Below are 57,671 nucleotides of genomic sequence, written 5' to 3' on the forward strand. Positions count from 1 at the left end.
ACAAACGTGACGACCTGTTCGTCTTGCATCAGCAGAACCGTCATTGATTCTCCGACAGGATAAATTGTGGCCTCGCCCTGCAGATCACCTGTGGCAAGATAGCCTTTGTCCGAACCGTCCGACCGCTTTACAGTAACGTTGCTGCCATCGACATCCGACACACATTCAACTGTAAAATCATCTTGTTGTAAAACGTTCTTAGCCAAAACCGGGGTGGCCGCCGTCGTTGCAACAGCCAGCACGAAGAGGTATTTTTTTACCATTTTGAGTTCCAAGGTTGGGAGTTTTCTGTTCGCTGGGTCCGGCGAAATGGGCAATCATTCCGCCCGAACCTGGCGAGCAGGTGCCTGCCATTTGCGCCAGGAATGAGGCATATGTTTGAACTTTAAATGTCGCTCGAAAAATGGGATGGCCTCTGGCGTTCTGAAGGGGAAACTTCGAGAATTCAGGTCATATATGCGGTTTGGCGGGATCAATCTTGGCGCTGACCTTGACAATCAGTGTCTCTGAATGAAACCTCTTAAGGGTTGGGAGACACTGGAAAATTCAAATGGTTAGACCTGTTGCAGGACGGGCCGATTTTCAGTATCGGCACGCTTCCCTGAGCAGAGAAACCCATTTGGTTCCAACTGCCAGAAAAAAATTGGGAGTTAACACATGAAAAACAGTAGCAAACTGAGCCTTGGCGCGTTTGTGACGGCTGCCATGATGGCGCCTGCCGCATATGCCGAAGAATTCATCACCATCGGCACCGGTGGCGTGACCGGCGTGTACTATCCGACAGGGGGCGCGATCTGCCGTCTGGTGAACAAAGGCCGTAAAGAACATGGCGTGCGCTGCTCGGTCGAATCGACCGGTGGTTCGGTCTACAACATCAACACCATTCGCGAAGGCGAGCTGGAATTTGGTGTGGCGCAGTCCGACTGGCAGTACCATGCGTATAACGGCAGCTCGAAATTCGAAGAGGCTGGCCCGTTTGAAAATCTGCGTGCGGTTTTCTCGGTACACCCCGAGCCCTTCACCGTTGTGGCGCGTGCCGATTCCGGCATCACTAACTTTGAGGACCTGAAAGGCAAGCGCGTCAACATCGGTAACCCCGGTTCCGGTCAGCGCGGCACCATGGAGGTTCTGCTGGGTGAAATGGGCTGGACCACCGGTGATTTCGAACTGGCGACCGAGCTGAAAGCGGCTGAGCAATCGGCGGCTCTGTGTGACAACCAGATTGACGCGATGGTCTACACCGTGGGCCACCCCTCGGGTTCGATCCAGGAAGCCACCACCGCGTGTGATTCAGTTTTGGTAAATGTCAGCGGCGACGCTGTGGACAAGCTGGTGGGCGACAACTCGTTCTACCGCACCGCAACCATCCCAGGTGGCATGTACCGTGGGTCCGATGGCGACACCGCGACTTTCGGTGTGGGCGCAACTTTTGTGACCTCGGCGGACGTGTCGGATGACGCGGTTTACGCGGTTGTCAGCTCGGTGTTTGAGAACTTCGATGACTTCAAGAAGCTGCACCCTGCATTTGCCAACCTGAAGCCGGAAGAGATGATCGCGGATGGCCTGTCGGCACCGCTGCATCCGGGCGCCGAGAAGTACTACAAAGAAAAAGGCTGGATTCAATAAACCAGACCTGACGCAGGGCGCCCACGGGCGCCCTGCACACAACCCGTGTGAAACGGGGTTCCAAAAGGCCAGAAAAGGCCGTGACGGGGAGACATTGCATGAGTTCCGACACACAATCCAATCGCCCGCTATCCGAAGAAGAACTTCAGGATCTGGTCGCATCTTCCGACGCCGGAGGGCGTAACCCGGTCGGGAACGTAGGGATTTTTCTGGCCATCGTGGCCGCGATCTGGTCGATTTTTCAGGTTGTTCTGGCCTCACCAATCTCGAACTATGTTCTGCCCGGAAGCGTTGTGAACAACGCGCGTCAGTTCCATCTGGCCTTTGCGATGTTCCTGGCGTTTGCGGCTTATCCGGCGCTGAAATCCAGCCCGCGCGGCTATATCCCGATCCAGGATTGGATCATGGGGCTATTGGGCGCGTTTGTCGCGCTGTACGGTTATTTCTTCTATGACAAGATCGTCAATGCGGGCGGTCTGGCCGATAATACGGATAAGTGGATCGCTTTGGGCGGTCTGCTGTTGCTGTTCGAGGCCGCGCGCCGTGCGCTTGGCCCGGCCATGGCAATCATCGCAACGATTTTTCTGGCTTATGTTTTCTTTGGCTCATCTGAATACGTTCCCGAAGTTATCCGCTGGAAGGGTGCGAGCCTGAAAAAGGCAATGAGCCATATGTGGATCACGTCCGAAGGCGTATTTGGTATCGCGTTGGGTGTTTCCACGAAATTCGTGTTCCTCTTCGTTCTGTTCGGGGCCTTGTTGGATAAGGCCGGGGCAGGGAACTATTTCATCAAAATGGCCTTCGGGGCGCTTGGCCACCTGCGTGGCGGTCCCGCCAAGGCGGCTGTTGTGGGCTCTGCTGCGACCGGGCTGATCTCGGGCTCGTCGATTGCAAATGTTGTTACCACCGGGACCTTCACCATACCGCTGATGAAACGCGTGGGCTTTTCCAGCGAACAGGCGGGTTCGGTTGAGGTTGCAAGCTCGGTCAACGGGCAGATCATGCCGCCCGTGATGGGCGCTGCGGCCTTCCTGATGGTGGAATATGTTGGCATCTCATATGTTGAGGTCATCACCCACGCATTTTTGCCCGCCGCGATTTCTTACATCGCGCTGGTCTACATCGTGCATCTTGAAGCGGTGAAGCGGAACATGCCGACCTTGGGCGACCGGGAAGTGCATCTGGCGCGAACCGTTGTCGGAATGTTGTCGTTCTTCCTTGTGTTTGCCGGCCTGTGTTACAGTTCACAATTCCCGGTGGAGGCGGTGACACGCTGGGCACCTTCTGCCGCAGGATTGATCCTTAGCCTGATTGTCTGTGCGATCTATGTCGTGCTGCTCTATCTGGCTTCTAAAGTGCCGGATCTTGAGCCCGACGATCCAAACGCCAAAGAGGTCACGCTGCCGGTCATCGCCGACATCTACAAGGCCGGTTTGCACTACCTTCTGCCGATCATCGTGCTGGTTTATTTCCTGATGATCGAACAGAAATCGCCCGGCCTTTCGGCCTTCTGGGCCACCGCTTTGCTTTTCGTGATCTTGCTGACCCAGAAACCGCTTAAAGCGATCTTCCGGGGTGAAAGCGATGTCTATAACCGCTTTATCGACGGCATCGCCGACCTGTGGCAGGGCCTGATCGACGGCGCGCGCAACATGATCGGGATCGCTCTGGCTACGGCCACGGCGGGCGTAATCGTCGGCACAGTAACCCTGACCGGTGTAGGGCAGGTGATGGCCGATTTGGTCGAGTTCCTTTCGGGCGGCAACCTGATCCTGATGCTGATCATGGTTGGTATCCTCAGCCTGATCCTGGGCATGGGTCTGCCGACCACGGCGAACTATATCGTTGTCAGCTCGTTGATGGCCGGTGTGGTTGTCGAACTGGGTGCACAGAGCGGCCTGATCGTGCCGCTGATCGCCGTACATCTGTTCGTGTTCTACTTCGGGATCATGGCGGACGTCACACCTCCAGTCGGTCTGGCCAGCTTCGCTGCGGCCGCTGTTTCTGGTGGTGACGCGATCAAGACCGGCTTCACGGCGTTTTTCTACAGCTTGCGCACTGTAGCGTTGCCCTTCGTTTTCATCTTCAACACAGACTTGCTGTTGATCGATGTGACTTGGGTCGAAGGTATCATAGTCGCCATATTTGCGACCATAGCCATTTTGGTCTTCACAGCTGGCACCATGGGGTACTTCCTGACCCACAGCCGTATCTATGAAAGCATTGCCCTGATCTTTGTGGCCTTTGCCCTGTTCAGGCCGGACTTTTTCATGGATCGCATTTCGCCCCCGTTCCAGTTGGTTGAGCCTGCTGCATTCGAAGAGACAATCGGTCAGGCACTTCCGGGTTCAGAAGTTCGGCTGGTTGTGTCCGGACCCGATTTCGACACGCTTGAAATGGTGGATACAACTGTTGTCGTCACCGTGGGCGAAGAAGAAGGCGGCGCCGCACGGGTCGAGGCAATGGGCCTGCTGCTGATCCCCGAAGACGGACTGGTTAAGTTGGAAGAGCCCTTATTCGGCACACCAGTAGCCGATGATCTTGGCAACTTCGACTATTATGGGGATGAGGCCGTGCGCCTGACCTCGGTCAGCCTGCCGTCCAGCCAGCCACCGAAGCAGCTGATTTATATTCCTGCGATGATCCTTCTGGGTTTCATCGCCTTCCTGCAACGCGGCCGGGCCGCCAGAGAAGAGGTGCTCGCATGACTGGTTCGGTACTGTGCGCCATTGATATCAGCAATGGCGAAATTGATGCGCCCGTCCTGCAAAAGGCGGCCGCTCTGGCGGATTTGGAAGGGGCGCAGTTGGATGTGGTGACCGTGCTGCCGGATTTCGGTGAAAGCTGGGTGTCCGGTTTCTTTGAATCCGATTTCCACGAAAAAGCGCTGGAGGAGGCTCAGGCCAAACTAACGGCGCTGTGCGTTTCGGCTTTGGGGGCAGAGCGTAATGAAAGCATCCGCCATGTTGTTGCGACGGGAACAGCCTATCAGGAGATTCTGAAAACCGCAGAAGGGGCCGGATCCGATCTGATCGTGATCGGCGCGCATAAGCCGGATCTCAAGGATTATCTGCTTGGCCCGAATGCCGCGCGCGTGGTGCGGCATTCTACTGTTTCGGTCTACGTGGTCCGCTGATTATTCGGCCAGCCCCTACGCGCAGTGGTGTTGAAATCCAGGCGGCACATCGCAGCTGTTGCGTAGCTCCAAAACCAAACGCGCGTCCGGGGCGCTTTCTGTCAGTGCTTCAAAAACGGCCGGCCAATTGACTGTCCCCTTGCCGTGCGCCCAGTGGCGGTCGGCATATCCGTCGGCGTCCTGCAGATGCACATGGGCCAACCGCGTGCCCGCCGTCCGCACATAATAATCTACCGGAGGAGCGCCGGTCGCCCCAAGGGCGGCTGCAGCGTCCAGCCCCTGAGGCAGGCGTTTTTACACAATTGCGCGCACATCAGGGTCGCGGCAATCCAGAGGCAGGTTGTAAAACGGTCCGTGGATACCCAACCGCCCGGTATGACCCTGTAACGTTTCCTTGGCCGGGCGTTCATAAGGACCAGGTGTGACAGCGTGGCGACACAAAGATCAGTAGCCTGTCATTTCCAGATAACCGATACCATCATGGCTGCCTGTCACGGTGACAGGGCCTTCCCAATACTCAAAGCGGGTGCCCATCCATGCCTCGGGTGTCAGGGCCAAAACTTCGACATCCACCTCTCGGTCCGGCAATGCGATGCGCCAATGCGTCGGCACTGCGCGCCCGGCGACCTGATCGGTGCGCAGTGGCGTCATTTGGATGGAACCGTCAGGGATCCTCTCGGTGCTGCCGTCGGCATTGATCCATGTGGCTGAGGTGAAATCGCCCCGCGCCCCACGCAACCGAAAGGCCATCATCTTGTCTCCGCCCTCGAAACTCAGCGAAAACCAATCCCACCCGCTTTGATCCGCAGCCAGAGGTTGCGATGACCATTCGCGGTCCAGCCAGCCTTGACCGGTTACGCGCATATCTCCGTCCGGCAGGCGCAAAGTGCCTTCAACCGCATAGAACGGTTGAGAGTAATAGTAGCTGGCCTGCCCATCAGCGGATTTGACCGAATAGCCTGCATCGCCGTGAAACACCAATGGCCCCTGAGCGGTCAGCGACAGATCATATCCAAAATCTTCTCCGTTAGCCGAAAGGGTCAGTGTGCCGAAATCCGGCCCGGCCATGCGCCATTCGTCGATCCATGCCTCAAAGGGTTGAGCAGTCACACCCGCCTGACCGATCCCACCGCGCGAAAGACGCTCGGCAAAGAAGTGCGCGTCAGGCGTTGTTGTGGCCGCGTGGCCCATCCAGATTTGCGGGCTTTGCCAGCCTTCCGTTTCAAAAGGTTTCAGTGCAGATCGGAACAAGGTCCATTGAATTCCATAGTCGCGCCCATCCTCACCCTTGAGGTTGGCTGTCAGATACCACCATTCGATCCTATAGGCAGGGTGGGGACCGTGATCTTTGGGGAAATCAAACGCATACCCTGATTGGGGCACGTTAAAGCCTTCGGCTGATCCGCCCAGACCTGCATATCCCTGCGCCCACAGTGGCAGCGGGAAATAGATGAATAGGCAGAGCAATAGGGTCTTAACGTTCATTTGCGAACACTTTCAGCAATTCAGCAGGCGGCAGGCGCAGCATACGAAACGCGGGCACCGTCGCGGCGATCAGAGCGGCCAACAGTGTCAGCAGGAACAACCACAGCCAATCCCATGGGAAGGTGAACATCGGCAGACGCCAACCGAAGGCTTGCACATTGATCACCGCCAGAAGAACCCAAGCCAGAACCAAGCCCAGCGGCAGGGCCAGGCACGCGGTCAGCGCGGCCAGTAACACGCTGCGCAATAGCTCCAGCCGGGCCAATTGCGTGCGGTTCAGACCCAATGCCCAAACGGGGGCGATCTGTGGCAGGCGTTGGGTCCATAAGGTCAATAGGCTGGTCAGGATAGCAAAGCCTGCCACGCCAAGGGTCAGAACGTTGAGTGCCGAGGTCACGACGAAGGTTTTTTCAAAGATCGCAAGCGATTGCGCCTTCATCGCGGCTTGCTGCACGACAGTACCTGGCGACAAGTCAAACTGGTCCCGCACGGTTTGTGCCATGGCGGTCGCGTCTTCAGGCGGCATTCTGACGCCAAACCGCCGCGTTTCGGCCCCCGGTGTGATATGGTCCAACTGTGCCATTGAAACGATCGCTTGCCCGGTTGGGTTGCCGTAATCGGAATAGACGCCAGCGATGGGCAGAATGTGTTCAGATGACAGTTTCAGTTCATCGCCGGGCCAAAGAGATGCGCGTCGCGCCAGTTGTTCGTTGATAAGCACCGCGTCTCCGGCCATCACATCATCCCAAACGGTGGAGGTTGAGGCAATCAATGGCCAGTGTTGCCGATACACGGGATCATCCACCACGCCGTACAGGAACAGCGGGCCGGTTTCATGGGACAGTTCCACATTGCGGATCGGCAGGATGGCATCGACTTGTGGGCGTAACCAGGCGGTGATCGCGTGCGCCTGGTCCTCATCACGCGCGGTCACGTACAGCTCGGAGGTCAATCGTTGATCCAGCCAGCCGACAAAGGTTAACCGGAAGCTGGACACCATTGTGCCCACGCCAATATTTGCCGCCAGTGCCAGCAAAAGCGCCATCAGGGCCAGAGACAATCCAGGCAATTGCGCCCGCATGTCGGCCCAGACCCATTGGGCAACCGGACCACGCGCCGTGCGTGCCAAGGCAGACAGAGCTATAGCCAAAAGGGCAGGTAACAACAGCGCGGCACCTGTCAGCAGCCCGGCCAGCAAAATAAAACCTGCAACCAGCCCTCCGATACTGACATAGGCCAGCGACCCGCCGACGATCAGGACCAGACCAGTTGCTCCGCCGATGCGGCGTGCGCGGGAATTGCTTTGCCACGCCTGCACGCCGGGCCCTTCCAGCAAAGGCATGTTGGATAAACGCCACAGCGCATGACCGCTGGCCAGTAAGGTTCCGAATACCGCCATGGCGAGCCCAGCCAAAACCCACTGCGGTTGCAACGTCAGCTGTCCGATTACGGGCGCACCATAGAGGCCACGTAACGTGGCGGCGACGTCAGGCAGCAACGCCCCGGCAAGAAAGAAACCCAGCAGCAATCCAAGACCGCCACCGACTAGCGCAAATACGGTCAGTTCGGTCAGGACCAGCCAAACCAACCTCTGCATCGAAACACCCAACGAACGCAGAGTGCGGATCATGCCGCGCCGCTGGGCAAAGGCCAGACCAACGGTGCCGTTTACAATGAACAGGCCAACGGCAAAGGACAGCAGACCAAAGGCCGACAGGTTCAGGTGAAAGCTGTCGGTCAACCGCGCGGTGTCGACTTGTGAGGACGGGCGCACACGCTCAAGTTCCGGCGCGATTTGAGATAACGGCAACAGGTCGCGCGGTTGGTTTGGCAGCACAACAAGCCTCGAGATGACGCCCGGTTGATTCAGAAGCCGCTCGGCCACGCCGATGTCAGTCAGGATAACGTCGGTGGGCAAGGCCGAGGTAGTAAGAATAGGGGGCAGGTTGATCTGATCCTGCAGCAGTGGCTCCAATTCCGGAGATGCAAGTACACGACCCGGAGCGGTCAGCATGTCGGCAGGCTCAGGTGGCGCCTTGCTTTGCTCCGCTTCGGTCACGGCCGGCAATGCTGGGTAGGCAACCATGTCCACGCCCATCAGGCGCAAGGTCCGCCCGCTGACCCGGTAAGGACCTTCCAGAACCGCAGCGACCTGCCAACCCGCGCGACGCAGGTCGACATAACGAGAGATCGGAATCGGGCCCGACGGGTCACGCAGCTCGTCAAATTGCCCAATTGCCAGTTGAGCATTGGCACGTGCATACCTGGCGCGCGCCTCGGCGTTGATGGCTTGCACAGCCGACCATAATCCGGTGGCCAAAGCGATGCCGATCAGCAGGGTCGCCAGTTGTAATCGATGCGCCCGCCAATGCGACAGAAGCGCCTGAATGACGGCCCGTGTCATTGAATGCGCCCGCCGGTCAGTCTGACCTGGCGGTCCAAACGCGCGGCGATCTGCTGTGAATGCGTCACCAGCAATAACGCCGCCCCGGTATCGGCCACAAGCGTCAACATCAGGTCCAGCACAGTTGCGCTGGCGGTTTCATCCAGATTGCCTGTCGGCTCGTCCGCTAATAATAGCTTGGGGCGTGCGGCCATGGCCCGCCCGATGGCAACCCTTTGTTGTTGACCGCCCGACAGATTCTCGGGGTAGCGATCGCGTAACTCCGACAGGCCCAGACGTTCAGCCAAGTGGGTGTTCCATGCAGGATCTTCGACACCGGCAAGACGGGCGTGAAACGACAGGTTCTGCGCGACGGTCAGGGATGGGATCAGGTTGAATTGTTGAAACACCAGCGACACCTGCTTGCGCCTCAACTCGGCCCGACCTGCATCGTTCAAAGGAGACAAGGCCGTGCCGTCGAGCGTTATCTCTCCACCATCAAAACTGTCCAGGGCTGCAGCGAGGTTCAGCAGGGTGCTCTTCCCGCTGCCGCTTTCCCCGGTCAGCGCCAGTGTTTGCCCGTGATCCAGAACCAGCGATACATCGCGCAGAACAGGCCGTCCGCCGCGGTAGGTTTTCTGAACACGGTCGATGGTCAACAACATGGTCTGCCCTTTTTCTTCACAGGATGTGCGTCAGACTTCCAGACTGTCCAGTGTGGACCAACGCCCGGTTCCATTCGCCGCAGGTTAAATCGCTTCGGGCCGGGCTTGTGCCTTCCTGCCCAAGCCGTCATTCTGCGCCGATGATCCACTGCCGTAAATCAGGACGAAAAACATGACGTTGCTGCATCAGATCATTTGGGGCAGTACCTTTTTGGGTATCTGCTTTGTGATCGAGATCCTTCTACTGACCTGGTGTACCGTCACGATCATAAAATGGGATAAAAAATGGTCCAATAAAGGGGTGTTTTTCGCAACCGCCGCACCCATTGCCGTTTCTTTGGCGTTCATCATTGCGACACATACGATTCAAGTCTGGATATGGGCCATCGTGTGGGTGCTGCTTGAGGTTTTGCCGGATTGGAACACGGCCATCTATTTCTCGCTGGTGACATTCACAACACTGGGCTACGGCGACATCGTTTTGGGTGAAGGTTTGCGCATCTTCGGCTCATTTGCCTCGGTTGCCGGTCTGTTGGCCTTTGGTCTGTCGACCGCATATCTGGTGGCCATGATGACCCGCGTCTTTCAAGAGAAGTTCTTTACCTAGAGAATCGGAGCAAACAACCGCGCCAGTGGGGCACCAAACCGGATATGCGCTGGTTGTTGTGCCAACCTGCGGGTCAGCTCATAGCTGGCTTCGAAATCCTTTCTTAGCATTTGATCGACGGCCAAAGTGGCGCGCGCATCGAAGAACAAGGCCATGGCTTCGAAATTCAGGCGGAAGGATCGGTTGTCCAGATTGGTGGTGCCAACGGCCGCCAAAGTGTCGTCAACGACAAACACCTTTTGATGCATGAACCCGTCGGTGTACCGATACACCCGCACGCCGCAATCGCGGATTTCGTCGAAATAGGCAAAAGCGGCCAGCCAGGGCAGGCGGTGGTCGATGACATCCGGGACAAGAATACGCACATCCACGCCCCGCATCGCCGCGTGTTGCAGGGCTGTCATGATGTCGATGTCTGGCACAAAGTACGGGGAGGCGATCCAAAGCCGCTCTTTCGCCTCAGCGATGGCTGAAAAGAACAACATCGCGCCGGTTTCGGTGTCATCTCCGGGTCCGGTTGCGACCAGCAACGCGTTCATGTTCTGCTCTGACTCGCTCCCGGCCCAGTCGAGATCGTCGATCAGATCCTCGTCGCGGGCCCAGTGCCAATCTTCCGTGAAGATAAGCTGCAATTGCCGGACAATGTGTCCGGCCATCTTGATATGCGTGTCCCGCCAATGGCCGAAATGCGGGTCTTGCCCCAGATACTCGACTCCGATGTTGTGACCACCGATGAAACCGGTTTCCCCGTCGATGATCACAGTCTTGCGGTGGTTGCGGTAGTTCAGTTGAAACCGGAAGTTCGGCCCGCGCTGCTGTCGCGGGTCCGCCACGTCAATTCCCGCATCCCGCATGGAGTCCAGGTACGTACTGGGCAAACCATAACTGCCCACGGCGTCGGTCATGAAACGGACGTGAACACCCCGTTTGGCTGCCTCCATAAGTTTGGATTGAAGCTCTTGGCCCAGAGTGTCGTCGCGGACGATGTAGAACTGAATGAGAATATAATTCTGGGCGCTGTCGATAGCTTGAAAAATCGCATCGAATGTGGCCTGACCATCGACCAGAAGCTGAGCGCCGTTACCGCTGGAGACCGGTAGATGTGCCAAATACTCAAACGGACGCGGATTCAGCGACATGGTGTCCGGATCAGGTCGCGAGTAGTCGGCAAAGGTTTTAATCCCCTCGACAACCCGCTCGCTTTGCTGGCGTGCAATACGATAGCCGCGAAACCTGTGATGTCCCAGAAACAGATACAATGGCACCGCAAAAAACGGGGCAGAGATCAGAAAGACAACCCATCCAACTGCACCTTGTGGTGTGCGCGCGGTTTGTGCCGCGCGGACTGAAAACACAAAAGCAGTGGCGTAAAGCGCAAAAACAAAGACGGAAACAAGCACTGTCCACATGAGGTCTTAAGCCTTTCTGGCCGTTCAGTTTCCTCCAGTGTAGACCCGTGACCAGTCATTCGCCATATCGACTATGACCCAGCCTTTGTTTGGCCCCTGATCCAGACCGTCAACCAGTTTTCCAATCGGGCTTTCGCGGTCATAGGCCCATTCACGCTTGTCGTCTGTGTGGTGGATCAGGACGCCCAGACGTGGCCCATCACCCGAGGTGGTCCAGTCAAGCATCGCGAAATCCCCGTCCGAGTTGCCTCCGGCCAGAATGGGGCGCTTGCCGATGGTGCGTTCGATGTTGATCGGTTTGCCGTCCTTGTCATCGATAAAAGCAATGCCCGGGGCCTTGATCACAGTCGGGACACCATCGACATTTTCGAAAGTCGAATTTCCGTAGGTGCCCAGAATCTGCTCTGGCGGAATGCCATAAGCCTGTTCAGCGAAGACTCGCATGAAATGAATGCCGCCGCCTGAGACAATGTAGGTTTTGAACTCTTCATCCCGTAGATAGCGCAACAGTTCGACCATGGGTTGATAGGTCATCTGGTCATAAGGCAAACCGGTGTCCGGGTGCCTGGCTTCGGCCAGCCATTGCGCGACTGCGGCCTGAAACTCTTCGACGCTGGTTCCGGAATGCGATGCGTTGACGACTTGGATCAACGCATCGTGACCGCCTTGAAGAACGGTCGCAAGATCACCTTCGGCAGCGGCTTTCAAAGCAGGTGTGGACAGGATCGAAGGATCCTGTTCCGCCAACTCAGACAGCCTGTCCATGGCAAAAATGAACTGGAAATACACCGGCTGTTCAGCCCAGAGTGTTCCGTCATTGTCGAATACTGCGATCCGGGCTGCCGGGGTTACATAGCTTGCGTTTTCAGGGTCCGTAACCGCCTCGACAAATTCAACGATACGGTCCCGCGTTTCCGAGTTCGCCCATGAGGGCAGCGGATCTGCGAATGCCGTGACGCTTGCAAATCCACTCAGTACGGCTGCAACAGCCAAGGCTAGGGGCGCTCTTGTCATGGCTTGTTTCCTTCGACGCATGTTTTGGCAAAAAATACCGTGGTTAAAACAAGAAACCCGCAGCGCCGTTCAGGTGCTGCGGGTTCAGGTGTCGCGAATTTACTTGGAGCCGACCTGACTGAAGATCTTGTCCTTGGCGTCGCCAATCGTGAAGCTGCCCGGCTTCTGACGCGGCGGGAACTCTTCGAAGGTTTCCAGGAACTGGCCCACATATTCTGCCGCCGGCAGCAGCAGATAAACACGGTCTATGTACCAATCCCAATAGGTGTTGGAAGTGATATTGGCCCGCTCGTACGGATCGCGGCGAAGGTTAAAGAGCAACGGAATACGCAGTTCGGTCCAGGGCTCAGCCCAAGCGCGCAAAGTCTGCGGATAGCGATGCTCCAGAAACACTGCTTTCCAATCATCATAACGCAACGCAGTCAGGTCACCATCGTCAGAGAAGTAGAAAATCTCGTGACGTGGGCCTTCATCTGTTTCACCGGTCAAGTACGGCAGGAAGTTGTATCCATCCAAATGCACTTTGTAGTCTCGTCCGCCGCCAACTTCGGCCACGGTGATCCCTTCAAGCAGCTGTTCCTTGATGTCTGGATTTCCCGCAACCGCCAAATAGGTCGGCAACCAGTCCATGTGATGCATGATCTCGTTGCTGACTGTGCCGGCGTCGATTTTGCCGGGCCAGCGTACCATTGACGGCACACGCCAACCGCCTTCGTAGTTGGTGTTCTTTTCACCACGGAACGGTGTCATTGCCGCATCCGGCCAAGTGTTCATGTGCGGGCCGTTGTCGGTGGAATAATGTACGATCGTGTTGTCCGCGATCCCCAGTTCATCCAGCAGGGCAAGGAACTGGCCGATATGCATGTCATGCTCGATCATCCCTGCTTGGTACTCATCCATATGCTTGCCGGCGATTTCGTCGGCTTTTGCGCGCATCTCGTCTTTGACATGAGTGCGGAAGTGCATTCTGGTGCCGGACCACCAAACGAACCACGGAACACCTTCTTCCGTCTTGCGCGTAATGAACTCGAGCGCGGCCGCAACCGTTTCGTCATCCACCGTTTCCATGCGCTTTTTGGTCAATGGGCCGGTGTCTTCGATCATTCCGTCAGCACTGGATTTTATGACCCCGCGCGGACCGAACCGTTCGCGGAATTCGGGGTTTTGGGGGTAGTCTTCGTTTTCAGGCTCTTCCTCGGCGTTCAGGTGGTAGAGATTTCCGAAAAACTCATCAAACCCATGATTGGTCGGCAACATCTCGTCCCGATCGCCCAAGTGGTTCTTACCAAACTGACCGGTTGCATAGCCTTGAGCTTTTAGTAGGCCGGCAATCGTTGGATCTGCAACCTGCATGCCCTCTTTCGCGCCCGGCAAGCCAACTTTGGACAGTCCGGTACGGAACACAGACTGGCCCATAATGAACGAGGACCTGCCAGCCGTACAGGATTGTTCACCGTAGTAGTCGGTGAAGATCATGCCTTCCTTTGCAACCCTGTCGATATTGGGTGTCTGATATCCCATCAGACCCATGGTATAGGCAGAGATGTTGGATTGACCGATGTCGTCGCCCCAAATCACAAGAATATTGGGTTTCTGGTCCTGCGCCCACGCGGGCAGAGCCAGCGCCAACGCAACGGATGCAACGGCAAACCGGCGCAACCCGATGCGCCACGTATCGGTTAAGGAACGGGGTGGTGACATGATGTGCTCCTGATCTGAGCGAGCCACGAGGCTCGGAGTACGAAAGAAAAAGCCAACCTTCGAAATATTTGAAGAACGCGGCTGTAAATTATTGATTCCCATCTGAAATGAACGGAAGACGACAGGAAACAAACACGCTTAGTCTAAGTCAGTTCTGATGCTATAAACTCATCATATGATTATATTGCGAAATACTTATGTGAGGATGAATGGAGATTCTGAAGCAGTTGCAAGACACAGGGTGGTTCCGCGAGCGTTCGGCTGTTTTTCAGACCGATTTGGCGGCGTGCGGGATAGCAAAATCCGTCGAAGCATTTGAAACCCTTTATCATTTTGGCGATCCGGCAAACGGTGTCTATGCGATCCTCAGCGGTGGTGTTCAGATCACCGCCCCGGCAGATGACGGCCATGAATTTGTGCTGCATCGCGAAGGCGCGGGGTTCTGGATTGGCGACTTGGCTTTGTTTGCAGGTGCATTAAGACTGGTCAGTGTGATCACCACGCAGGCGACGCAGGCGGTGTTCTTTCCAAACGCGCGCATCATGCGGATGGTGCAGAAAAACCCCGAATATATCCGCGATTTCTATGCGCTGACCCATGACAACATGCAAACCGCCTTACGGATCATGGCCAACCTTGCAGTCACAGGCACCGAGAAACGGTTGGTTCTGCGCTTGCTGCATCTGGATGAGGGGACCGCGAAGCACGAGGATTGGATTGTCGTGTCGCAAGACGAACTGGCAGCCATGATTGCTGTGTCGCAACCGACTTTGCACAGAAACCTGCACCGGCTGGTGGATCTGGGCCTGATCGAGCTAGGCTATGGCCGTGTACGACTGCTGGACCGGCGCGCGTTGATCGCCAGTTGTCAGACCTGATTTCCGGGGTCCTTTACGAAATTCGCTTCGACAAATAGGTCAGATCGCTTTTCAACTCAGGTCTGATTTCACCCCAATTCGGGCTGTCTTTGAGTGTTTCGATCCAATGGCGCGGAGGGTTTTTTCCGGCAGAACGCGACCACGTCAGAGATTCAAGAATGGTCTGTGCCTCTGCGCTCAAAACTTCTGGAACGTCATATCCGTTCAGTGTTGCCCAGACGCCGGACCACAAGCGCGCAACAGACCAGGGGTTGTAACCGCCGCCGCCCAAAACCAGAAAGCGGGGTGCCATGTCTCGCAAACTGGCAACGGCGTGCCAATGCGCGTTGTTCGACAGGGACAACCGTGACAGGGGGTCCTCGGCCACCGCATCCGCGCCGCATTGCAGGACGATGGCTTCGGGCTTGAACACTTCGGTGGCGGGAAGGATCAACTGTTCCAGGATCATGCGGAATTCGTCGTCGTTCAAATTCCGATCAACTGGCAGATTGAATGCGGCCCCGCCTGCGTCATCGTCGAGAGTTCCGGTAAAGGGCCATCGCCGCGCTTCGTGCAGGGAAATCATGCGCAGTTTTGTTGAGCCGTGAAAGGCGGCTTCGACTCCGTCACAGTGATGGGCATCGATGTCGATATAGACCACGCGATCCAGCCCCGCATTCAACAGCGTTTGGATCGCGAGCACCGGATCGTTGAGATAGCAGAACCCGTTGGCCCGACCTGCCAGACCATGATGCGTGCCGCCAGCCGGGTTGAAAGCGATACCGCCGTCGCGGATCAGTTCCGCCGCCAGCATCGAACCGCCAGCCGCCGTGGCCGGGCGTCGGTACATTTCAGCAAACACCGGGTTAGACAACGTCCCCAGACCGTATTGCTCCCGAGTTTTGTCCGTAACGTACTGCTCCTGTTCCGCCTTTTGCAGCGCGGCGATGTAGTCCGGAGTATGAAACGTCTCTAACGCGCAGGGTTTCGCGCAGGGGCTGACCCGGTAGTTCTGGGGCGTCACCCAGCCCAGCGCGCGGCAGAGGTCAATTGCGGTTGAAACCCTTGGAATGGCCAGCGGGTGTTTCGAGCCGTAGGTGGAGTTGCGGTAGATTTCCGATCCGATGAACAGGGGCTTCTGCATGGTTCAGCGGGCAGGGGCCTGACGGTTGTCTTCGCCCAACCTGCCATCCAGCGACATCAGTATCGCAACCGGGCGCAACGCGGGAATGTGACTGAATACGATGAGAATACACACGGTCAGAGGGACACTCAGGAAAGCTCCGATCAGGCCCCAGACAGTGGTCCAGAACGTCAAGGCCAGAATAACCAGAAAGGTCGACATGTTCAGCGACCGGCCCAGCATTGCCGGATCAAGGAAGTTGCCGATCAGAAACTGCAATGTTCCGCAGCCGAAGATGATGATCAGAAACGGGGCAATCGAGTCGAACTGAACCAGCGAAATCATGGCTGGAAAGAACACGGCGATGATTGATCCGATGGACGGGATGAAGTTCAGCGCAAAGGTAAGAACGGCCCAGGTTTCCGCATACTCCAGCCCCAGAGTGCGAAATACAGTATAGCTGATGGCTGCGGTAATCAGGCTGATCAGTGTTTTGACACCGACATAGCGCTGAAGGCTGACCGAGATTGCGTCCAACATCGTTGAAAACTCGGCTCCGGTTTTGGGGTCTCCGGCGGCCAGTTGTATCTTATTGCGAAAGGCCAAGCGCTCGGCCATCAGGAAGGCGACATAGAGGCTGATCAGAAAGAACTGGTTCAGCAGCGACGTGGCGCTGCCCAGAAGCAGGCGACCGACAAAGTTCATGTCGATATTGACCAGATTGTCCCGAATGAACCTAGTCACGTCATTGCCAACCAGGCCGGTAACGCGTTCAACCGCTCCGTCGAACTGGTTTTCATAGGTGCTGATCGACCGCGCAAACTGCGTGGCCTGACTGCCCAGCACGTACATGATCATAAACAAACCCACCAGAACCACTGTGACACCGGCGATATTGGCCAGCCAGACCGGTGCACGGGTCAGGGCCACGACACGGTCGCTCAGCGCGATGATCAGGACATTGATCAAAAGCGCCATGGCCAGCGGGATCAAAAAGGCCGCCCCGGCATAAAGGCCCAGCACAATCAGTGTTGCGATGATGCATGTGTCGCGAACAACGGACAATCGCAACCTGGGTCGAACATCGGTGTCACTCTGATCCGGGGTCATTTGCCCTCCTGTGTGTTCGACGAGGCTTGGGCCGCTACGGCCCTGAGTTGCCCAATCCTGCACGTGCGGCTGGTTGGATGCAATGTGTTCGCCGCCCCGTCGGCCGCTTTTGTCACTTTGGTACCGATGACGGGTTCTGTGTTTTATTTCGGCGGGTTAGGGTTGCAGGATGACCGAAATTGCGAATCCCCTGTTTGGCCGACTTGTTCAGGGCCTGTTGCTGGCTCTGCGCCGGTTCGGCAGAAAGAACGGAGCCGTCATGAGCAGCCATGTCGCCATGTCCCTGATGATGGCGTTGTTTCCTTTTGTGCTGTTCACTGTCGCGTTGGCCGGCGCACTATCGCAGGGCTATATGACCGATGAGTTGATCGAGTTGCTTTTTGGCGCTTGGCCCAAAGATGTCGCCGATCCCATTGTGGCTGAACTGCGTGCGGTTCTGGCCGGATCGGGCACGGGGGTCATCACTTTGGGTGGTCTGCTCGCGATTTATTTTGCCTCAAACGGAGTGGCGGCAGTGCGTGCTGCCATGAACCAAGCGTATCACGACCAGGATAGCTGGCCGTTTTGGAAAACGCGGCTGCTGTGTCTGGTGCTGGTTATCCTTGGGGGTACCGCCATCCTAATCATCGCCACGGTAGAGGTGATCTTGCCGGTCTACACCAATCTTGTGGCCGAGCATACGGACGTGGCCGTAACACAATGGCTGTCGGTGGATCGCCTGCGCTGGACATTTACCGTGGCTGTTCCGGTGGGTACGGTCCTGCTGGCGCATCTGATTCTGCCGACGCGTCGGCACAGCCTGCCGCAAATTCTGCCAGGGGTGATACTCACCTTGACTTTGTGGGCGGCAGGAGGATGGGCGTTTTCGATCTATATCAGCCAATTTGCCACCTATAGCGCCACGTATGCAGGACTGGCTGGTGCTATGGCGGCGCTGATCTTTCTATATCTGTGCTCGGCGATGCTGATCCTCGGGGCGGAATACAATGGTGCGTTGATCGACCTGAAAAACGCAGCAGACGGGAGCAAGTCATGAGAAATGTAGCTCTTTCTTTCTGCCTGATGCTGGCGGGCGGGGCGCAGGCTCAAAATTATGTCGGTTCGGAACAATGCACTGACTGCCATCAGGAAGAAGCCGAGGCCTGGGCCACCTCACACCACGCCCTGGCCTGGACGGATGTAGATGACGGCGCGCTGGTCGCAGATTTTGACGGCACCCAGTTTTCCCTTGAGGGGATGAAAGTTGAGTTCGGCGAAGGCGCAGGTAAATACACGGCACGTGTCACCGAACTGGACGGTGTGACAACAGACTACGATGTGCATTCCGTCGTCGGGATTGAACCATTGCAGCAATACCTTTTCGAAACCGAACCGGGGCGTCTGCAAAGCTTTGACGTGGTCTGGGACACCGAGCGCAAGCAATGGTATCATCTCTATCCCGATCAGGACTTGCCACCGGATGACGGGTTGCATTGGACGGGTCCTTACAAGAATTGGAACAGCCGCTGCGCCGAATGCCATGCCACAGGGTTTGAAAAGAGCTATTTGCCTCAATCCAGAACCTATTCGTCGCAACAGGTTGAGATCGGCGTCGGGTGCGAAGCCTGTCACGGTCCGGGCTCCGCGCATATCGATTGGGTGAAAGGGCAGGGCACTTCTGAAAATCTTGGACCGGCAGGTTTTCTGATGAACTGGGGCAAAGGCCAGACCGAGGCAGAAATTCAGCAATGTGCCGGGTGCCATTCCCGACGTGAGGCGCATGGCGACGGAAACCCGGTGCCCGGCACCCCGTATCACGACGCTTACAACCTGGCTCTGTTGCGCCCTGGATCCTACCACCCGGACGGGCAGATATTGGATGAGGTGTATGTCTATGGCTCGTTCCTGCAATCCAAGATGTATGCGCAGGGCGTCGGGTGCATGAACTGTCATGAGGCCCACAGCGCCGGGTTGAAGGCGGAAGGGAACGGTGTTTGCACTCAGTGTCATTCCCCAGTAGGGAACCCGGACTTTCCGACTCTTACAGCAAAGGAATACGACACACCCGCGCATCACCAACATTCAGAAGGCAGTGACGGCGCGCAGTGCAAAAGCTGCCACATGATCGAGCGGGTCTATATGGGCGTCGATGGGCGTCGCGATCATAGCTTCCGCATCCCAAGGCCCGATCTGGGGTTGGGCGTCGATGCTTGCACCGATTGTCATGAAGATCAGGATCAGGACTGGGCAGCAAATCAGATCGAAGGGTGGTTCCCGGACGCCTCACACCGAGACCCGCATTTTGGTACGGTCTTCAAAGCCGCGTTTGAGGGCAGGCTGGACACGCCCGAAGGATTGCTTGCCGTTGCGATGGACACGTCACATGCGGGGATAGTGCGGGCAACGGCCGCCTATTTGCTGCAACCCTTCGCTTCTCCGGATTTGGCTCAAGCGACCGCCTCATTGTTGCAAGATGATGATCCTCTGATCCGCGCCAATGCAGCGGCCTTGCAGCGTCAGGCCAGCCCTTCCGAACAGGTGCAGCGATTGGAACCATTGTTGTCCGACCCGCTGCGCAATGTGCGCATCGCTGCCGCGAAAGAATTCCTGACGATACCGCCGCAAGCTCTCACGCCCCAGCAACAAACGCTGGCCGGACAGGGCATGTCAGAGTGGCAGCAGGCGATTGCGAACAGATTGGATTTCCCGGAAACCCATCTTGTTTTGGGGGGCATGGCTTTGACGCTACGCAATGCGCCTGCTGCAGAACAGGCCTTTCGAGAAGTCGTAACTTTAGACCCGCAAAGAGGCGAAGCGTGGCCCATGTTGGTGCAACTGGCGCAAATAAATCGCGGTCCTGATGCTGCGCGTATGGTGCTGAGTGAGGCTTTGAACCTGTTGCCAAATGACCCGAACCTGCAGCAGTTATCGCAACAGCTTGGCCCCTGACCCGGCACATCGCCGCCTGAATTGTTCCATCTTCACGGCAGAATTTCACGCTACAGACATTACAAATGTGTGTTCAAAGGTGAGTTATGTCCAAAGAAACCAAGAAACAGAAGATGCAGGGTTTAAGTTCGGTTTCGTTTGCCCAGCGGATTGAAGAGCTACGTGGGCGGGCGGCACTTTACGTGTCTCATGGCGATACGCTGATGTTGCAGGGTATGGCTGCAGCGTCTTTACGCGAGCAATGCCTGACACAGGATCGCATTACGCTCGAAGATTAACTTTGCCCTCGAAATCCTGTTGCTACAACAAATTTTTCCGAACTGTCTGAGCGCGATGCAGGCGGTTTGACATGAGCGACCTTCTGAAACTTCTGCTTAAGGAGTTTTTGAAGATCACCTTCCGCACCCCCGGCCAGAACCTTGGCGACGAACGTGCCGCCTTCTTCCAGCACGTCAAAAGCGAAATAGGCTGCGGTTTCGCACAGCGCCATGATTCGCATGTGATCTGTCTGTTTGTGCCCCGATGATGCGGCAGCCATGTCCGACATAACCACATCCGCCTTATCGCCCAACCAATCCTTGACCTTCTGGTCGGCGTCATCCTCCATGAAGTCCAACACATGGATATCAGCCCCAGCGACCGGTTCAACTTCTTGCAGGTCAATGCCCAGCACAGTACCGATCCGCTTGCCCGACTTCTCGCCCAGCGCGTTCACGCGTTTGACGGCCACCTGACACCAGCCACCGGGTGCACAGCCCAGATCAACCACGCGCGCACCGGGTACAAGAAAACGGAATTTGTCGTCCAACTCCAGAATCTTATACGCGGCACGCCCACGATAGCCCTCGGATTGGGCACGCTTGACATAAGGATCGTTCAATTGCCGCTCAAGCCAACGGGTTGAGCTCAGCTTGCGCCCGCGCGCCGTCTTGACCTTGACCTTCAGGTCGCGCTGCCCGCGGCCCGAGTTGTTTTTTCCAGTCGGTGTCTTCGCCATCAGAACGGTCCGTCTTCCAATACCCCGTCCGCGCTCATCTGCGCATAAAGCAGGCCTTCGCGCAGCCCACGATCCGCCACGGAAAGGCGGTCGGTGGGCCAGCAGCGTAGCAATGCCTGCAAAATGGCCGAGCCGGACATGATCAGGGCCTGCCGGTCATCCCCAATCCGAGGGTCCCGGCGCCGCCCATGAGGGCCGAGTTCTAAATACCCGCGTATGACTTTGTCAATCTGATCGCTGGTCATCCGCAGGCCGTCCACTTTGGTCCGGTCATACCGCTTGAGCCCCAGATGCGAGGCCGCAACTGTTGTGACCGTGCCGCTGGTGCCGACGATCTGAAACCCCTCGCGGGTTTGTTCGTCTTTGTAGGGTGCAAAATCGGCCAGGTTTTCTTCAAAAAACCAGCTCATCAGGGCGAAGCGGGCCGCATCATCTTCGACGTCGTGGAATTGATCGCGCAAGGTGGCGACACCCAGGGGAACGCTGATCCAGTCCACGACCTTCGCCGCCGGAAATGGGCTGTCGGCTGTGTGAAACCCATTGTGCAAGCGCATGATTGCTGCTGGACGGTCACGTCGCGCAATAGACGAAATGTCGATCCAAACCAACTCGGTCGAGCCGCCACCGATATCCACGACCAACAATTGCTCGGTCTTGGTCGAGACCAGCGGAGCACAGGAAATCACCGCCAAACGCGCTTCTTCCTCGGGCTGGATGATTTCAAGCGTCAGTCCGGTTTCCCGCTTCACCTGTCGGATGAATTCGCGCGAGTTCTTGGCTCGACGGCAGGCTTCGGTTGCGATCAAACGCATCCGTTTGACCTTGTTCCGCTTAAGCTTTTGCTGGCAAATTCGCAGCGCCTGAATGGTGCGCGCCATCGATGACCGCGACAAACGTCCGGTCCGTTCAAGCCCGGCACCCAGTTGCACGGACTTGGAAAAACTGTCTACCACATGGAACCCGCTGCCCTTGGGCTGGGCTATCAACATGCGGCAGCTATTTGTCCCCAGATCCAGCGCCGCATACAACGCATCTGGATCGGGTCTTGCCGGCGCGGGGCTTTCGACCGCTTTCGGGAACGCGCCCGCACCTTTGGGACGCTTGGGCGCCATTGTCACGCCCTCCGATTTTCGAGTTAGTTTGACCCTAGGCGGGGGATCGCCGAGGCGCAAGCAAATTCAATTTTGAAATTACCGTGAGTGTCACAAGCCGTTCATACTGAGGTGCGATGGGCATCCACAGAACCCTCTGCAGGATTCTTTAAAAACTTACAGCCAGATACGGAGGTTACCATGAAAGACGATCGCACCCTTTCCTTTGATGAGTACGATGAAGTTGTAAATCCACGCCCTGAAGAATGCGAATTTGACCGCGTCGTCGAGCGTGCTTTGTCGCGTCGCGGCTTTATGGGTGGCGTCTTGGCGATGGGCAGCTTCGCTGCCGTTGGCGGCTCGATTCTGCCGACAAGTGCGCGCGCTGCAGCAGACCGTTTCTCGTTCGAAGCGATTCCGGTTTCGACGGCCGACGAAGTGATTGTGCCTTCGGGCTATAAGGCCGAGGTCATAGTACGCTGGGGTGATCCGCTGTGGTCGGATGTGCCTGAATTCGATCATGCCACCCGAGGCACCGCGGCCAGTCAGGAACGCGCCTTTGGCGACAACACGGATGGTCAGGATGTATTCTTCCATGACGGTCATGTTCTGTTGGTTGTGAACAATGAATACACCAACCGCGACATCCTTTGGGGCAACAATCCTGATGCCAAGGCGGCATCTGACGACGACGTTGCCAAAGGCATGATGGCGCATGGTGTTACGGTTGTTGAAATCGCCAACGCGGATGGCGGGTGGGGCATCGTGAAGGACAGTCAGTATAACCGCCGCGTTACACCTCAGACCGACATGACGATCACTGGCCCGGCAGCAGGTCACGACCTTATGAAAACAACCGCCGATCCGTCGGGCACAGCTTGCAAAGGGACCTGGAACAATTGCGGCAACGGCAAGACGCCGTGGGGCACCTATCTGGCCTGTGAAGAGAATTTCAACGGCTACTTCTCGGCTGAGGACGAAAACCACGAAGTGAGCCCGGAACTGAAGCGTTATGGCGTATCAGCCAGCGATTGGGGCTATGGCTGGGCCAAAATTGACGACCGTTTCGACGTTGCTAAAGACCCCAATGAGCCAAACCGCGCTGGTTATGTCGTCGAGATTGATCCGACCGATCCGAATTCGACCCCGCGCAAGCTGACCGCTCTGGGTCGCTTCAAGCATGAGAACGCGGATACTGTGGTCAACAACGACGGTCGTGTTGTAGTGTATATGGGCGATGACGAGCGTGGTGAATTCCTGTACCGCTTCGTTTCCGATGGCGTTTACGCAGCCGGAGTGGACACGAATGCGCTGTTTGAGAATGGCACGCTTTCGGTGGCCAAGTTCAACGATGATGGCACAGGTGAGTGGCTGGCGCTGACGCCCGAAACCACCGGCCTTACGTCACAGGCCGAGGTTTGCATCCACACGCGTCAAGGCGCCTCGGCGGTTGGTGCCACAACCATGGACCGTCCGGAGTGGGTTGCGTCAAACCCGAACGCGCCAGAAGTCTATTGCTGCCTGACCAACAACAAGAACCGTGGAGTCAAACCAAACGCCGGGGGTGATGACACTTCGGCCAATGGTCCGAACCCGCGGGACAAGAACAACTACGGTCAGATTGTTCGTTGGCGCCCGGATGGCGGCGATCATACTGCCGCTGGCTTTGGCTGGGATTTGTATGTACTTGCGGGCAATCCCACTGTGCATGAAGATGCCTATGCCGGGTCCCAGAACGTGAACGCCGACAACATGTTTAACTCGCCCGACGGGTTGAAATTTGACAGCAATGGCCTGCTGTGGATCCAAACCGACGGCAATTATGGCAACGAAGGTGACTTCGCCGGTCAAGGCAACAACCAGATGCTGGCGGGTGATCCAGTCACCGGTGAAATCCGCCGCTTCCTCGTCGGTCCGAACGAATGTGAGATCACCGGCCTAAGCTGGTCGCCGGATCGCCGTACAATGTTTGTCGGCGTTCAGCACCCGGGCGAAGATGGCAACAGCCACTGGCCCGAGGGCGGCGACTCGGTCCCGCGTTCGGCGATCATCGCCATTACCCGCGAAGATGGCGGTTTGGTTGGTTGAAGCGATCTGACCCCTGAAATCTTGCCTCGGACGGTACTTTCCGTCCGGGTTTTTTCGTTTTTATGCAGCACTTTCATAGAGACGATGAGAAATATGATATGCGCGTTTGCCTGGAAACTGGTTAAAAGCCCGGTACACCACCTTGGGCAAAAACGTCGCTGGAAAAGCGCCGTGTGTCGAAAATCGACCGACCCAAGCCTACATTGAAGTTTAGAACCGGCCCATTGGGTTAGGAGGAATCACAACAATGCCTGACGTTACCATCGTTTACTGGCGCGACATTCCCGCTCAGGTCATCGTCGGCAAAGGCCGTCGTGGCGCAAAGCGGCAGTTGGAAGAACGGTTCGAGCAAGCCATCGACCGTGCCGCAATGAAGGTGAACGCCAAAGACAGTGATGCCTATCTGGCCGAATGGCGCAAGGCCGCACCTTTTGCAGTCGACGGCGACCCGTCCGAGATTGCCGAAGCCGAAGCCGTGCGTCTGGAAACGGAATACGATCAGGACCGCATCAAAGCTCTGATCGCCAACGACGGTTGGGCGTGAGCCCAGACTTTTATGGGAGGCCGAAATGGCTTTGCTGAACTTCAAGAAACGTGATGCGGTCGAAACGGGCCCTGTGAACCCGACCGTCGAAGCCTTTTTGCAAGGCTATTCGATCGAGGTGATGCCGCGAACCGCTGAAAAGGTCGACGATTTCCGCGCTCTGCTGCCTGAGGGCACTCGCGTCTACATCGCCCATATCGAGGGCACGCCCATCGAGGATATGGTCAAGACCGCCAAACGTATTGCGGCAGAAGGCTACCCTGTCATGCCGCACTTCCCGGCGCGGATCATCAAGGATGCCGCGACGCTGGAAAACTGGATCTCGATGTATCAGGGTGAAGCGGGCGTTGATCAGGCACTGCTGCTGGCCGGCGGCGTCGCAAAACCGCACGGCGATTTCGACAGCTCGATGCAACTGTTGGAAACAGGTCTGTTTGACAAGGCGGGCTTCAAGCGTTTGCATGTTGCAGGCCACCCCGAGGGCAACAAGGACATCGACCCCGACGGTTCGACAAAGAACGTAGACGACGCGCTGCGTTGGAAGCAAAAGTTCAGCGAAACCACCGATGCCGAAATGGCGTTGGCAACCCAGTTTGCCTTTGACGCCAAGCCGATCATCGCTTGGGCCGACAGCCTGAAAGAGGCGGGGATCGATCTGCCGATCCATATCGGTATCGCAGGTCCGGCCAAGCTGCAGACGCTGATCAAGTTCGCTATCGCTTGTGGCGTCGGTCCGTCGCTGAAGGTTCTGCAAAAGCGCGCCATGGACGTCTCCAAGCTGCTGCTGCCCTATGAGCCGACCGACGTTGTGACTGAACTGGCCGAGCACAAGGCGGCCAACCCGGATTTCAATATCACCAACGTACACTTCTTTCCGCTGGGCGGGATCAAGACCAACGCCAACTGGGCGATCAATAACGGCGGCGCTTCGGCAAAGCCTGTAAACTCCTAAGGAACGGACATGACCCGTACAGTCGTAGAATCAAAAACAAAAACTGCCGTTCTGGGCTTTGACGAACCGTTCTGCGTGATCGGCGAGCGGATCAACCCGACCGGCCGCAAGAAACTGGCGGCCGAGCTGGAAGCGGGTGATTTCTCGACCGTCGAGAAAGACGCGCTGGCGCAGGTGATGGCAGGCGCAACCGTTCTGGATATCAACGCAGGCGTTGTCTACAACTCGAACCCTAACCCGAACGAGACCGAGCCGCCGCTGATGCGCAAGATCGTCGAGATGGTGCAGGGTCTGGTCGAAGTGCCGCTGTGCATCGACTCGTCGGTTCCCGGTGCCCTGGAGGCTGGTCTTGAAGCCGCTGAAGGCCGTCCTCTGCTGAACTCGGTCACGGGCGAAGAAGAGCGTCTGGAACTGGTTCTGCCGCTGGTCAAGAAGTACAACGTGCCTGTTGTGGCGATCTCGAACGATGACACTGGTATCTCGGAAGATCCCAATGTGCGTTTCGAAGTGGCCAAGAAGATTGTCGAGCGCGCTGCCGATTTCGGCATCCCCGCGCATGACATCGTGGTCGATCCGCTGGTCATGCCCATCGGTGCAATGGCAACTGCGGGTCAGCAGGTGTTCGCTCTGGTCCGTCGCTTGCGCGAAGAGCTGGGCGTAAACACCACCTGTGGTGCGTCCAACGTGTCGTTTGGTCTGCCGAACCGTCATGGCATCAACAACGCTTTCCTTCCGATGGCGATGGGCGCCGGGATGACTTCGGCCATCATGAACCCCGTTGCACTGCCAACAGGGCCCAAGAAAATTGCCGAGAAGAGGGCCGAGATCGAAGCCAAAGGCGTAATTTTGCCTGCGGACATGGATGATGAAACTTTCTGCCAGCTGTTCGGGCTGGGTTCGACCAAGCCGCGGGCCGGTAAGGAAATGGAGGCCATCCGCGCCGCCAACCTGTTGACCAACAATGACCCCCATGGCGGTGAGTGGATCCGGTTCAACAAAGCGCCCGACGAGGCCGGTGCCGCCGGTGGCCGTCGCGGTGGTGGTCGTCGCCGCCGCGCCTGATCTGATCCAAACTAATTCCAAAGGCCGGGCCCAGCGCCCGGCCTTTTGTTGTTTTTGACCCTGATCAATGTCGATTGCGCAGAAGGTTTCACAATAGCCCGATCAATCGAACAAGGATCAGGTGGCAACATGAGCAAACATCATCCCCCGAAACTCTCGGAGGCGGACCTGAGCAAGCGTCTGAACAAGAAAGATTATTTCGACCAGTTGATTGATTTGCAGGCCAAGCTTGCCAGAATTCAACAAGCCTATCTGTTTCACGGGCTCAAGGGTGTTTTGGTGTTTGAAGGCTGGGATGCAGCAGGCAAAGGGGGAACCATTCGCCGGGTCAGCCAGGCTCTGGACCCGCGCAGTTTCAAAGTCTGGCCTATCGGAGCCCCCCGAAACTACTATCTCAACCGGCATTATCTGCTGCGGTTCTGGGAACGTCTGCCGCCCTCGGGTGCGATCTCTGCCTTCGATCGCAGCTGGTACGGCCGGGTTCTGGTCGAGCGGATCGAAAAGCTGACGCCCGAAGAACGCTGGCGCGCGGCTTATCAGGAAATCAACGATTTTGAACGGATGCTGGTCGATGACGGCACGCGGATCGTGAAACTGTTCTTCCATATTTCGCAAGAGGAACAGATGCGCCGTTTCACGGAGAGGCTGACAAACCCATTGAAACGCTGGAAGCTGACCTACGAAGATTTCAGAAACCGTGAGAAATGGGACATTGCCGAAGTTGCGGTTGATGAAATGTTGGCGCGTACGTCGACCAAAGTGGCTCCGTGGCATGTCATTCCAGCGAACAACAAGAAATTCGCCCGGATCAATGCGATGCAAGCCATTGTTGATGCGTTCGCAGATGGTGTTGACCTAAACCCGCAACACTTGGACCAGCGGACAATAGAGGCTGCCGGCGAAGCCCTCGACGTCGACCAATCACTGATCGACAGCTTGCGCGCGCGAACGGAATGACAAATTGCGTACGATCTACCCATAGTCGGGTTGAACCTGTCTCCTCACTGGTGATATCTCAAGGAAAGCGGCGGGTATGATGTAATGGTAGCCTGTCAGCTTCCCAAGCTGAACGCGCGGGTTCGATTCCCGCTACCCGCTCCATAAAAACCCGATAAGCGCTAATAAAATAAAGAAATAAAAAAGGGGGAAGCTGAAGCTGCCCCACATCTGAGTTTTTTTACCCGCCGATTATGCGGCCTTTCCTTCGATCAGGTTTTCCAGATCTTCGACCTTCACCATCTTGCAGCCCGTGCCCCGGTGAATCTTCAATTTACGGTTTTTCTCGGTGCAAAAGATCGGTTGATCCGATTGGCATGGTGTATAGAGATTTCACTCTTTTTCCAGGGCGGACCCCTTAGCTACTTTTGCCCATTCGAGCCAAGCTTTTCGCTGTTCGGGGGAAAGGGCACGGAACGCCTCGAGAAGAAGCGCCTCGTCGTCTTTGTCAGGTGCGCTGAAATCTACAAGCTCAGTTGGCTCCACATCAAGGGCTGCGGCAATAATAGCTTGCTTCCTGGTGGTGAGTGGACGTTTTCCCTTTTCTAATTGCGCCAAATAAGATCGAGATAAATCAACCTTCACTGAAAGTTCGTCCTGAGTAAGCCCTTTGGCTTGCCGGATTTCTTTAATGCGTATCTTCATGATCGATCTTTGGAGTCATTGTGGGGCCCGCATTGGCGGTTTCTATGGGGTTTGCTGTGCGGTGAACCGCATCTGCCGCGGAGTCTATCAATTGGGCTTTGTGGGAGGTTGCGTCGTATCGGTTGAGAACTGCAGGTTCGACGAACTTTGTTGGGGGATGATCCGTTTGATGAGTGCCATTTCCACTCTTTGTTGCATTGGTGGATCACAAGCTCAGGGTTAGGCACTTTCTCGACCCATGATCTTTTCCATGCGAGTTCTCCTTGGTCTCTTTTATAAAGTAAACATGTTGCATTAAGCAACAACAAAGTGAACATGTTGACAAGAAACCGGCGCAACCCAAAAGGTCAGGCGCAAGGTCAATATAAGGTCAGATATATTATAGATTTAAAACAATAAAATAGAGTACGGAAGTCAAGATAAGGTCAGGTTCGAGGTCGGCGAAAGGTCACTAAAGTAACAAGTAAACAAATACATTGATGCTGATGATAGGGTTTTCGCCTTTACAGTTTGTTGCTTAATGCAGAGTTCGCGCCTATCCTGCGGTCGATCTTGAGGCGAAAGAGGCACCGCCCCGGAATGAGCAGCACAACCGACAATCCAGCCTTGGCAGACACAACCCGGCTCGATCAATTCGACCTGAACCCGCGTCAGCGGGCCTTTGTGCTTGCCTACCTTGCTGATCCGAACGCGAAAAAGGCCGCAATCGACGCCGGATATGCAGAAGGATCAGCATAGGCCCAAGGTTCGCGATTGTTAAGCAATGTTAAGGTTGCCCGCGCCATCGCTGAGGGTCGCAAACAGGTTGAGAGCAAGACCATGCTGGATGCAGAGGGCATTGTGAACCTCTGGACGCAAATCGCCCTGTCAGACCCAAACGAACTGACACAGCACATCCACGCGCCTTGTCGCTACTGCTACGGCATCGACCATCAGTACCGGTGGAAGACAGAGCGGGAGTTCACCGAGCGCAAGGCTGAAAAGGTGTTCTTCCTGTTCCACGACGACAATGAGCGCGACGGCGCAATGTCAGGTGCAATCGTAGACCCGCGTATCCCAGACGACGCAAGCGGCTACGGTTATCGCCTCACAGACCCGCCAAACCCGGCCTGTCCTGAGTGTTCCGGCATGGGGATCGAAATCACCCGCATGGCAGAGACCCGCAAACTCAGCCCCGCCGCGCGCCTCGTGTTCGATGGTGTGAAGGAAACCAAGCAGGGTGTCGAAATCAAGATGCAGGACCGGACCAAGACCCTTGAGAACATAGCCAATGACTTGGACATGTTCGCGGGCAAGGTCGATGCAGAAGAGGCCAGCCTACTCGACCACCTTGTTCAGCGCATGATGGGCTCAGGCAACGCAGTGCCCGTCAATCCCGGCAACGAAAGTGACTACTTGGTTGGTGCGCCCTCCATCGCAGGCCGTTGCTGGTGATATGGATGGTACCGCTGAGAACCTTGCGGTCGTGGAGCCCAGCAACGCCGCGTGGTTTCGAGAAAATGTTCTTGATGCGGTTGAGACCCTCGTGGTCGAGCCAGAACAGATGCGATATGGATAATCCTCCTGTCGCCCTTGAATCACGATAACGCAGTTGACGGAATCTACTGAGTAATGACCGCTCAGCATGAGAACCCGTCATCCGATTGAAACCGTCTTATGACGGCAGAGAACCCAAATCGACCCTAAAAAATGGCGCAACCTATCGCCCGCGGTGAATGTAGATAGCGCGCTTTAGGTTGGGTCGCGATAGAATATCGAAAGCCGAGAATGTCTTACATGTCTGCCATTCGATTACTAGCCTATGCTCTAGTAACCCATCTAGGCCTCTATGCTTGGATCGGATCACCTGGCAACCCTATCGCCTCTCTGATGTGGTCAGGCAGATGAAGATTTTGTGCGAGGATATCCGCCTTTTCTGACAGCGCTTCCGCACGTTCTGCAGCAGTTTCCGCGTTGGAGAGCATTCCCGACTTCCTGAGTATCCACGACTTCACTAACCAGAAGTGTCTGCAGTAGGGGCGCATTTCAGTCGCGTCTGAAATTGCTTCGATCGCGAGTTGGTTATCACCCGCCATCATGTGTGCAATCGAAAGGGGATAAAGCCGGTACGGCAAAAACGGATCCTCGGTGGAACGACTCACGGCCTTCGCTAAACTCTTCCGAGCAGCTTCCCAGTTGCCGGCAATGACTTCGGTGTAACCACTCGCCTCCATACCCAAAACGTAGCTGGGATTCAGTCGGAAAATCCTATCAATGTCCTTCCGGGCGCCATGCAGATCACCCGCGAGGCGCGCGCGTACCTGCGCCCGCGTATACCAGCAGTAGTCAGAGCGAGGCGCAGCTTGAACGGCCTTGTTCGAAGATTCAATGATCCGCACACGCAAATCAGGATCAGCCTCGCGATAGCATGCTTCTAGGGGGTAGAGTTTGGCTTCACACCACATTGCAAGCCCGGACCCGTTCTCGGGATCAAGTCCAAGCGCTCGCTCCAGTAATTTACCCGCATGACTATAGTCCTCGACGGTGGCACGGTAAAACAGCATTGCCGCTCGGGATCTCAACTCACTAGGGCTCAATTGATCGTCTGGAATATCATTAAGCCGGTCACCGTCAAACGCATTGATTTGCAGACGTAAATCGTCTGACAGCTGTTCTGCAGCCCGGTCGCTTAATTCAAACAAATCTTCAGACTCTCCGTTTAAGAAGCGCGACCAGGTTACCTGTCCATCTCCCAACCGGGTAAGGCTGGACGATATCCTTGCTTCGCTCTCCCGGCAGCGCAACCTGCACCTCAGGCTGTAAGTTGCTTCGGTCTCGGATGTTGAATCTGTTGCAATTACACGCACACCAGTGCGGCGCGAAAGACTGTGAACCAACTGCTCCTGCAGGTCAGCACAAACCTCAAGCGTCTCTCTCGTTTCGGGAGCACTTGTGACCGGCTCGACTGCAATGGAAGGCAATTCGGTGAGTTCAATTTCACGCTGTGTGGCGGGCCGCCATTGAAACCCATTTACAGGATTGGCAAGGTTCTTTAAATCGAATCTACCCGCATCGCTGAAGCCCGCTGAAAGCTTTTCGTCCAACTGCCGCTTAAGGTCTTCGGAGATCATCACACCACCAGGTGGAGCCTCAGTTTGCAAGCGTGCGGTGATGTTTATACCGGCACCATAAATGTCGGCCTCGTCTTGAACAATTTCCCCGAGATGCGCAGCCATCCTAAGCCTGATTTTCTCATGGTCGACCAAGGCCAACTGCACAAACTGAGCGGTTTCGATTGCCGCTGATACTGAAGGAAAGGCAATTATCCATCCATCACCCAAGCGCTTCAGTATCTCGCCGCCTCTTTGTACCGCCTCTGGTTCCAGTAGTTTATCCCGAAGTTCGCGGACCAGCCCGATTGCGAGCGACTGATCCGCCTCCATCGCGGACGTATAGCCGACCAGGTCAGCCATCAAGATCACAGCAAGGCGAGCTCTCATAAAGCAAGGATAAAACAACGTTCAGGTATTGTCATCTTTTGAAGCGGGCGAAGTGACCGCTGGGTATCATCAAAGCAATGCAGTGAATGGCGGCTTCGTCAGCGCAGCGGTCGTTGGGATGGGTCGCAGCGAATTAGCGGTTTGAGCCCAAAATACCGGATGATGCAAGTCGCACAAATGGCCGCTAATCAACCTGTGCGGCAAGCCATTTGGCTAGGATGCCGATCAGTATCACGGTTGGACGAATGACCTCGGGACTGCTTTTGAAGTACTTGACGGAGTTTGGTCTGGTCATCACGCGGTCTTGTGGCCAAGCAATCGCTGAAGTCTATAGCGCGCGGTCTTCACCGAGCGCCCTCAACCATCAGCCGTAAGCAGCGATGGCCGCAAGCCCAATCGCAAAGCCTACTAATCGCAGCAAGGGGATCAACTGGTACATGGCGGGAAGCTTCGGGTTTGTGGTTTCGGTTTGCACTGGATCAGTTCTCTTTTTGTTTGGCGTAGAAATGTGCGCAGCGTGAAACCCAGGAAACACACAGTTTGTCTTCCGTCCTTCGCTTCAGCTGCGCATGCATGTTCTGGTCTATGGAAGGTTTGTAGAAAGGCTGGCGCAGTCCACGTCTGTCTTGCGAGAACCAAACATATCCGCCAACAGGTTTCGGCCTGGGTTGATAACAAATCCGGTGTCCGCCGAAAGGCCTTTCGCAAGAAACAAGTCCGCCCCCTGATCCGTGGCATCGGATGAAGCGCGCACCATGTCGCTGATCAGATCCCGCCCTGCCAGCAGTTCGCGCATCACATTGGGGTTCGTGATGACAATTCGGATCGATCCCGTTCGACCCACATCGATATGTTCACCAGTAAAGTCACCTGCCACAAAACGGACAGGCATCGTGCGACAAGCACTGTTGATGCGAAACGAGGCGGTGCCTTTGCCGGCAATCCCGCGCAGCATCAAAAGATTCCCTTCCTTTGGGTGCGGAATATTGATGACGGCGATGTCGCTTTCCGGCTTGGTGATCGCTTCGGCGTTTGCAACATCGGTTGTTGCGACGGAGATCAAAATCAGGCTGACCGCCAATCCAATGGTCGCCAGTTAACCTTTTGGCGTTCTGAGTTTCATGACAATTCCTTTCATGGTTGCTGTCCCAAGCTTGTGGGTTGTGCAAACAAGAAAGTTGAAAGGTGCGAAACCCGCGCCCGGATCTACGTTTCCGAACGTTTGAAATCGCGATTGCGAACGTATTTGTCGCCGCTCCCCTGGCGTTTATAGGCAGAAGGAGTTTGGCCGGTCAGGCGACGAAACTCCGTGTTGAAGCTGGACTTGCTTTGGAATCCGGCCTCTAACATGATGTCTGTCACGAGCAGATCAGTGGTTGTTAGCAGCATTGCTGCATGGCGCACGCGAAAGCCGTTGATATAGCGAGAAATATTCTCTCCGTGAACGCGATTGACCGCTTTTGATACGCTTCGTGCGGGGCAGTGAAGCCGCCGGCCCAACCGCGCGAGCGTCAGATCCGGGTCCTTGAAGATATGCTGTTCTGCCATCAGCTGATCTAGCTTGCGCAACAGGTCCTGATCTTCTTCCAGAGGAGGCTCTGCCGCGGGAGCGCCTGAAGCGTGCCGCGTCTGGCCCCCAAGGACAATTGGCACACCGACAAGCGCACAGAGCAAGACGGCCGTAACAATCACACCTGATATGCCTGTCAGCAGCTGGATGACCCCTGCATTGCCTGCAGAAAGCACCGCAACAAAGATCATATCAGCCGCAACGATCAGGGCGATGAAGAGGAGTGCAAAGAGCAACGCAAGCCTGGTCATGCGAAATTTGTTGGGGGCGACCTGAACAAATGCTTCCGGCGGCTGGCGCAACATCCTCGCCAGCAAAATGGCACAGATGGCATTGGTGCCGATCACGACCAAATCAGCGGACCAGGCCGTTGGTAGAAAAAGCGCAAGTTGCCCAATCACAATACCAATGGCGGCCATCAGAAGCCTCTCTCGGGTTGGGAACCCGGTCGTTGACGCAAGTGATTGAAAACCAAGCCATAGCGTGGGAGCTATCAGTATCGCAATATGAGGCTGTATCCGGCTCAGCCCATCAATCCCATATTCCGATCTCAATCCCACAAAGACGGTGACCACTGCAACAAGGCCAAGTGCAAGGCTAAAAAGTACGCGCGCAGCAACGGGCAGCGGCGGTCTGCTGACAACTGCTACTGCGACGAAAACCGCGAGAATCGAAATGAGCCAAGAAGTGGGAACCGTGCTCACGGTGGTATTCCTCAAATCAGGTTCTCAAGTGCAATGGCTTAGATGCCCAAAGCATTTCAGGCGCTGTTTATCCGAGCTGTTTGACACGCAAGGCTACAATGTCATCGAATTTAACACCACATGCATTGGAGCTTGCTAGTAGTCTCCGGTACAAGATCGCGTTTTAGAACTTTGTTCAGGTCAAACGGCGGCATAGGGCATTCGTGATGTTTCGTGGATGCTGCAAGCGGCTCACTCTCAATGGAGTGAAAGACCTCTGACCATCGGTAGCAGACATCGCTCCACCGGCCACGGACAACGGCTTTGTCCCGCAACTAGGAAGTAGTTCCCGTTCAAACCAACGACCGGTTCCAGCTCAAGCGGTCAGTGGCGCTCCAAAGCAGACGTTGTCGCGGAGCCGACCGGTATTGAGAGTCCGGTTTCAATCGCTTTGTGGACATCCGACAAAAATGCTCAGATGACCGCATCGAGCCCAATCTGCTCATTCATGAAAGGTGCGGCATCCGTCACGAAGGGCGGAAAGCAGTCATTCGCTGCAGGCGCATGAAATGCAAGCCAAAATAGAAAAGCGGTCACTCGAGATGGATGAATGAGGCCTCAGGAGGCGTCCCGTTCGAATATGGAGCATGCTTTCTTCACACCCCACAGAACACTCAGACGTTTTTATGTTTTGCAGGGGCTCTGCCTCGCCTTCACCGTTCGTGAAAAGAAGTTGGAGCAAGTACGCTCCAAGGCGATCGGCTTCAGTTAGCGTTCAGTGATTTGGACGACAACGATGAGTGTCCGCCCGAAACCAATTCATCTATGAACTTCGAAAACAACTCACCTTGAGATCGGATCTGCAGTTTTGAATATACATTCCTTCGGTGGATACGCACAGTGCCGGGGGAAATTTCGAGGATGCGCCCCACAGCGTCTGCGGAATGACCTTTGAGCGTGTATTCGACGACCTGGCGTTCTCTTGGTGTCAGGGCACCCTGTCCGAAATTGGTAAAAGCAAGGGCCACGCTTTGATAAAGATCATCATCTGCTACCTCGCCTTCAACAGATCCAAACCGGTTGGCAAGATCGTCCCAGTGTCTTTTGCATGTCGCCTGCACAATGGGCCAAAACTCATTGAGTTGTCGGAAATCCTTGGCTGAAAAAGCCTTTTGCTCACGCATCACGGAAACAACCACACTGGCGGATTCAGGAAGCCGGATCACAAAGCCCATTTCTTCCGCAAGCCCGGTTCGGGCATAATAGCTGCGATAGTATTCGCCCTGAAAAAACCTGTCCGGTGCCAGATCGCGAATTCGATGCAGTCCGGGAACGAAATCGGTCTCGCAAACAAGATAAAATGGGTCAAGCAAGTATGGGCCTTCCTGATAGTCCTCAACAAAGACCTTGCGCTTATTTTTTGGGAAATCGTCATACAAATCCAAAGGGCGGGCTTGGCCAAAATATCCAAATACAACAGTGTAATCGAACGGGGTGATCTGCCTCAGCGTATCAGACAAGGTTTGTGCAAAGCTCTCTGAGCCGATAGCGTCAATGAGCGTGCCGGTTGCTTCGTACAAAGCTTTCATGATCCTCCTCCGCGCCCTGCTATTCAGATTGATATACTAAAAACATGGTATATACACTGAAACAAGTTTTTCTTACAGTTTTTCCAATATAGATAGTAGTCAACAAATCGGAAAAAGATAGAAATAAATGGAAAACGGGGGATATGTTGGCGAGGTTGAGCCAGCTGGCAAAAAACCGATCGCAGAACTGCGTGGAGTGACAAAGCGCTTTGGCGAAGTGTTGGCCGCCAGTGATTTGAACCTTTCGATTGCCGAGGGCGAGTTCCTTTCCTTTCTAGGCCCGTCCGGATGCGGCAAGACAACAGCTTTGAGGATACTGGCAGGTTTCGAAACCCCCACCGAAGGGGATGTGTTGCTGGATGGAAAGGTGGTGAACACGCTCGAGGCGCACCACCGTCCGGTGAACATGGTGTTTCAGCAATATGCACTGTTCCCACATATGACCGTGGCGCAAAACATCGGGTACGGGTTACGCCAGATCCGCCCGCGCATACCAAAGGCAGAGATTTCGGAACGGGTGAGCAAAGCCCTTGATGTGGTGCAACTGGCAGGCTTTGAGGATCGCAAGATCTGGGAGATGTCAGGCGGCCAGCAACAGCGCGTGGCCCTGGCCCGCGCTATCATCAATGAGCCCAAACTCCTGTTGCTGGACGAACCCATGGCCGCGCTTGATCGCAAGTTGCGTAAGGAGATGCAGATCGAACTACAGGATCTGCAACGCCAGTTGGGTATCACCTTTGTACTGGTGACACACGACCAGGAAGAGGCACTATCGATGAGCGATCGCATTTGCATCATGCGGGACGGCAGAATTGTGCAGATCGGTAGCCCGCAAGAGTTGTATGATCGCCCAAATTCTCGCTATGTCGCTGATTTTGTAGGCACGTCCAACTTCTTTAATGGCAAACTTCAGCGTTCGACGAACGGCTTGTCTGAGGTGCTTCTGGACAATGGAATGCGGATACAGGGCATGCCCGGTGATGGTCTTGTCGACGGGCAGGAGGTGTGCGTTAGCGTGCGCCCTGAACAAATGAAACTGCGCCGTCAGGGCAAAGGTCTTGAGGTCGAAGTCCACAACCGAATTTTTCTTGGCGAACACACTGAATACCTGGTGACGCACGAAACCCTTGGTGACTTCCTCGTACTCGCTCCGCGTCAGGCGGACCTTAGCGAAGGTGCTTTTGCCGTCCGCGACAAAGCCCTGGTCTCGTGGGAGACATCGGCGGCGCTCATTCTCGACCGAAATTAACGACGTCCACAACAACCATGCAAAAGGGAGTAAAGAAAATGACAAAGACCATCGACCATATCTCCAAGAAGGAGTTCATGGAGAAGCTGGAAAGCTACCGGAAGGGCTCAATCACGCGGCGCCATTTCCTGAATGTAACCGGCCTTGGTGCGGCAGCGGCTGTGATGGGGGCCTCGGTGCCCGGTTTGCGCCCACAACCTGCATATGCTGGCGATATTGGTGATCGCGTGGTTCTGGCTACATGGCCGAACTATCATGATCTGGCCAACTTTGACGCCTTTACCGAGGCGACGGGCGCACATGTGCAGGTCAACGTCTTTGGCTCGAACGAAGAAATGCTAGCCAAGTTGCAGGCCGGTGCCACCGGTTGGGATGTCTATGTGCCCACCAACTACACGTTTGAAGATTACGTCAAAGAGGATCTGATCGAACCGTTGGATACGTCGATGTTGCCGAACTATGATGCGTCGGCCTTTGATGCGCGCTACGCTGAGGCAGGTTCAGTCAACGGTAAGCTCTATGGTGTTCCCAAGAACTGGGGATCGACCGGCATGGCCGTCAACACTAAGCACAATGGTGGAAATGCGATTTCATCATGGCGAGAGTTCTTTGATATCACCATGGGCAAGTTCTCGGGTCGTACCATCGTGCACGACTATCAGCTGACCACGATTGGCAGCGCCCTGAACGCCTTTGGCTATTCGTTCAATTCGGTTGACGAGAAAGAGCTGGCCGATGCCGAGAAACTGCTGATTGACGTGAAGCCACATCTGTTTGCCATTACGTCGGACTATCAGCCGGGTATGCGTAATGGGGATGCCTGGTTGACCATCTGCTGGTCCGGCGACGGCAAGCAGCTGAACACCGACATACCCGAGATCGCCTATGTGCTTGGCAAAGAGGGCGGCGAAATCTGGAGCGATTACTGGGCGATCCCCAAAAGCTCCGAGCGCAAGGCAGCGGCCTATGCGTTGATCAACTTCATGCTGGATCCGAATGTTAACGTCAAAGAAGTGCTGGCGCACGGCTATCCGACGGCAGATTCCCGAACATATGATCAACTGCCCGAAGAGTTGAAGAATGATCCGATCATCTTCCCGGCTCAGGAGCTTTTGAGCCCACTGGAATTCGGGGCCGCAGTCACTCTGACCGATCCGAACCGCGCCGAGCTGATGGCTCGGTTCAAGTCGGCCTGATCTGAACTAAGGTGAAGACAACATGACGAATAGAACACGCAACTGGTTGTTGTTGGCACCTGCGGGAACTTGGTTCCTCGTGATGCTGATCATTCCGTTAACAGTTGTCTTCATCTTTAGCTTTGGAGAGCGAGCCTCGTCAGGTGGCGTTGAGCTCGCTCTCACTTTGGAACAATACACCAACCTTCCTGCACGCTGGGCAGCGTTCAAAAATACGATGACGTTGGCGCCGTTAGGAACCATGGCGGCGCTGCTTATCGCCTATCCCCTGGCTTACTTTCTCGCTGTCAAAACGACTCCGAGGTGGAAAACCATCCTGTTGGTTCTGGTGATCGTGCCATTCTGGACGTCGATCCTGATCCGCAGTTACGCTTGGATTTTCCTGCTGGGTGGACGCGGGATACCTGCCTTGTTCGAATGGGTCGGAATTGAGGGACTACGCCTAATCAACACGCCGTTTGCGGTGTTGGTTGGGATTATCTATGGGTATCTACCGCTGATGGTGTTCCCAATCTATGTCAGCCTCGACAAACTCGACAAACGCCTGCTCGAGGCGTCGTCTGATCTGGGCGCAAAGCCGTGGAAGACCTTTCTTCAGATCACGCTCCCGCTTTCGGTGCCCGGCATTGCGACTGGTTGCATGCTCGTCTTTATCCTGTTGATGGGCGAATACTTGATCCCGGCTCTGCTGGGCGGTGGCAAAGTGTTCTTTGTTGGCAATGCACTGGTCGATCTGTTCCTGCAGTCACGCAACTGGGCCTATGGGTCGGCGGTTGCTGTCACCCTTGTGGTCGTCATGCTGATTACCGTCACGATCTACATGCGGCTGATTAGCCGCCTCGGCGCAAGCCGTGAAGACGTATCGATTATGTGAGGCTATGCGATGAGACTGTATGCAATCTGCGTTTACCTTTTTCTCTACATTCCTATCGGTGTCATCGCCCTGTTCAGCTTTAACGCCGGTCGACACGCGAGCCAGCTTCAGGGGTTCTCAACCAAATGGTATGGCAAGGCGCTGTCCAATCCGTTCGTGATGGACGCGCTGGAAACCAGCCTGATCGTGGCATTTTGTTCGGCGCTGTTTGCCAGCGTCTTTGGCACCATGGCCGCCGTCGCCCTGCAGGGCATTCGTGGTCCCGTGCGAGCTACCTTTGATCTGCTGATCTATGTTGCGGTGATGATCCCCGGCATTGTAATTGGGATCGCCACTTTGATCGGGCTGGTCACCGTATTTGACCAACTGAACCCGCTGATTGCGGCGATTTGGCCGGACGGGTTCAAGCCGCCAAAGCTGCGCATGGGCATCGGCTCGCTGATCGCCGCCCACACGATGTTCCTGATGGCGCTTGTGGTAATTATCGTACGGGCACGGCTCGCGGGGATGGATCGCGCGCTGACCGAGGCCTCTTCGGATCTCTACGCCACGCCGATGGGAACGTTCCGACAGGTGACATTGCCGATGATCTTTCCGGCCATCCTGGCGGGTTTTTTGCTGAGTTTCACCTTTAGCTTCGACGACTTCATCATCGCGTTCTTTGTGGCGGGCTCAGAAACGACGCTGCCGATCTATGTGTTCTCATCCATCCGACGCGGTGTGACACCTGAAATCAACGCGATTGGAACGATGGTGATGGGGGTGTCTCTGTTACTGCTGATTACCGCCCAGTTGTTGCTGCAACGCGGAGGTAAAAAGTCCCGATGACCCTTGCAGAAAAATCTCTTAAGGCCCGACCTTTTCCGATACTCGGCGGCAAGGTTGTTCTGGTGACAGGCGCCGGATCAGGAATTGGCCGGGCAGGGGCAATGGCCATGGCCCGTCATGGCGCCAAAGTTATTGTGACAGATCTGGATGCCGACAAGGCTGCGCATGTGGTCGAAGACTTACATGGCGAGGGGCTGGTGGCGGCCTCGAGAGGGCTAGATGTCACCGACGATCAGGCAGTCAAAGCCGAGGTCGACAGAGTCGTCAAAGCTTACGGGCGCCTTGATGTCCTGCACTCTCACGCTGGCTATCAGATTGAAGGCAACCTTGAGCAGGTGCCCGTTGAAGGTTTGGACATGTCCTGGCGATTGAACGTGCGGTCGCATTTTATCGCGGCTCGCGCTGCGGTGGGTCCCATGCGCGAGCAGGGAGGTGGCAGTGTAATCATCACTTCGTCAAACTCGGGTGTGCAATACGACCGCGAAATGATTGCCTATGCCACTACCAAGCATGCAGTGGTCGCCATGACCCGTCAGATGGCCGCAGATTATGCCAAACACAATGTTCGTTTTAACGCCCTGTGTCCGGGTTTTATCGACACGCCGTTTAACGCCGGTTTCGAAGTGCAAATGGGCGGGCGCGAAAAGCTAGAAAGCTACGTGTCTGAAACCATTCCGATGGGACGCTGGGGCACGACCGAAGAAATGGCCGATTCAATCCTGTTTCTGGCCTCCGACATGTCCACCTTTATGACGGGCCATGCGCTGGTCATCGATGGCGGAGAATGCATCTGAACTTCTGTACGGAGCACCAATATGACCAATAGCCTCAAGACACCCAATGGCCGCCTCGCGGGAAAAGTTGCCGTGATTACAGGGGGAGCCACTGGAATGGGGCGGGCCACCGCGCTGATGTTTGCCGAAGAAGGTGCCAAGGTCAGCATCTTTGATATCAAGAATGAAGAGGGTCGGAAAACAGTCGACATGATCCGCGACACAGGTGGTGAGGCGGCATTTTTTCATGCTGATGTCACCAAGGACGCCGAGATCAATGCTGCCTTTGACGCTGCCCTTGAAGCCTTTGGACCCTATAATGTCCTGTTCAATCACGCAGGAACCATCATCGTCAAAGCGATGCATGAAACCAGCGAAGAAGAATATGACTGGTTGATGGATGTAAACGTGAAATCGGCCTTTCTGACCTGCCGTCGTGCGGTTCAGGACATGAGCGCAAATGGCGGCGGCTCAATCGTGATTACTTCGTCTATTGCGGCTGAACTGGGCTATGCGTTGGAGTCAGTCTACTGCATGTCAAAAGGCGCGGTTCTTCAACTGGCGCGCACGATCTCAACCGAATATCGCGATGCGGGCATCCGGTGTAACGCGGTCTGCCCTGGGTTTGTTGAAACGGCGCATGGCCTCAAGGAAATAGCAGAGTTGGACGCCGCCGGACAGGAATGGGAAGACTCTGGGATGGCGGCAACGCAGGGACGCATTTGCTATCCAGAGGAAGTGGCCGCGGCGGTGGTTTTTCTTGCATCTGATGAGGCCAGCTTTGTGAACGGCAATGCAACCTATGTTGACAACGGCTGGTACGCAAAAGGTTAAATGCCAAGCGAATAGGACAATCATGACCATCGGACTTTGAGTTGCACGATCACTTTGGCGGCGCAGCGAATGGCTGGATCGGTGGAGCCGCAATGCGGCGAGAACTTTCACGACGAATGACTGCAATGGGCCGGATGCGGCTTCTGGAGCATTTCAGCCGAAGGTCGGGAAAGTCCGCAAGTCTGCCGTTCAGAAGATCTCAGCGAACGTCCACTGCCGTTCAACGCAGAACTTCAGGCGAAACTTCTCGAAATGACCACCAGCAATGACCGCCATCCGTTTCAGAGCCGTCATCTGACGAAAAGACTCAGATGACCGGATCGAGCCCAAAGCGGAAACGAATATAACTCGCTCGGTGGCCCCACAAGCCGAACGCAAAGCTGAGTTCGGGTGTGCTAGTCCTAGCGATTTTCCATAAGAAAAGTTAAGGATCAGGTAGAGGTGGAATGGTGCGTAGATACATCACGATAGCCTCAAGGTCTTCGGGCGCCATTGTCGCATAGTAGGCGTAACCCATCGGCGGTTGCATTTGTGTCCCGTCTGGGCGTTCACCCGAAACGATCATGGTTTTCAGCTCTTCTTCCGTATATCCGACCAACCCATCTTCGTGGCTCGTGATATTGGGAGCGACGGATACCCCCCACGGTCCATGGAACTCGAACCCACCTGCGCCAAGATGAGTTTCGAACATAGGACCCTTGGGGCCGAATGTCGTATGGCATTCCGTGCAATGCGCGACTGGCCCTGCGAGATATGCGCCATATTCGACAGTTGCGCCTTGCGGTGGCGATGAAACGGTATCAATCGGCGGACCGTAGTCCGGAGGAAGTGGAAAGCCATACGTTGAACCGGGCGTCTCATTGCCACTTGCAGGCATTGTTCTGAGAAACATAACCATCGACATGACGTCGTCGTCACTCAGACCGCGATATAAGCCGATCGGCATAGGCGGCCCTATGACCGTACCATCTGGACGAATACCTTCGCGTATCGCTCGGGCAAGCTCTTCGTCACTCCAATCCGCAACCCGGCTACCGGGTGTTATGTTGACAGCCCAGGCCTCCATCAAGTCGTTCTTTTCAACCATCATACCGCCCAACTCGTTGGACATATCAGGCCCATTTGGTCCTTGAGGTGTATGGCAGTTTCCGCACGCTGCAGGACCACGGACGAGGTATTCACCACGTTCCAAACTCGGTTCGGCCATCGCCGCAAACGGAAAAGAAATAGCTGAAATAGCTATGATTAGTTTATGCATGTTTTGTCCCCCCAACGTTGGGTGTGAACCGGTCAACTATAAAATACTCGTTTAAAGTCCCAACAATTTGAGATCATACATTACTTTGAGAAAATCCAAAAAAACTTTGCCGCTCCACGTTCGCTTCATTAACGAAACTTCCGTTTGATCTGCAGGCAAAAAGTGATTTGTAGAGTTCTTCCCAACCTCCTCAAGCCGATTGCTTGGGCGAGCGTTCACCCATGAAGAATGCTATCAGGAGGTTGGATTTAGGTAAGCCTAATTTGTGGGGGCTGGTCCTAGTCCCGCATTGGCGACAACCAAACCAAGTTCTTCGTCTGAAACCGATCCAGAGTACTTGTCCCGCGGAGGCATAGGTCTGGTTTTCCAATGTGGTTCAAACGTGAAGCTGGACATATTTCGACCGTCCACCAAGGCACCGTTCCCAGCGCCCAGTGCGTAATCATAATAAAGTTTGAGAATCTCTTCTTCCGTCACCTGTTCAGTCGCTGCATGTTTCAAACAGGCAGCCCTCCATTTTTTGACACGGGCATATTCGTCGCCAATCGGCAATTCGAAATCCTCATAGTAGTCAAGAAACCAAAAACGCTTGAATACCGGCGTAAAAACCGCCTCTGCTAATCCGAAATCATCAAACAAGAATACGCCGTCCGGATTGTGGGCAAGCAGGAAGTCGTTTAGATCGCGGTACAGTGCAAGCAGCTTTTCGTTGTGCACATCTTTCTGCCCTTGGTCTTGGTTCATGACATAGACATAGCCTGCCATTGTGAATGGACCCTCCTTGGCAATCAACATAGACTCCACTACGTGTTCGCCAGGGTTAGAGCGCCGCAGTTTTGGCCCCTCAAGTACTTCGTCAAGGTAACGAAGAATAACCAGACTTTCCTTTACAATCTGACCTTCCACGGTTTCGAGAACTGGAAGCGCCGTTGTTCCTCGTGTTTTCCTTAGAAGCTCTGGGTCGCGAGGCTTCGTGATGTCCACGACGCGGAATTCAACTGCATCTTGCAGACCTCGAAGTGCCAACAGAATCACAAGGCGCTGAGAAAAGGGGCATACAGGGATATGATAGACGGTATGCTTTGCCATATTGCTTAATCCAGTGGAGAGCCGATGAAAGTCATATCGTGTTGCTGCTACATTAGTCTAAGGATTGGTTGCCACAAGGAAAAAGTCTGCAATGTCTTCAAAGTGGAAATCTTACACGATTTGGAAAATGACCGCATCGAGCCTCGAGCGGGCTTCTTTACGTCTCATTAGTCCGGCAATCCTGCGGCTTTCAGGCCCGCCACAATCTTTAGTCTGTGCTCTTCCTTTGCGTAGGGCAATTGGGAATTCAGTGTGGATACCGTAGCTACAGGGATCAATTTGAGAAGCCTCGAACCGGCTTCCTCTGCTTCTTGTAATTTGCCCTGCGCCGTTTTCACCGCCGACAAAAATATATAGTTCATAGGAAACTGAGGCGCGTTTCGTATTGCTGCCTGCAAGTATTCGATAGCTTCTTCATAGCGGTCAAGCTGCAACATTAAGTGACCATAATTCAGAAGGTAAATGGGCGGAGTATGTGGTTCTAGCCGCATAGCCCGGTCCATTGGCGCAATTGCCAACTCCGGTGTTCCCGCGTAGATAAGTGAAGAAGCCTGCCACAGATGTCCATCAGAGGAATTAGGGTCCAGTGATAAGGCTGTTTCATGCTCAGAAAGAGCTCTATTGAACCCATCGCCCCACATATGCATCCAACCCAGAAACGCGTGAGCGGCAGCAAGGTTAGGGTCTATCTTGGCGGCACGTTCGGCCTCAGCCAATGCTTCGTCGAACGCGTTGTGGTGGCTGTTCCACTTGAAGAACCAAGCATGGAATTTTAAGTAGCTTCTAACTGCCATAGCATAGGCGAAGTTTGGGTCAGCTTCTAACGCTTTGGTGAATATTACCTGCGCTTCGGCGTTGGCTTGCGGACCCGGTTCACGATAGCGCAGTCGGCCTTTCAGAAACCAGTCACGCGCTTCAGTATTCTCTGTGTATTGACTGCCAAGACGATTTTCCTCACCTTCCCGCAACTGTATAGACAGCGCGTCGACAACTTCTCTTGTAATCTCGTCTTGCAGGTCAAAAACGTCTTCCAGCGTTCCGTCTCTGCGATTGGCCCAGACGTGACTTCCATTCGCGGTTTCAATTAGCTGAGCGTTCATGCGAACCCGGTTGCCTGCCTTGCGGATACTGCCCTCAAGAACATAGTGCACCCCCAACTCCTTGCCGACGCGTCGCAGATCTACTGCCTTGCCTTTGTAAACAAAGGAAGAGTTGCGACCGATGACTAACAAGCCAGACAATTTTGAGAGGTCGGTGATCAAGTCCTCTGTCATGCCGTCTGCGAAGTACTCTTGCTCTGCATCACCTGACATATTGTCGAACGGCAAAACCGCTATAGACGGAATTTCTGGCAAACTCGGGGTTGAAATCAACCCTGAAGCTGGGGTGGACTTTTTAGTATTTGCGTCATCATTTGCCGAGTTCGTCCATTTCCAGATGCGGATTGGCTCTACAATGTTTTTTACCTGCTGAGCTCCCGCGTCTTGAAAAGGCACATCCAAGCGGTGCTTGATCTGTTCATGGACCGAGGCCGAAATGCAAATTCCGCCAGGATCGGACAGCGTCTCCAATCTTGAAGCCACATTTACCCCATCGCCATGAATGTCGTCACCTTCCACCACAACGTCGCCGATATTTATGCCGACACGAAAAGTAATCTCGTGATCGCCTGGTGCTTCTCCGTTGCGTGAATGGATAGATTTTTGAATATCATAGGCGCATGAAACTGCGTCGACGGCGCTGGCGAACTCCGTCAATACTCCGTCTCCCATCCATTTGACTACTCGACCTTCGTGTTTTGCAACGGAGGGCTCTACAACATTTTCCCGAAGTTCACGCAATTTAAGCAATGTTCGTTCTTCATTGGTGCGGACAAGGCGCGAGTAACCAACGACATCTGCCGCAAGTATTGCGGCCAGTCTTCGTTTCATAAACACACCCTCCTAAAGTTGGGAGACTAAACTCACGCAAAACTGAAATCCAGTTTTGAATTACATCTAGCGCTCAACAAGACTGGGGTGGTGAAAGGGGCACGTAAGCTGGTTTCACGGTGGCTGCTTTGTCCGCATTGCGGTCGCTCGCAATATTTGGGCGCACGTCTGCACCGAGCCCAAACTACTTGATGCTGCGCGTCGCAGCAATGTCAGCTTTCAGGTTGCTCTCGTATTATCTACATTGCGGGGCGAGGCGATCGCGGTGAGCTACTTTTAGCTCAATCGACCATAAAAGGTCATTCGGGCGGCTTCAGAAAGTTCGACACCGGGTTCGGCATTATAAGCAAGCACTGCGAGAATGCGCGTTAGATCGCCTTCATTCGGTGCCACCCGGTGAATCGAGTTGCGGCCCCGGAAGAAGACCAGTGTACCGGCATCGGCCTCGACAATTTCCACTGGCGCCTTTCCGTCCAAAATTTCATTAACTTTCTCAAATCCCATTTCGCCTAAATCTGCATCGCGAACGGCGTTAACGTATTCGAACTGCCCACCCTTTTCAGGCGCTTGCACCATCAAGGTGATGGCAAAGGACGAGTTGTCAAAATGCCAGCCAAGCTCCTCGCCCTTTTCAGCAAAATGCAGGTTGATGGAAGATAGTGGGTCTGCGTATTGGTGCATCGCGTCTTCGCCAAGGACATCGCACAAGAAGCTCCGGAAAACCGGGGCGTCGTAGAGTTGGCGCAATGGTGAACCCTGCGGCATCAAATCATCGGTAATGCATCCTTTGGATGAGGTGACGAGGCGATTGCGTGCATGGTCGTCAGCAAACCTTTCGTCTTTTGGGGTCAGGTAGACGTTGTGTTGCTTTGTTGACTTAAAGACCTTGTCTTTGTTGGCGATGCCCTCGTCACGGATTGTATCAATCGCTCCCTTTTGAACAAATCCCGGCATCACGAAGACACCCGTTTCGTTAAACTCGTTCTTACAAGCTGCGCGGAAATCCGCATTGCCGATCGGAAAGGCTTTTAAGTCGATAATGTCTTTCAGCTCCATTGGTCTCTCCTGCCGTCAAGTTGCGTTGTTGACGTGATACAGAGGCACAAAGAACAAATAAAATTGTTTTTTGTTGCCTTTAAAGTGGAAAAAGTTATCCAAGTGTCATGGTCGAAATAACACTCAAACAATGCCGCTACTTCCGAGCAGTGGCGCAGACTGGTGGGATCGCATCAGCAGCGCAGCTCGTTAGCATCTCGCAGCCCGCCGTTGCCCAAGCTATCGCCAAACTGGAAACTCAAACGGGACTTGTGTTGTTTCGACGCTTGCACGCGCGCGGAATGGAGCTGACGGCACAAGGTGTCGAGTTCCTTCGATATGCTGAACAAATGCTGGTTTACGCCGAAAAAATGGACGTCGCAGTGGCAGATATTGCTGCTCACAGAATGGGAACATTACGCCTAGGCTGCTTTCAGTCGATTGCGCCGTTCTACCTGTCGCACATCCTCAGCGTCTTCCCGAGACACATGCCTGGTGTAGTTTTGGATGTCGACGAACTTCTGCAAGAAGACCTGATCGTAGCCCTGGGCCGAAACGAAATCGACCTAGCGATCCTTTATGATCTGGGCATTGATGACACCTTGTTCCGCATACGTCCTCTTGCAACGGCAGACCTCTATCTGATCGTCCCACCAAACCACAGGCTTTCAAAAAGGGCGTCCGTGTCAATTCGTGAGATCGACGGAGAGGAGTTCGTGCTTTTCGATGCGCCTCAAAGCCGGGACTATTTTCTTAGCATTTTTTCCGAGTTCGATATTGCACCGAAGATCACGTTTCGATCGTCGTCGATTGAATCGGTTCGCTGTAACGTGGCAAACGGGCTGGGTGTTTCGCTTCTCTCGATGAAACCTGCCGACAACAAAACCTACGACGGCGGTCGGGTTGTCCCGATCAAACTCTCCGATGCAATACCGCCGATGCGAATTGTCATCGCGTCACATATGGCAGCCCCAGAGAATCTGCTGGCTGACAGGTTTACCGGCATTTGTCGGAGCCTGTTCCAGGACCGGAAAATGCCATAGGACGTTGCGAGGCCGGAAGCTAAATAACGTGGAGAGCGGTCATTTATTGGACGCAGGGAAACGCCTGCTTTGTCCCGTATGGCAGACATTCATCGTAGATACAGCGAAGGTCCACTTTGAGCCCAAAGCGGACGTTCCGATGCAGCGAAAAGCCATGTAATGCTCAGTGCATCTCAATGAATGTGACATCAACTGAAAACACGAATAGCACCGCGTTGTTTAGACCATCACAATCGTCAATAAGCCTGAAAATTAGACGCTCCTTCCCTAGGCAGCATCCAACCAAGCCTGAATGACTTGAAAAATCTGATCTATGCGTAAAACTAAGAGCATGAGTGAGTATTTTGATGAAATGTTCAACGGCGATGGATCACTTAGAGGTCCATACGAAGAGATCGGCCGCTGGTTCAATGCGGAAGACGCATCACGACTGAGGGCGAAACAGCGCGAAGCCGAAGAAGTCTTTAGGCTGATGGGCATCACTTTTAACGTATACGGCAAAGCCGAGGCCGAGGAACGTCTGATACCGTTTGATATCGTACCACGAGTTATTTCAGCGCGGGAATGGCAGCGGCTGGAACGCGGTATCGAACAGCGGGTGCGGGCAATCAACGCATTCCTACATGACATTTACCACCGTCAAGAAATTGTCCGGGCCGGGCGCGTGCCGGCAGAGATGATTGCCGGAAACGAGGCCTTCCTGCCGCAGATGCTTGGTGTCTCACCGCCCGGTCAGGTCTATACGCACATAGTCGGGGTCGATCTGGTGCGAACCGGACCGGACGAGTTTTTCGTTCTGGAGGACAACGCCCGTACGCCATCCGGGGTCAGCTATATGCTGGAGAACCGGGAAACCATGCTAAAGATGTTCCCCGAGCTCTTCAGCGCGACGAATGTTTGTAATGTTTCAGACTACCCCCGCAATCTGAGACGATCTCTTGCTGCCTGCGCGCCGGCTTGCGCCGACGGGGAACCAACCGTCGCGGTGTTAACCCCAGGCATCTATAACTCGGCCTATTACGAACATGCGTTCCTCGCAGATCAGATGGCTGTGGAATTGGTCGAAGGCCACGACCTACGCGTTGTCGATGGGCGCGTTTGCATGCGCACCACCAGAGGCTATAAGCCCATCGACGTACTTTATCGCAGGGTGGATGACGACTTTCTGGATCCGCTGAATTTCGACCCCGACAGCGCATTGGGCGTGCCGGGTATTCTGGACGTCTACCGCGCAGGAGGCATTACGATCGCTAACGCGCCGGGAACGGGTATTGCTGATGACAAGGCAATCTACTCCTACATGCCTGAAATCGTTGAATTCTATACAGGCGAAAAGCCACTACTTCAGAACGTTCCTACTTGGCGTTGTAGCGATCCCGAATCTCTGTCCTTTGTGCTGGATAACCTGTCCGACCTTGTGGTCAAAGAAGTGCATGGATCCGGCGGTTACGGGATGTTGATCGGCCCAACCGCAAGCAAGAAAGAGATTTCGGCTTTCCGCGCTAAACTCAAATTAAGGCCCGCGAATTATATCGCTCAGCCGACATTGTCACTGTCAACGGTTCCGATTTTCTCGCGCTCGGGTCTCGCCCCCAGACATGTTGATCTGCGGCCATTTGTTTTGGTGTCTTCCGAAGGCATCAATATCACACCCGGTGGTTTGACGCGGGTGGCGCTGAAGAAAGGGTCGTTGGTTGTGAACTCAAGCCAGGGCGGTGGAACCAAAGACACTTGGGTTCTGGAGGACTAACCATGCTGGGGAAAACTGCTGGTGGGTTGTTCTGGATGTCCAGATATTTGGAGCGAGCGGAAAACGCCGCCAGGCTACTGGAAACGGGTCAGAGAATGGCGCTGACCCGGACCAATAATTCGGCAGAGGAATGGGGTTCTGTTCTGAAAACGGCCGGCGTTCTGGACGGATACCTCGCCAATTATGATGAGGTTGCAAAGGACAACGCAATAGACTGGATGCTACGCGATGCCGATAACCCATCCTCAATCAGGTCAGTCATCAAGCTGGCAAGAGACAACGCGCGCCTTGTCCGAACCGCACTGACCCACGATGTCTGGAGCGCGGTTAACTCCACGTGGATGCAGATCGACGAGGGCATGAAACGAAGGGTAAACGAGCGGGATTTGCCGGGCACGCTGGAGCTCATTCGTCAGCAGGCTGCCTTGGTTCGAGGTGCCACTCTGGGTACTATGCTTCGCAATGACATTTTTGATTTCACGCGTATTGGCACTTTTGTTGAGCGAGCCGACAACACCGGGCGCATTCTGGACGTAAAGTATTACGTCCTTCTGCCCACCGCCTTCTCGGTCGGTTCGTCGCTGGACAATATCCAGTGGGAGAGCATCCTGCGATCGGTTGGTGCGGGTGGCGGGTATCGGATGACACATGGTCAAAAGACAAGACCATCTGACATCGCGCAGTTTTTGATCCTTGATCAACGCATGCCACGCAGCCTGCATTTTTGCTGCAGAAAGATTCAGGAAAACCTGTCTTATTTGAAGAAAGACTATGGCTTTTCCGGGCCTTCATGTGAGGCGTCCAATACCCTTTTCGAGAAATATCTGGATCTGCGAATTTCCGATGTTTTTGAAGCCGGACTCCATGAGTACATTCAGGATTTTCTGACCGATCTCGGCAACTTAAGCCGCCAGATCGAAATTGATTACCGATTCTATGAGTAGCCAATGAAACTGCACATTCGACACGAGACACGATACGATTTCGACGCGCCGGTTCCCTTCGGGCTGCAGCAGCTGAGGAAAACGCCAAAGTCATTTCGCAATCAGAACATAGTAAGTTGGAGTACCGAGATCTCCGGCGGGCGCAAAGAACTTACATGTGAAGACTACCACCGCAATACGGTGGAATTGATCAGTTTCGAACCTAATACCCAAAGCATTTCGTTGATCTCCGAAGGGGTTGTTGAGGTGCAGGACACACATGGCGTACTGGGGCGTCACGAAGGGTCGACACCATTGTGGCTATTCAAAAGAAGCACACCTCAGACAATGCCGGGGAAAGGGGTCGCCGATGTGGTAGGCGCGTTGCCAACAGGCAAACCACTTGAGCAGATGCATGCCCTGTCTGAAAGAATTCGAACACAGGTCGCGTATGAGGTTGGAAGTTCGCACCCGGGGTGGAGCGCTGAAGACGCTCTCACAGCAGGGTGTGGCGTGTGTCAGGACCACGCGCATATTTTCATTACCTGCGCGCGGCAGATCGGAGTGCCGGCACGCTATGTATCCGGTTACCTTATGATGAACGAAACGGAACTACAGGACGCGACCCATGCCTGGGCCGAAGTGCATTTGGATGGTTTGGGGTGGGTCGGGTTTGACGTTTCAAACGGTATTTCACCTGATGATCGATATGTACGTGTCGCGACCGGTCTGGACTATTCCCAATCTGCACCAGTAATAGGGAACAGAAAAGGGACAGCGGGCGAGCAATTGACAGTGCAGTTGCAGGTCGCACAGCAGTAACGGAGAATCTGATGACCTATGCTGTGGGCATGCGGCTGAACTGCGGACTAGTTTTCATGTCCGATACACGCACAAATGCAGGCGTGGACAATGTTTCGACCTTCAACAAAATGTTCAACTGGACAGTCGAAGGTGACCGGTCGATAACCATCCTAGCGGCCGGAAACCTGGCGACTACTCAGTCCACAATAAGCCTTCTGGAAGAGCGGACGAAAGTGCCGGAAGAACGCTCGCCGTCCATACTGGAAGCGCCGACAATGTTTCAGGTTGCGCAATTGGTCGCCGCTACTCTGAACGACGTCATCGAGGAGCATGCCCGGTCCGGTCAGCAAGCCGACAGTGCCTTTCACGCGACACTCATTTTAGGTGGGCAGATAAGGGGCGGCCCGTCACGCCTGTTTCTGATTTACCCAGAAGGCAACTTTATCGAGGCTGGCGACGACACCCCGTTCTTTCAGATTGGAGAGACAAAATACGGTCGCCCAATTCTGGTACGCGCCTATGATCCGGAAATGAGTTTTCCGGAAACCGTAAAACTCCTGCTTGTAAGTTTCGACTCCACAATTAAGGCGAACCTATCTGTCGGAGCTCCGCTTGACCTGCTTCTGTACGATGAAGACAGCTTTGAAAGTGGTACACGGTCCAGATTCGAAACCGACGACCAGTACTTTCGCATTATTTCCGAAGGGTGGGGCGACGCATTGAAATCCGCCTTGTCCAAACTTCCGGAATACAGCTCTTAGTGAAAACCAAACGGTTGAATGCCGGCTTTGTCCGCATAGCGGTCGCTCATGCCAAGTGCAGCGAATGACCGCAATGAGCCCCAAAGTGACACTTTCTGCACCACTCATTAATGGCTGCTTTTAGTTATCGGTTTCTTCACGCTTCAGGGAATGAGCCCAGCACGCTTTCATTGGGAGTGTTTGTTGTACAAAATGCGATCTAGACAGCTACTTCAGGTATGAGATGCCGGAAACGCGTGGCGACCGTCTTGAAGCCGCCACGCTTATTAATCAGTTCAGAGTATTTTTATAGATCACGCCATCTTTCATGATCAGTCGCATCGTCGGGATGTCACGAGGACGCGGTTCGGCGTCGTACCATTTCTCGTTGCCGCCGATGACACTGATGTCTTCAAGCGGGTTTCCATCGACAATTAGAACGTCGGCATAAGCGCCTTCCGCAATCAGACCGAGAGGACCTTCGAGGTAAGGATTGGCTTTCCCCGAGTATGCCAGAAGCTCCCCTGCCGAAGAGGTTGCCGCTACAAGCATCGCATGGTTGCCGAAGAGTTCAGCGTGGAACCACTTTTCGTGATCCATTTGTGTCCGGAATTGTTCTGCAGGGGCAAAAACGATGTCAGACTGGAACGCCATTTTTGGTCGGATTTCCTTGACGTTTTCAACAAAATCCTTGGAAAATTCAGTTGCCAAAGCGAGTTTCGCTTGGTTTTCCTTGGTTTGAAGGCCTGGGTTCTGTTCGATATAAGGGGATATTCCAGTCATCTGAGAGACAAGGAAGATATCATTGTCCTTCATCAGCTGAAGTGTTTCCCGGCTGGCGAAAAAGCCATGCTCGATGCTTTTTACACCCGCCTCAATGGCACGCGTAATTCCCTCGTCAGAGAAGACGTGAACGCCGACATAGGTATCCCAATCGGCTGCAGCGCGTACCGCCGCTTCAAGTTCTTCGGGTTGGTATTGAAGTGTGTGAAGTGGATCAAGAATCGAAGCGACGCCACCTCCCGCCATCATTTTGATCTGGGTGGCCCCTTGAGACAGGTTCTGACGAACAGCCGCCATGACACCATCTACACCGTCTGCCACATACGTGATTCCGAGACGTTGCGCATTGCTGTCATTGGCATAGGGAGGCAAATTCGGGTTGCGCATTGATGCGGTCCGAAAGTCGCCGTGGCCTGACGTTTGTGAGAGAAAGGCACCGGCTGGGTAAATGCGCGGGCCATCGATCAGACCCGCATCGACCGTCTTCTTTACACCCGACCCTCCGCCGCCCATTTCGCGTACGCTGGTAAACCCGCTATACAGGTATTCATTGGCCATGTGCGCCGCACGCGCTGCAATTTCGTCCCAGGTTGCAGCCTCCACGGCACCAAGGCCGCCACTAATGTTCAGGTAAAGATGCGAGTGCGCATCGATCAGCCCAGGCATCAAAGTGCGTCCATCGCAGTCAATCTGGTTTGCCCCTTCTGCCTCAAGTGACGTATCGCCGACAGCCGAAATCAGATTGCCCTCAACCAGAACATTTTGCCCTTCAATCAAGGTTTCCGTGAGACCATCAAACACCGCACAGTTCGTGAATAGAACCAGTGCCGGTGAAGCCTCTTCCTGAGCGAGCGCCGACGTAGCCGTTGCTGTCGCGAGCAAAACACCTGCAACAGATTGTAGTATGCTCTTCATATCGATCTCCCATTGGATCAGCCCCTGTGCTCGGAGCGTTTGAACTGAGAAACAGTATAAGAATTGACGGACCCATTGCCTGTCTTTGGGGCGCGGTGGTGGCAGTTTTTTGCCCCATAAGGACTATTTAGAGCAGTTTATTCCCTCTTGGTTGTTCTGAGACGCTAGGATGAAACTGAACATCAAAGCGAATACTGAATCGATGAATCACACCTTACCACTCGTAAAGCTGAGTGTTTTGCGCCCCTTCGCCACGGAACTCCACGAACGCGGTATTGACCCGGAACCAGTGTTTGAGAGCGTCGGGTTAACTGAGGGTGCAATCTTTGAGGCCGACCTCTCAGTTCACGTCATGGTCATCCACCAGTTTGTCGAGAACGCCGCCAAGTCTGCCGAAGATCCCTTTTTTGGGGCCCGCGTTGGAAGCAAACTCGATGTTCAGGGTTGGGCGATACTTGAGGACGCTGAGGCGCGCGCGTCAACGGTGGGAGACTTCCTGTCGATCTTTATTGCGCGGTCCAACGAAATTGCCAGCTCTGTCACAGAACATCTCAATATAGTCGGCCAAACGGCAGTTTTTGGTGAAACGCGCTCTTTTGCACCCCAAATCCTGCCCGCTCAGAACGATGCATTCATGGTGGCGCTCGGCCTGGCCGTTCTCCGGCGGGCTTTGCGCAATCGGTTGGACCCATCGAAAGTAACAGTTACTGTAAGCGACCCCAAGGTTTTGCCATCGGAATTCGACCTGATGCATCCTATGAGGGGGAACAGAATGGGGTTCTGCATCCACTTTCCGTCGTCTTGGTTGTCCCTAAAACTGAATCCTGTGTCGTCCAGTTTAGCCACGGAGGAGATATCCAGCTCGGCTGCCGACGGGTTTGTTCAATCCTTTAGGCAAATGCTCCGGGCACACATCGAACAGATTGACCTGAGCGCTTCAAAATGTGCGGCTCTCGCATCGATGAGCCAGCACAAGCTGAAACGACGACTAGCTGAGAACGGGACCAACATTACCAACGAGATAAGCTTCGTGAGGCAGCAATACGCAAGAGAGGTTCTAGTCACGACCAGCAGGTCGATTTCCGATATCGCGACCGTTCTCGGGTTCACGGACGCCGCCAATTTCGCCCGAGCCTTCCGCCGCGCAAACGGCATGACGCCAACCGCTTTTAGAAAATTGCAAGAAGTCGAGGACGGTGAAAAAAACTGAGTTGTTCGCCGAACCAGACACTCATCCCGGCAAGACCGACGGCTGCTTCGTCCGCATTGTAGACATTGGTCCAGATTAGTGGAACGGCGGATTCTGTGCCGAAGCGGTAAAGCCGAGACCGTTTTCTGCGGGCCTCCCCGGAACTCAATTTCACGTTATTTGTTCGCTGGAACGCAGCTACAGTCACAATAAAGATCGACGTGTCGTTGTCGCAAATGATGCAGAACGTACTCGCAGACACAACTAGGCTGGCTCTGGGTTTGGAGTTTATTGCAATTACGACTACTGACAACATACCGAGCTCTTCAGGCGCCCATCAACACGGTGTTCTGTTTGTTTTTGCCGCTGGCGTTCTTTGGTCAACGGTGGGTCTCGGCATTCGCCTGATAGAAGAGGCCGGCGTCTGGCAAATCCTGCTCTACCGCTCGATGGCGATGTCGCTGTTCCTCTATGTCGTTATTTGCTTTCGGTCTGGTGAAAACCCGTTCGTTCAGCTTCGCCGAACCGGCTTGCCCGCTGTTGTCGCTGCCTTGTCTTTGCTGGCTGCTTATTCCGGCGCGATTTACGCAATACAGAATACATCTGTTGCCAACGCGATGTTGCTCTTTGCTACAGCACCGTTTTTGACGGCTGTTCTAGCATGGATTGTCCTTCGAGAGCCTGTACGCAGAGCGACTTGGATTGCAATCGTGATCGCACTGGTTGGAATTGCGATCATGGTTGTCGATAAATCAGGAAACGTTGTTCTGAAAGGCAGCCTAGCCGCACTTGGGTCCGCGTTCGGTTTCGCTGTCTTTACAGTTGCGCTGCGCTGGGGTCGAACGTCAGAGATGCTGCCGTCCGTGTTTCTGTCTGGGCTCTTCGGAGTCATCATCACCCTTGCGATCTGCCAGCTTCAAGGTCTTTCGCTGATCACAAGCCTGAATGACGGCAGCGTAGCCTTTGCCATGGGGATCTTTCAGGTCGGGGCCGGTTTGATCCTCTACACCATTGGATCGAGAAGTCTGCCAGCGGCAGAACTCACTCTCCTATCGTTGGCTGAAGTACTACTGGGCCCGCTTTGGGTTTGGCTTTTCTTAGGAGAAACCGCGACGACCGACACGCTGATCGGAGGCGCGGTCCTGCTTGCCGCGATTGTCGGAAACGCAATGTCTGGACAACGCCGCAAGCCTCCTCCAATCACAGGTCCATAACTGAAGTTCGGTCCAAATTCGGGTGATTTGAGCACAACGACGAATAGCAGTTTCGTCCGCTCAGCGGCCACAGCCCGAATTTTTCAAATGTCTTCGGTTTACAATAGCTGCGATTGAGGTTGGGGCGTTTTAAAAGGTCCTGACCCTAGAGCAATCGTAGGGGCTGGCTGAGGGGGGTCGGGCCAGCCCCTATCTTCATCACGAGGGGGTAAGTTGATAATTTAATCCCACACTACTCAATTGGCGTCTTGCCCTAAATTGGGGGATTCCCGTAATGCAGCAAGCTCAGTCGAAATAGTCTGTTTCCAAAGTGCGAACGGTAAGTTTCAGAACGAGCCGTGGACACAACTTTGCCACAATGCGATCCTCTTCCCGTGGGCGGCACGTGAAGATTTTTGGGTGATCCGGTCTTTCTAGCCGGATTTTAGGGGGTTGTTGAGTTCGGCGTGTCGCCCCACGAGCTTTTCATTATCTGTTCGAAGATTGAATTGCGATTTTTGAATGTCAGGAGTCTACCGCACCTTTCATCCCATGGGCGCAATTTGAACAAACGGCAAATCTATCAGAGTGAGGCGGCGCGCCCTGATGGGGATTTACGATTTTAATGAGGGGGTACGAGTTCGGCGCGTCGCAGTTCTCGCAACAATGGGCTAGCGGTCAAATAACTCCTGCCTCTGCGCGGGGCATTTTTTGCGGTATTGTCTCACAAATTCAATACACGGGTGATGGTGGGTATGCGTTTTGATTAAAATAGACGGTCGAGTTTTCGCTGATTAGCTTCATGCTCAAGCATGTGCCGCACAAGGTTTGGTCGATTAAACCATAGGATTTCTTACACCTTGTCCAATAGACCGTTAGTCGATTGGCAGATTCCGCTTGCTATCCAAATCTGAACGGCAATCTGTTCGTCATTTATCCAAACCGCTCTAACGGTCTAACCGGACGACTCAAATCGTGCCAATCAGCGCAGCGCGGAGCTAAATCCGACGCATTTGGAAAACTACGCAGATTCCTACGCGGGAAGGTGCCGATGACTACGCGGATACTGCCTTTCCCGTTTGATCGAGCGCGAAGTGAAGAACCCTCTTCAACCTTATCATTTGTTCATGCGAGGCGTGGCTCGCTTTCTAACTGTGGCTACCCTCTCAAAATTCGAAACCGTTTTGCCAGAAATCGTGGCCTATGCGTATTCGATCTGCCAATCGTTTGCGGAAGCGCAAGGCCCGCTACAAGCGGCGACTGCTGCCCGCAGCATAACTGCAATTTTCGAGAAGATCTGCTGCCGATCGAAGCGGCACAGGGCCCATGAGTAGCCGCAAGAAAGAGCATGACTTAAGTGCAAAGTAATCTCTTCCTACTAACCAACTGACGGCAAACCATCTAACCAGGAAATAGGTTTCTTAGTACAGCGGTTGTCGTATTGGGTCAGCTACTCCTGATCAAATTGGCATGCGCCTCTCCGCCATCTCCGCGTACCATGTACCGCCTGCCGGGATTATGTCG

The 57,671-nt window shown here is 54.7% G+C and carries 49 protein-coding genes, 1 tRNA gene and 2 pseudogenes (2 of these 52 cut by a window edge); 29 read left to right on the plus strand and 23 right to left on the minus strand.

All coding sequences use genetic code 11. The features are described from left to right. Positions 1–263, minus strand: the 5' portion of a protein-coding gene (locus AC2FLD_RS00270) for a hypothetical protein (protein ID WP_496671307.1). The gene continues 85 nt to the left of window position 1, outside the view; only the first 263 of its 348 coding nucleotides appear in the window; the start codon lies at positions 261–263; its stop codon lies beyond the left edge, outside the window. Positions 264–657: 394 nt separating this feature from the next. Here AC2FLD_RS00270 and AC2FLD_RS00275 point away from each other — a divergent pair, with 394 nt between their 5' ends. From AC2FLD_RS00275 to AC2FLD_RS00285, 3 genes are all read left to right on the plus strand, one after another. Beyond that, a complete protein-coding gene (locus AC2FLD_RS00275; protein WP_050603444.1) occupies positions 658–1,626 on the plus strand; it encodes a TAXI family TRAP transporter solute-binding subunit in 969 nt (322 codons plus the stop codon). Positions 1,627–1,724: 98 nt separating this feature from the next. Next, positions 1,725–4,334 carry a TRAP transporter permease gene (locus AC2FLD_RS00280; RefSeq protein ID WP_496671304.1) on the plus strand — a complete coding sequence of 870 codons (2,610 nt, stop codon included), beginning with the start codon at positions 1,725–1,727 and terminating at the stop codon, positions 4,332–4,334. Next, positions 4,331–4,762, plus strand: coding sequence for a universal stress protein (locus AC2FLD_RS00285; protein ID WP_050603442.1), 432 nt, complete (start codon positions 4,331–4,333; stop codon positions 4,760–4,762). Before AC2FLD_RS00280 ends, AC2FLD_RS00285 begins: the two co-directional genes overlap by 4 nt. 15 nt (positions 4,763–4,777) lie before the next feature. On the opposite strand, the gene AC2FLD_RS00290 is transcribed toward AC2FLD_RS00285, so the two are convergent. The 4 genes from AC2FLD_RS00290 to AC2FLD_RS00305 form a co-directional block, all read right to left on the minus strand. Further along, the gene (locus AC2FLD_RS00290; RefSeq protein ID WP_496671302.1) at positions 4,778–4,984 is read right to left on the minus strand and encodes a TIM barrel protein; all 207 of its coding nucleotides are present in this window, start codon (positions 4,982–4,984) and stop codon (positions 4,778–4,780) included. Between the two features lie 222 nt (positions 4,985–5,206). Next, positions 5,207–6,247 carry a lipocalin-like domain-containing protein gene (locus tag AC2FLD_RS00295; RefSeq protein ID WP_496671299.1) on the minus strand — a complete coding sequence of 347 codons (1,041 nt, stop codon included), beginning with the start codon at positions 6,245–6,247 and terminating at the stop codon, positions 5,207–5,209. Continuing rightward, entirely contained in the window at positions 6,237–8,651 is a 2,415-nt protein-coding gene (locus tag AC2FLD_RS00300) for an FtsX-like permease family protein (protein ID WP_496671296.1), read from the minus strand. The genes AC2FLD_RS00295 and AC2FLD_RS00300 overlap by 11 nt, the downstream gene beginning before the upstream one ends. Beyond that, positions 8,648–9,295 carry an ABC transporter ATP-binding protein gene (locus AC2FLD_RS00305; protein WP_496671293.1) on the minus strand — a complete coding sequence of 216 codons (648 nt, stop codon included), beginning with the start codon at positions 9,293–9,295 and terminating at the stop codon, positions 8,648–8,650. The genes AC2FLD_RS00300 and AC2FLD_RS00305 overlap by 4 nt, the downstream gene beginning before the upstream one ends. Before the next feature lie 172 nt (positions 9,296–9,467). Here AC2FLD_RS00305 and AC2FLD_RS00310 point away from each other — a divergent pair, with 172 nt between their 5' ends. After that, positions 9,468–9,902: an ion channel gene (locus AC2FLD_RS00310; protein WP_050603436.1), complete on the plus strand. Its 435-nt coding sequence runs from the start codon at positions 9,468–9,470 to the stop codon at positions 9,900–9,902. Here the strand turns inward: AC2FLD_RS00310 and cls are convergent. From cls to AC2FLD_RS00325, 3 genes are all read right to left on the minus strand, one after another. Next, positions 9,899–11,311, minus strand: a complete 1,413-nt coding sequence (cls, locus tag AC2FLD_RS00315) for a cardiolipin synthase (protein WP_496671290.1) — start codon at positions 11,309–11,311, stop codon at positions 9,899–9,901. The genes AC2FLD_RS00310 and cls overlap by 4 nt on opposite strands. Positions 11,312–11,335: 24 nt before the next feature. Then, entirely contained in the window at positions 11,336–12,325 is a 990-nt protein-coding gene (locus AC2FLD_RS00320; protein ID WP_496671287.1) for an HAD family hydrolase, read from the minus strand. Between the two features lie 99 nt (positions 12,326–12,424). Beyond that, a complete protein-coding gene (locus tag AC2FLD_RS00325; protein ID WP_496671284.1) occupies positions 12,425–14,026 on the minus strand; it encodes an arylsulfatase in 1,602 nt (533 codons plus the stop codon). 209 nt (positions 14,027–14,235) lie between these two features. On the opposite strand from AC2FLD_RS00325, the gene AC2FLD_RS00330 reads away from it, so the two are divergent. After that, positions 14,236–14,904: a Crp/Fnr family transcriptional regulator gene (locus AC2FLD_RS00330; RefSeq protein ID WP_496671281.1), complete on the plus strand. Its 669-nt coding sequence runs from the start codon at positions 14,236–14,238 to the stop codon at positions 14,902–14,904. A gap of 13 nt (positions 14,905–14,917) precedes the next feature. Here the strand turns inward: AC2FLD_RS00330 and AC2FLD_RS00335 are convergent, their stop codons facing one another. Continuing rightward, positions 14,918–16,027 (minus strand): acetoin utilization protein AcuC, encoded by a 1,110-nt coding sequence (locus AC2FLD_RS00335; RefSeq protein ID WP_496671279.1) that lies wholly within the window; start codon positions 16,025–16,027, stop codon positions 14,918–14,920. 3 nt (positions 16,028–16,030) lie between these two features. Next, positions 16,031–17,116 carry an AI-2E family transporter gene (locus AC2FLD_RS00340; RefSeq protein ID WP_050603430.1) on the minus strand — a complete coding sequence of 362 codons (1,086 nt, stop codon included), beginning with the start codon at positions 17,114–17,116 and terminating at the stop codon, positions 16,031–16,033. A gap of 169 nt (positions 17,117–17,285) precedes the next feature. Here AC2FLD_RS00340 and AC2FLD_RS00345 point away from each other — a divergent pair, with 169 nt between their 5' ends. From AC2FLD_RS00345 to AC2FLD_RS00355, 3 genes are all read left to right on the plus strand, one after another. After that, positions 17,286–18,152 (plus strand): YihY/virulence factor BrkB family protein, encoded by an 867-nt coding sequence (locus AC2FLD_RS00345; RefSeq protein WP_496671276.1) that lies wholly within the window; start codon positions 17,286–17,288, stop codon positions 18,150–18,152. After that, positions 18,149–20,044 carry a cytochrome c3 family protein gene (locus tag AC2FLD_RS00350; RefSeq protein WP_496671273.1) on the plus strand — a complete coding sequence of 632 codons (1,896 nt, stop codon included), beginning with the start codon at positions 18,149–18,151 and terminating at the stop codon, positions 20,042–20,044. Before AC2FLD_RS00345 ends, AC2FLD_RS00350 begins: the two co-directional genes overlap by 4 nt. An 86-nt stretch (positions 20,045–20,130) precedes the next feature. Continuing rightward, positions 20,131–20,322, plus strand: a complete 192-nt coding sequence (locus AC2FLD_RS00355; protein ID WP_496671270.1) for a hypothetical protein — start codon at positions 20,131–20,133, stop codon at positions 20,320–20,322. Here the strand turns inward: AC2FLD_RS00355 and AC2FLD_RS00360 are convergent. Next, positions 20,319–21,041, minus strand: a complete 723-nt coding sequence (locus AC2FLD_RS00360; RefSeq protein ID WP_496671267.1) for an RlmE family RNA methyltransferase — start codon at positions 21,039–21,041, stop codon at positions 20,319–20,321. The two genes, AC2FLD_RS00355 and AC2FLD_RS00360, sit on opposite strands and share 4 nt — an antisense overlap. Continuing rightward, entirely contained in the window at positions 21,041–22,153 is a 1,113-nt protein-coding gene (locus AC2FLD_RS00365) for a Ppx/GppA phosphatase family protein (RefSeq protein ID WP_050603425.1), read from the minus strand. Before AC2FLD_RS00365 ends, AC2FLD_RS00360 begins: the two co-directional genes overlap by 1 nt. A 180-nt stretch (positions 22,154–22,333) precedes the next feature. On the opposite strand from AC2FLD_RS00365, the gene AC2FLD_RS00370 reads away from it, so the two are divergent. From AC2FLD_RS00370 to AC2FLD_RS00395, 6 genes are all read left to right on the plus strand, one after another. Beyond that, complete coding sequence (locus AC2FLD_RS00370; protein ID WP_496671264.1) at positions 22,334–24,220, plus strand: PhoX family protein; 1,887 nt, start codon at positions 22,334–22,336, stop codon at positions 24,218–24,220. Between the two features lie 247 nt (positions 24,221–24,467). Beyond that, positions 24,468–24,764, plus strand: a complete 297-nt coding sequence (locus tag AC2FLD_RS00375; protein WP_050603423.1) for a virulence factor — start codon at positions 24,468–24,470, stop codon at positions 24,762–24,764. Between the two features lie 25 nt (positions 24,765–24,789). Next, on the plus strand, positions 24,790–25,716 hold the full coding sequence (locus tag AC2FLD_RS00380; protein ID WP_496671261.1) for a methylenetetrahydrofolate reductase: 927 nt from the start codon (positions 24,790–24,792) through the stop codon (positions 25,714–25,716). Between the two features lie 9 nt (positions 25,717–25,725). Further along, entirely contained in the window at positions 25,726–26,778 is a 1,053-nt protein-coding gene (locus AC2FLD_RS00385; RefSeq protein ID WP_050603421.1) for a methyltetrahydrofolate cobalamin methyltransferase, read from the plus strand. Positions 26,779–26,907: 129 nt separating this feature from the next. Next, entirely contained in the window at positions 26,908–27,735 is an 828-nt protein-coding gene (locus tag AC2FLD_RS00390; protein WP_050603659.1) for a polyphosphate kinase 2 family protein, read from the plus strand. A 70-nt stretch (positions 27,736–27,805) separates the two neighbouring features. Then, positions 27,806–27,879: transfer RNA gene (locus AC2FLD_RS00395), tRNA-Gly, on the plus strand. A 228-nt stretch (positions 27,880–28,107) separates the two neighbouring features. On the opposite strand, the gene AC2FLD_RS00400 is transcribed toward AC2FLD_RS00395, so the two are convergent. After that, positions 28,108–28,419, minus strand: coding sequence for a helix-turn-helix domain-containing protein (locus tag AC2FLD_RS00400; protein ID WP_496671258.1), 312 nt, complete (start codon positions 28,417–28,419; stop codon positions 28,108–28,110). A 579-nt stretch (positions 28,420–28,998) separates the two neighbouring features. On the opposite strand from AC2FLD_RS00400, the pseudogene AC2FLD_RS00405 reads away from it, so the two are divergent. Then, positions 28,999–29,853, plus strand: a pseudogene (locus AC2FLD_RS00405) (terminase small subunit). A 392-nt stretch (positions 29,854–30,245) separates the two neighbouring features. On the opposite strand, the gene AC2FLD_RS00410 reads toward AC2FLD_RS00405, so the two are convergent. Next, positions 30,246–31,871, minus strand: coding sequence for a hypothetical protein (locus AC2FLD_RS00410; RefSeq protein WP_496671255.1), 1,626 nt, complete (start codon positions 31,869–31,871; stop codon positions 30,246–30,248). A gap of 321 nt (positions 31,872–32,192) precedes the next feature. Here AC2FLD_RS00410 and AC2FLD_RS00415 point away from each other — a divergent pair. Further along, a pseudogene (locus AC2FLD_RS00415) lies at positions 32,193–32,279 on the plus strand (helix-turn-helix domain-containing protein); the annotation flags it as partial. 202 nt (positions 32,280–32,481) lie between these two features. On the opposite strand, the gene AC2FLD_RS00420 reads toward AC2FLD_RS00415, so the two are convergent. From AC2FLD_RS00420 to AC2FLD_RS00430, 3 genes are all read right to left on the minus strand, one after another. Then, entirely contained in the window at positions 32,482–32,979 is a 498-nt protein-coding gene (locus AC2FLD_RS00420) for a hypothetical protein (RefSeq protein ID WP_496671252.1), read from the minus strand. A 125-nt stretch (positions 32,980–33,104) separates the two neighbouring features. Further along, positions 33,105–34,172 carry a helix-turn-helix domain-containing protein gene (locus tag AC2FLD_RS00425; protein WP_496671249.1) on the minus strand — a complete coding sequence of 356 codons (1,068 nt, stop codon included), beginning with the start codon at positions 34,170–34,172 and terminating at the stop codon, positions 33,105–33,107. Positions 34,173–34,915: 743 nt separating this feature from the next. After that, complete coding sequence (locus AC2FLD_RS00430; RefSeq protein WP_496671246.1) at positions 34,916–35,596, minus strand: helix-turn-helix transcriptional regulator; 681 nt, start codon at positions 35,594–35,596, stop codon at positions 34,916–34,918. Between the two features lie 271 nt (positions 35,597–35,867). Between AC2FLD_RS00430 and AC2FLD_RS00435 the strand changes: the two genes are divergently transcribed. Genes AC2FLD_RS00435 through AC2FLD_RS00460 form a run of 6 tightly spaced genes read left to right on the plus strand, consistent with a single transcriptional unit; the run spans position 35,868 to position 41,494 of the window. Further along, a complete protein-coding gene (locus AC2FLD_RS00435) occupies positions 35,868–36,989 on the plus strand; it encodes an ABC transporter ATP-binding protein (protein ID WP_496671243.1) in 1,122 nt (373 codons plus the stop codon). 38 nt (positions 36,990–37,027) lie between these two features. Further along, positions 37,028–38,185 carry an ABC transporter substrate-binding protein gene (locus tag AC2FLD_RS00440; protein WP_058277121.1) on the plus strand — a complete coding sequence of 386 codons (1,158 nt, stop codon included), beginning with the start codon at positions 37,028–37,030 and terminating at the stop codon, positions 38,183–38,185. A 22-nt stretch (positions 38,186–38,207) separates the two neighbouring features. After that, positions 38,208–39,059, plus strand: a complete 852-nt coding sequence (locus tag AC2FLD_RS00445) for an ABC transporter permease (RefSeq protein WP_282169970.1) — start codon at positions 38,208–38,210, stop codon at positions 39,057–39,059. Positions 39,060–39,068: 9 nt separating this feature from the next. Then, the gene (locus AC2FLD_RS00450) at positions 39,069–39,887 is read left to right on the plus strand and encodes an ABC transporter permease (RefSeq protein ID WP_282169969.1); all 819 of its coding nucleotides are present in this window, start codon (positions 39,069–39,071) and stop codon (positions 39,885–39,887) included. Further along, the gene (locus AC2FLD_RS00455; protein ID WP_496671240.1) at positions 39,884–40,681 is read left to right on the plus strand and encodes an SDR family NAD(P)-dependent oxidoreductase; all 798 of its coding nucleotides are present in this window, start codon (positions 39,884–39,886) and stop codon (positions 40,679–40,681) included. Before AC2FLD_RS00450 ends, AC2FLD_RS00455 begins: the two co-directional genes overlap by 4 nt. A gap of 21 nt (positions 40,682–40,702) precedes the next feature. Continuing rightward, positions 40,703–41,494, plus strand: a complete 792-nt coding sequence (locus AC2FLD_RS00460; RefSeq protein WP_058277033.1) for an SDR family NAD(P)-dependent oxidoreductase — start codon at positions 40,703–40,705, stop codon at positions 41,492–41,494. Between the two features lie 424 nt (positions 41,495–41,918). On the opposite strand, the gene AC2FLD_RS00465 is transcribed toward AC2FLD_RS00460, so the two are convergent. The 4 genes from AC2FLD_RS00465 to AC2FLD_RS00480 all read right to left on the minus strand — a co-directional run bounded on the left by AC2FLD_RS00465 (position 41,919) and on the right by AC2FLD_RS00480 (position 46,828). Next, on the minus strand, positions 41,919–42,752 hold the full coding sequence (locus AC2FLD_RS00465; protein ID WP_496671237.1) for a cytochrome C: 834 nt from the start codon (positions 42,750–42,752) through the stop codon (positions 41,919–41,921). 258 nt (positions 42,753–43,010) lie between these two features. Then, positions 43,011–43,841 carry a glutathione S-transferase family protein gene (locus AC2FLD_RS00470; RefSeq protein WP_496671235.1) on the minus strand — a complete coding sequence of 277 codons (831 nt, stop codon included), beginning with the start codon at positions 43,839–43,841 and terminating at the stop codon, positions 43,011–43,013. 167 nt (positions 43,842–44,008) lie between these two features. Further along, a complete protein-coding gene (locus AC2FLD_RS00475; RefSeq protein ID WP_496671232.1) occupies positions 44,009–45,772 on the minus strand; it encodes an adenylate/guanylate cyclase domain-containing protein in 1,764 nt (587 codons plus the stop codon). 276 nt (positions 45,773–46,048) lie between these two features. Next, entirely contained in the window at positions 46,049–46,828 is a 780-nt protein-coding gene (locus AC2FLD_RS00480; RefSeq protein WP_496671230.1) for a HalD/BesD family halogenase, read from the minus strand. 107 nt (positions 46,829–46,935) lie between these two features. Here AC2FLD_RS00480 and AC2FLD_RS00485 point away from each other — a divergent pair, with 107 nt between their 5' ends. The 5 genes from AC2FLD_RS00485 to AC2FLD_RS00505 all read left to right on the plus strand — a co-directional run bounded on the left by AC2FLD_RS00485 (position 46,936) and on the right by AC2FLD_RS00505 (position 52,088). Further along, complete coding sequence (locus AC2FLD_RS00485; RefSeq protein WP_496671227.1) at positions 46,936–47,850, plus strand: LysR family transcriptional regulator; 915 nt, start codon at positions 46,936–46,938, stop codon at positions 47,848–47,850. Positions 47,851–48,181: 331 nt separating this feature from the next. Beyond that, complete coding sequence (locus AC2FLD_RS00490; protein ID WP_496671224.1) at positions 48,182–49,600, plus strand: circularly permuted type 2 ATP-grasp protein; 1,419 nt, start codon at positions 48,182–48,184, stop codon at positions 49,598–49,600. A gap of 2 nt (positions 49,601–49,602) precedes the next feature. Then, positions 49,603–50,544, plus strand: coding sequence for an alpha-E domain-containing protein (locus AC2FLD_RS00495; protein ID WP_496671221.1), 942 nt, complete (start codon positions 49,603–49,605; stop codon positions 50,542–50,544). Positions 50,545–50,547: 3 nt separating this feature from the next. Beyond that, on the plus strand, positions 50,548–51,345 hold the full coding sequence (locus AC2FLD_RS00500) for a transglutaminase family protein (protein WP_496671218.1): 798 nt from the start codon (positions 50,548–50,550) through the stop codon (positions 51,343–51,345). Between the two features lie 11 nt (positions 51,346–51,356). Then, positions 51,357–52,088, plus strand: coding sequence for a proteasome-type protease (locus AC2FLD_RS00505; RefSeq protein WP_496671215.1), 732 nt, complete (start codon positions 51,357–51,359; stop codon positions 52,086–52,088). 270 nt (positions 52,089–52,358) lie between these two features. Here the strand turns inward: AC2FLD_RS00505 and AC2FLD_RS00510 are convergent, their stop codons facing one another. Then, entirely contained in the window at positions 52,359–53,765 is a 1,407-nt protein-coding gene (locus AC2FLD_RS00510) for a metal-dependent hydrolase family protein (protein ID WP_496726059.1), read from the minus strand. Positions 53,766–53,934: 169 nt separating this feature from the next. Here AC2FLD_RS00510 and AC2FLD_RS00515 point away from each other — a divergent pair, with 169 nt between their 5' ends. Both AC2FLD_RS00515 and AC2FLD_RS00520 read left to right on the plus strand, forming a co-directional pair. Continuing rightward, entirely contained in the window at positions 53,935–54,975 is a 1,041-nt protein-coding gene (locus AC2FLD_RS00515) for an AraC family transcriptional regulator (RefSeq protein ID WP_496671213.1), read from the plus strand. 200 nt (positions 54,976–55,175) lie between these two features. Next, positions 55,176–56,168 carry a DMT family transporter gene (locus AC2FLD_RS00520; RefSeq protein ID WP_496671210.1) on the plus strand — a complete coding sequence of 331 codons (993 nt, stop codon included), beginning with the start codon at positions 55,176–55,178 and terminating at the stop codon, positions 56,166–56,168. 1,439 nt (positions 56,169–57,607) lie between these two features. Here AC2FLD_RS00520 and AC2FLD_RS00525 read toward each other — a convergent pair. After that, a protein-coding gene (locus tag AC2FLD_RS00525; protein ID WP_496671206.1) for a M20 aminoacylase family protein crosses the window boundary here: on the minus strand, positions 57,608–57,671 show its final stretch. It continues 1,100 nt past the right edge of the window; the window shows 64 of its 1,164 coding nt (coding positions 1,101–1,164); the start codon falls outside the window, past its right edge — the gene reads right to left on this strand; the stop codon is at positions 57,608–57,610.

Source organism: Ruegeria sp. CDSA021 (assembly GCF_059612325.1).

Coding starts and splice junctions, on each gene's coding strand:
- AC2FLD_RS00275 (WP_050603444.1), top strand. CDS start 658: ATGAAAAACAGTAGCAAACTGAGCCTTGGCGCGTTTGTGACGGCTGCC.
- AC2FLD_RS00280 (WP_496671304.1), top strand. CDS start 1,725: ATGAGTTCCGACACACAATCCAATCGCCCGCTATCCGAAGAAGAACTT.
- AC2FLD_RS00285 (WP_050603442.1), top strand. CDS start 4,331: ATGACTGGTTCGGTACTGTGCGCCATTGATATCAGCAATGGCGAAATT.
- AC2FLD_RS00295 (WP_496671299.1), bottom strand. CDS start 6,247: ATGAACGTTAAGACCCTATTGCTCTGCCTATTCATCTATTTCCCGCTG.
- AC2FLD_RS00300 (WP_496671296.1), bottom strand. CDS start 8,651: ATGACACGGGCCGTCATTCAGGCGCTTCTGTCGCATTGGCGGGCGCAT.
- AC2FLD_RS00305 (WP_496671293.1), bottom strand. CDS start 9,295: ATGTTGTTGACCATCGACCGTGTTCAGAAAACCTACCGCGGCGGACGG.
- AC2FLD_RS00310 (WP_050603436.1), top strand. CDS start 9,468: ATGACGTTGCTGCATCAGATCATTTGGGGCAGTACCTTTTTGGGTATC.
- cls (WP_496671290.1), bottom strand. CDS start 11,311: ATGTGGACAGTGCTTGTTTCCGTCTTTGTTTTTGCGCTTTACGCCACT.
- AC2FLD_RS00320 (WP_496671287.1), bottom strand. CDS start 12,325: ATGACAAGAGCGCCCCTAGCCTTGGCTGTTGCAGCCGTACTGAGTGGA.
- AC2FLD_RS00325 (WP_496671284.1), bottom strand. CDS start 14,026: ATGTCACCACCCCGTTCCTTAACCGATACGTGGCGCATCGGGTTGCGC.
- AC2FLD_RS00330 (WP_496671281.1), top strand. CDS start 14,236: ATGGAGATTCTGAAGCAGTTGCAAGACACAGGGTGGTTCCGCGAGCGT.
- AC2FLD_RS00335 (WP_496671279.1), bottom strand. CDS start 16,027: ATGCAGAAGCCCCTGTTCATCGGATCGGAAATCTACCGCAACTCCACC.
- AC2FLD_RS00340 (WP_050603430.1), bottom strand. CDS start 17,116: ATGACCCCGGATCAGAGTGACACCGATGTTCGACCCAGGTTGCGATTG.
- AC2FLD_RS00345 (WP_496671276.1), top strand. CDS start 17,286: ATGACCGAAATTGCGAATCCCCTGTTTGGCCGACTTGTTCAGGGCCTG.
- AC2FLD_RS00350 (WP_496671273.1), top strand. CDS start 18,149: ATGAGAAATGTAGCTCTTTCTTTCTGCCTGATGCTGGCGGGCGGGGCG.
- AC2FLD_RS00355 (WP_496671270.1), top strand. CDS start 20,131: ATGTCCAAAGAAACCAAGAAACAGAAGATGCAGGGTTTAAGTTCGGTT.
- AC2FLD_RS00360 (WP_496671267.1), bottom strand. CDS start 21,041: ATGGCGAAGACACCGACTGGAAAAAACAACTCGGGCCGCGGGCAGCGC.
- AC2FLD_RS00365 (WP_050603425.1), bottom strand. CDS start 22,153: ATGGCGCCCAAGCGTCCCAAAGGTGCGGGCGCGTTCCCGAAAGCGGTC.
- AC2FLD_RS00370 (WP_496671264.1), top strand. CDS start 22,334: ATGAAAGACGATCGCACCCTTTCCTTTGATGAGTACGATGAAGTTGTA.
- AC2FLD_RS00375 (WP_050603423.1), top strand. CDS start 24,468: ATGCCTGACGTTACCATCGTTTACTGGCGCGACATTCCCGCTCAGGTC.
- AC2FLD_RS00380 (WP_496671261.1), top strand. CDS start 24,790: ATGGCTTTGCTGAACTTCAAGAAACGTGATGCGGTCGAAACGGGCCCT.
- AC2FLD_RS00385 (WP_050603421.1), top strand. CDS start 25,726: ATGACCCGTACAGTCGTAGAATCAAAAACAAAAACTGCCGTTCTGGGC.
- AC2FLD_RS00390 (WP_050603659.1), top strand. CDS start 26,908: ATGAGCAAACATCATCCCCCGAAACTCTCGGAGGCGGACCTGAGCAAG.
- AC2FLD_RS00400 (WP_496671258.1), bottom strand. CDS start 28,419: ATGAAGATACGCATTAAAGAAATCCGGCAAGCCAAAGGGCTTACTCAG.
- AC2FLD_RS00410 (WP_496671255.1), bottom strand. CDS start 31,871: ATGGCTGACCTGGTCGGCTATACGTCCGCGATGGAGGCGGATCAGTCG.
- AC2FLD_RS00435 (WP_496671243.1), top strand. CDS start 35,868: ATGGAAAACGGGGGATATGTTGGCGAGGTTGAGCCAGCTGGCAAAAAA.
- AC2FLD_RS00440 (WP_058277121.1), top strand. CDS start 37,028: ATGACAAAGACCATCGACCATATCTCCAAGAAGGAGTTCATGGAGAAG.
- AC2FLD_RS00445 (WP_282169970.1), top strand. CDS start 38,208: ATGACGAATAGAACACGCAACTGGTTGTTGTTGGCACCTGCGGGAACT.
- AC2FLD_RS00450 (WP_282169969.1), top strand. CDS start 39,069: ATGAGACTGTATGCAATCTGCGTTTACCTTTTTCTCTACATTCCTATC.
- AC2FLD_RS00455 (WP_496671240.1), top strand. CDS start 39,884: ATGACCCTTGCAGAAAAATCTCTTAAGGCCCGACCTTTTCCGATACTC.
- AC2FLD_RS00460 (WP_058277033.1), top strand. CDS start 40,703: ATGACCAATAGCCTCAAGACACCCAATGGCCGCCTCGCGGGAAAAGTT.
- AC2FLD_RS00465 (WP_496671237.1), bottom strand. CDS start 42,752: ATGCATAAACTAATCATAGCTATTTCAGCTATTTCTTTTCCGTTTGCG.
- AC2FLD_RS00470 (WP_496671235.1), bottom strand. CDS start 43,841: ATGGCAAAGCATACCGTCTATCATATCCCTGTATGCCCCTTTTCTCAG.
- AC2FLD_RS00475 (WP_496671232.1), bottom strand. CDS start 45,772: ATGAAACGAAGACTGGCCGCAATACTTGCGGCAGATGTCGTTGGTTAC.
- AC2FLD_RS00480 (WP_496671230.1), bottom strand. CDS start 46,828: ATGGAGCTGAAAGACATTATCGACTTAAAAGCCTTTCCGATCGGCAAT.
- AC2FLD_RS00485 (WP_496671227.1), top strand. CDS start 46,936: ATGGTCGAAATAACACTCAAACAATGCCGCTACTTCCGAGCAGTGGCG.
- AC2FLD_RS00490 (WP_496671224.1), top strand. CDS start 48,182: ATGAGTGAGTATTTTGATGAAATGTTCAACGGCGATGGATCACTTAGA.
- AC2FLD_RS00495 (WP_496671221.1), top strand. CDS start 49,603: ATGCTGGGGAAAACTGCTGGTGGGTTGTTCTGGATGTCCAGATATTTG.
- AC2FLD_RS00500 (WP_496671218.1), top strand. CDS start 50,548: ATGAAACTGCACATTCGACACGAGACACGATACGATTTCGACGCGCCG.
- AC2FLD_RS00505 (WP_496671215.1), top strand. CDS start 51,357: ATGACCTATGCTGTGGGCATGCGGCTGAACTGCGGACTAGTTTTCATG.
- AC2FLD_RS00510 (WP_496726059.1), bottom strand. CDS start 53,765: ATGAAGAGCATACTACAATCTGTTGCAGGTGTTTTGCTCGCGACAGCA.
- AC2FLD_RS00515 (WP_496671213.1), top strand. CDS start 53,935: ATGAAACTGAACATCAAAGCGAATACTGAATCGATGAATCACACCTTA.